This is a genomic window from Nostoc sp. (genome assembly GCF_036917415.1).
In the GTDB taxonomy this organism is placed as follows: Bacteria; Cyanobacteriota; Cyanobacteriia; order Cyanobacteriales; family Nostocaceae; genus Nostoc.
The window spans coordinates 1-57,671 of record NZ_JBALDJ010000075.1 but is presented as its reverse complement, the minus strand read 5'-3'; the positions used below and the strand labels follow the sequence as shown (position 1 = coordinate 57,671).

Below are 57,671 nucleotides of genomic sequence, written 5' to 3'. Positions count from 1 at the left end.
TCTGTTCCTTTGAAGCGAGTTAGATGATGAAATTCGCAAGTAGGCGCTTAATCTATGAAGCCTATATGCTGTTAGCCGTCATAGTGGTAGGACTGATACCAATTCGTAATTCGTAATACCTTGAGGGGAGCAATCCTTCGGGTGTCTACGTAATTCGTAAAAAAGATAAGTTAGGTTTGAATCTGTCACTTTCTTTTGGCGAATTGGTATGAAGCATTGAGTGGAGACAATGATTCGGTTCAAATCCTACTTTCTGTTCCTGGCTGAATGCATATTAGGGCGTATTTGTAGAGTACGTTAAGTCCTACAGCAATTCCTAAACTGCTTCGACTACAAGGCTCTTGCTGACACGATCTTGTAATCTGGCTTCGATCGCAATTTTTAGGGTTGCTGTACTACTAGAACAGGAACCGCAAGCACCTTGCAATACAACTTTAACGCGATCGCCTTCGACATCATAGAGTTCTACATCTCCGCCGTCAGCGATGAGTACGGGTCTGATTTCTTCATCGAGAACCTTTTGAATTAGAGCAATCTTTTGCACGTTAGTTAGCGATCGTTCTTTAGACGTAACAATTTCTGTGGCAACTTGTACGCCGTAATTGTTAAGAGCAGGTGAGGCGTATTCCTGTTGAACTGATTTAATTATATCATCAATGTTCGCCAAACAGGAACCGCATCCACCACCAGCTTTTACATAATTTGTTACCTCTTCGGCACCAGTGAGATTATTTTCTAGAACGACGCGGCGAATTTTGGACTCGCTGATGCCAAAGCAACTACAAACTAACGCACCTTCATCGTCATCATCATGGGTAGCTAGAGGTATGCCACGATAATTATAGATAGCGGCTTCTAGCGCTTCTTGTCCCATGACAGAGCAATGCATCTTTGCTTCTGGTAAACCACCAAGGTAATCTGCAATGTCTTTGTTGGACACTTTTAGGGCTTCATCTAAGGTTAAACCTTTGACCATTTCGGTTAATGCACTAGAAGATGCGATCGCACTAGTACAACCAAAGGTTTGAAAGCGAGCATCTAGAATCTTATCAGATTCTACTTCTACTTTCAGGTGCAATCTCAGGGCATCACCGCAAGCAATGCTACCGATTTCTCCCGTTGCAACCTTAACTCCAGCTTCGCTCGTTTCTTCAATTTCCCCCTGATTTTTGGGATCGTAAAACAGTTCTAATACTTTATCAGTGTAGTCCCACATAACTTTTGTCCTTTGTCCTTTATCATTTGTCCTTTGTCAGTTGTCATTTGTCAGTTGTCATTTGTCAGTTGTCATTTGTCAGTTGTCATTTGTCCTTTGTCCAAAACTAATGACTAATGACTAATGACTAATGACCAATAACTAATGACCAATGACTAATGACTAATGACTAATGACTGTTCTTGCAACCAACCTGCATCATCATTTTTGAAGGGTGAGAGGGCGCGTAAACGTTCTACAATACTGGGCATTACCTCTATCACTCGGTCGATTTCAGCTTCTGTGGTGTAGCGACAAAGACTGAAGCGGATGGAACCGTGCAAAGTTGTGTATGGTAAGCCCATTGCCCGCAGGACGTGGGAGGGTTCCAGAGAACCGGAGGTGCAAGCAGAACCGGATGATGCACAGATACCGTCTTTGTTCAATAACAGTAGAATTGCTTCACCTTCGATGTACTTGAAGCCGATATTTGTGGTGTTTGGCAATCTCTGCGTAACGTCACCGTTAACTACACAATCGGGAATTTTAGCCAGTAAAGTTTGTTCGAGGCGATCGCGCAGCCTTCTTTCTCTTGTGGTCGCTTCTTCTAAGTGTAACAGTTCTAGTTCCGCAGCTTTGCCCAAGGCGATAATTGCTGGAACATTCTCTGTTCCCGCTCTACGTCCGCGTTCTTGGTGTCCCCCAAGAATAAAGGGACGGAACCGAACCCCACGCCGAATATATAAAGCACCAATTCCTTTAGGGCCGTGCAGCTTGTGACCAGACAGGGTTAACATATCCACCGTACTAGTCTTCATATTCAAGGGGATTTTTCCCACTGCTTGCACCGCATCTACATGAAATATAGCGCCATACTCTTTTACGCGCAACCCAATTTGCTCAATCGGGAAAACCGTGCCGGTTTCATTATTAGCATACATAATTGTCACCAGGGCGGTGTTACCCGTCAAGGAGGCTTCTAGTTCATCTAGATCCAACTGCCCTTGATGATTTACTGATAGATAAGTAACAGTGTAACCTTGGGTTTCTAATTGTTTGCAGACATTGAGTACTGCTGGATGTTCAACTTGGGTGGTGATGATGTGTCGCTTTTCTGGTTGCGCCAACAGTGCGGCTCGAATTGCCGCGTTATCTCCCTCAGTTCCACAACTTGTGTAGACAATTTCTGACTCATCAGCTCCCAGGATGGCTGCAAGTTGTTTTCTTGCTGTTCTCACTGCTTTACCGACTTGCCCACCAAAGGTATGCATACTGGAGGGATTGCCGTAATAGTCTGTGAGGTAAGGTAACATTACCTCTATAACTTCTGGGTCTACCTTAGTGGTGGCATTATTATCGAGATAGATGCAGTTCTTTTGCATTGTTGTTTTCAATTACGAATTACGTTAGCGAACGCGAGTGCGTCTCGTAGAGAAGCTTTAGCGACGAAGGAGCGTCATTACGAATTACGAATTACTTATACTTCTGCTCCCACTGATTGGGGTTGACGCTTTTGCAACTGTTGTGAGTATGTCTGGGAATAACGGTCAAACCAACGTTCCCAGTAATCTTGTTTATTTGTTAATTTATCAACTACGCGGTTGTAATTGGCAAACCAGCCTTCCCAGTAATCGCTAGGCTGCTTAACGCAACCGTCGCAGGTGGGACAACCAGCTTTACACTGAGGCACGGTATGAATGCTACCAACGCAGTTTGTACAAAGTTCAGGGTCAATCCAGTGCTGTCCGTCAACCACTTTAACTGCATTTGTGGGACATACAGATAGACAGAGATTACAGGAAATACACTGGCTAGTAAGAATTGTGTAAGCCATGATTATTCTCCTTTTTGGGATTGGGTACTGGGAATTGGGTACTGGGTACTGGGTATTGGATACTGGGTATTGATTGGGAAAATTCTTCGTTAATTCCCAATCCCCAGTCCCCAGTCCCTATTCCCTAGTTCCCTAATTCCTTAACGTATTGCTCGTAAAACTCCAAAGCAACCTTTTCAATCACGTCGTAAGCTTCAACAGTCTGTATTCCAGCTTTTTGCAATTTTTCTTGAGGACTGTTACCAATCTTGGAGGCTAAAACTGCTTTGCAATCTGCGATCGCTTTCATTATATGCTCAAAAGAAGCTTCCTCGCCGTATCCACCTTGGCAGTATTGGTCAATTTTGCGATGACCGACAAAGCGAACTTCACTACCATCCACTTCGTAAATTTGGAATTCTTTGGCATGACCAAAGTGCTGGTTAACCAATCCGCCGCCTTTGGTTGCTACTGCAACGAGGACTTTGGGATTGTTGGCAAATTTCTTGCCGACTAGCGCCTTGTCTTTGGCTACTTTCAGTTCTTCTTTAAACTTCTCAATACCGTCGTGAACTTCTTGGCGTTTGTCCATGTCGTATTCTGGAGTCATTTCCAAGAATTTCTCTTTGGAAAATTCCTGGCTGCGGTCTTCTCCCAACAATCCGACTGCATCGGCACGGCACTGGCGACAGTGACGCATCATTTTCATGTTACCAGAGCAATTGTCTTGAACTTCTTTGAGTTCTTTGGGTGTGGGGCCGCGTTGACCGATTAAACCGAAGTGTGTGCCATGTTCTGGTGCAGAAATCAATGGCATGATGTTGTGCAAGAATGCACCTTTCTCACGGATGACTCGATTCACTTCGACTAAGTGCTGGTCATTAATTCCGGGAATCATCACCGAGTTAACTTTGCACAAGATGTCAGCATCTTTAAGGGCTTGCAATCCTTCCATCTGTCTTTCGTGGAGAATTGTCGCGCCTTCAAGACCTCTATAACGCTTGCGCTTGTAGTGAACCCAAGGATAAATCTGAGCACCGATCTCTGGATCTACCATGTTAATGGTGATCGTCACGTGATCTATATTTAATTCTTTAATGCGATCGATGTAATCAGGCAGCATTAAACCATTGGTTGATAAACACAGCTTAATATCTGGTGCTTGCTCTGCAATCAACTCAAATGTGCGGAAAGTCTTATCTGGGTTCGCCAATGGGTCGCCAGGACCGGCAATTCCCACAACTGTCATTTGGGGAATCTTGCCGCCAATGACTAAAGCTTTGTGTGCTGCTTGTTCTGGTGTTAGCAATTCGCTAACTACTCCAGGACGGCTTTCGTTAGCGCAATCATATTTGCGGTTACAATAGTTGCATTGAATGTTGCAAGCGGGAGCAACTGCAACGTGCATCCGGGCGTAGTGGTGATGAGCGTCTTCGCTGTAACAGGGATGTTTCGCAATGCGTTCTTGGAGCTTTTCGTCCCTTTCCACGGTGGCGTTGCTGGTGCTGTCGCAGCCGCAACCACCTGATTTTGCTTGGGTTGGCGATTCCGTAGCGTTGGAGTTGAGGAGTCGTTTAGACGATGATGTCATTGAGTTTCGCAAAAGGTCGGTGGACTTGGCTGCCACTGTGGGAGATGCTGTTGCTACTCTCTATGCCCAGGAATTGAAGTCGCGTCTTCCACACTGCCTGCAAACCCTTGGGTTCGGGCGACTTGTTTTCAAGTAAGGCAGGCGATAGATATCTGATGTTCGGCTGGTGTGTGTCAATGTTCGGTTCTTGGGTAGAATTTGTGCTTACAGCCGCGACTTCTATTCACTTGAGGCATGGTGCTATGTCATCCCTCCACTCATTCTTCGCTTCATTTTGTATTGGAGCGTCAAGTGATTGGCGATATAAGATTTATAGCAGCCGTCTCCCAGCCAGATGTTGCGTCTCTCTAGGATAGAATTTATTGGATTTATTACGTTTGTACTCAAATAATAAAAACCCTAATTCTTCAACCATTACAACAATTAAAAAAGTTTTTTTCGGGTAGGGGTTCTAGTATTTTTTGGTTGGGGTTCTAGTGTTTATAGATGGGGGTTCAGGATTTATTTGTACTCAGCCACAACTCAATCCCAGCAAAGAATTTAATCTACTTGCAACTGGGTTTTGGTTATTTAAATGTGTACTCAGATTGCCCTCAATTTGTGTCAAAAGCAATAAATGCCGAGGCTTTGAGGGTGAAAAACTGGAGTAATCTATATTGTTTTACTCCAGAAAAAAAGCGAAATTCAATTCTGTATCTAACATATCATTTTTTTGAGGGTAAAAATGCACTTCATATTTTTTTAATTTTTGCTTTGACAATGATATTCAATTATGGTTCTAAGTCTTATCTGGTAAGCAATATGAGGTGCTGAAAACAGATGTATTGCTGCATATCATTTTCAAAAAACTTAACTTTTAACTCCTTTTTTTCATTCTCACAATCAGGAGATGGGTAGGAAACTCTCGGATTTTGTGTTTGAGAGAAACAACAAACTATAATCTAACATGATTGAGCGATCGCAATAAATTTTCTGAATTGCTCATTACAAACCTTAGCAAAAACCTAACCATCTTCCCGCGTTAGAAGGGGGAAACTTTAAAGTCTTTCTTCTTTTAAGAGAGAGGTTTTCCAGATACCGCTCTTTGTTACTGATACTATTTAGCTACAATCAAACCAAGCGTGAAAAAATCTTAGTTATGATCGTTATCCCCCAACAGCCGCTAAAAATGACCGTTGAGGAATATCTAGAATGGGAACCTCAGCAAGACCTTCGCTACGAATATGCCAATGGCGAAGTATTTGCCATGACAGGCGGTACAATTCCCCATAACGACATTGCACTAAATCTCTACAGACCTTTGTACCCTCATTTGCGTTCCAGGGGTTGTCGAGTGAATGTGTTAGATGTGAAAATGCAACTCACTGCCCAGAGCCGCTACTATTATCCTGATGTTATTGTCAGTTGCGACCCTGAAGACCTGAATGCCCGCAAATTTATTCAACATCCCAAGCTGATTGCCGAAGTTCTTTCGCCAGGTACAAGCGCGAAAGATCGGGGTGAAAAATTCACTTATTATCTGACAATCCCCAGTTTGCAAGAATATATCTTGATTGACTCGGAAAAAATCTCCGTCGAACGTTACTGTCGGGGTGAGGGTAGGATGTGGCTTTACTATCCCTACACGGCTGGAGATACGATCGCTTTATCAAGCATTGAATTTGAGTGTCCAATTGAATTGTTGTATGAAGGTGTTGTATTTACCACTGAAGAATAAAGAGAATGTTGTGTGTTAACTTTTAAAAAGCGATGTCTACGACGGGCTGCGCCTACGCACCTTAAGCAACTGCATAGCCAGTGTATGGTCTTAACTCCGGTGGACGAAAGCCAAGGACGATATGTTCTTTAGGAATTCCAGCCCGTTCTAAATCGGCGGCAATGCCTTCTTCAGTGCCATCCCGTTATGAATTCAGATTTTACCATCAATTAGGTCAATATGAACCAGACAGCCGTGAATGCGGCGATCGTCATCCCAACCTATATCCATCCACAAATAGCGATCGCGGGTTCGATCGAACACCACTTCCGATTGAATATTGGCATAGGAATAGGGTAGCGAAGCATATTCACTGAGGATAGTTTCAATCACCTGGCGATAGTGGTCTAATTTGGTGTAATATCATGTCCGGTTAATTAGTTATAATTCCCGTAATCTATGCAAAAATCTTAAAACCCTCTTTCCCCCTGCTCCCTGCCCCCTGCCCCCTGCGGTCTTAATGATAAGTCTTTCACCGGACATGGTGTAATGTAATCCATTGTTTGATGACCTCCTGTTTTGGATTAAAGGTAATCAGCTTTAAACGATGATTTATCAGCAAAAGTTTGCCGATGGGTTCTTGAAACAAATCATTAAAAACTTTGTCAGGTACTGCAAGATATACAGCAGTTTTCTTTTGCATGAAGTACAATACAAATCTTTTTTACCAAACTTCAGAGTCAGTGGGTCATGAGTAATTGTCTATTTGTCTTTAATCAAAGCATTTTTGACATTATTGTGATAGATGTCTCTAGCTGGCATACAGGTGTAGTCTTAGACTGATATTTCTATTTTAGGAAATCTCTGACTGTGCCTACCATCTTCGTTAAATCCCATGCGTAGGTGTAGCCCATCGTAGACATCGCTACACTAGATTTATCAGGAAAAATAGGCTGTCTGAGTTGTGTGAGTAAAACAGGGTAGTAAGAGGAATACGATGAAAGCAGTCATTATCCGTCGGTATGGCGCGGCTGAAGTTTTGCAGTATGAAGATGTAGAGCAGCCGAAAATTGAGCCAACGCAGTTACTTGTGAAAGTTCGTGCTAGTAGCGTTAATCCCATTGATTGGAAAATTCGCAAAGGGATGTTGAGCTTAATTACTGGCAGCAAATTCCCAAAGATTCTGGGATTTGATGTAGCGGGAGAAGTCGTAGAGGTTGGCTCTGGTGTTACGCGCTTTAAACCAGGAGATGCTATTTATGGCAGTACTAGCTTCCCTGGAGGAGGCTACGCCGAATTTGCAGCCATCCCAGAAAACTTGGCGGTACTCAAACCAACGAATCTATCTTATGAAGAAGCTGCGGCTGTGCCTTTAGCAGCGCTTACGGCTCTGCAGGCGCTGCGAGATCGGGGAAATATTCAAGCAGGACAAACTGTTTTGATTAATGGTGCTGCGGGGGGTGTAGGGATTTTTGCGGTGCAAATTGCTAAGGCTTTAGGGGCAGAGGTGACGGGAGTTAGCAGTACCAAAAACTTGGATTTGGTGAAATCTTTAGAAGCAGACCGCGTGATTGATTATACGCAACAAGATTTCGCCCAAGATACAGCGCAGTATGACATTATCTTTGATGCAGTGGGTAAGCGATCGCTCTCTCAAACCAAAAGAGTCCTCAAACCCAATGGAATTTATATCACCACACTACCCAGCCCCGAAGTCTTCTTAGAGAGCGTCTTAACGGCGTTCCTTCCAGTTCAAAAAGCTAAATTTATCCTACAAAAACCCAACACACAAGATTTGATTTATCTGAAAGAATTGATTGAAGCGGGTAAAATTCGTGCAGTAATTGATCGCACATATCCCTTACAAGAACTAGCGGCGGCTCATGGTTATAGCGAAACTGGGCGTGCAGTGGGAAAAATTGCAATCGCAGTTTCTAGTTGACTTTCCAAACATAGTCTCATATCGTGTCCGGCTAAAAACTTATCATTTAGACCGCAAAAATCAGGGGAAAGAGGCATTTCCGACTTTTGCGCAGATGCGGTAATCATAAGTGATTAACCGGACTTGATATCAGACCTAAAAATTCGGTGAGTGGTGCTACTTGACCTCTATAAATGAGATGATATTATCAAGGCCATTTCCAAGGGATTTATAATCACCACCAGTATAGTCACCGCATAAACCACCAGTTTCATGTTGGCACACACGTACCTCTGTACCCGATGGTACACTTAATGAACTAATAGTGTCATTACCAACAATATTTAAGTCACCTCGGTTTGCTTTGTATACTCCTGGAGTTGTAGGAAAAAACTGGGAAATTCCACCAAAGTTAGGGTCTCTGTAGACCTTAACCTGTTGTGACGGCGTGTAGGAAAGCTTATAGATAGTGCCGCTGTAGTCATCCGAAATTAACAAATTACCTTGCCCATCTACTACCATATCCACGGGTCGCCCCCAGGTTTCTTGCGTTGCTGGGACTACCCAACCGGTGACTAAATCTATCTCCTGCTCTGGGGTCTTTGTCGTACTGTTCCAGGGAAAGTAAGCTATTTTATAGCCCGTTTTCTTCTGCCGATTCCATGAACCATGCAGCCCTGTTACTACCCCATTTGAGTATAGGCTGGGAAAGTTGGTATTTTGTAAGAATGTTAGTCCCAAGGGAGCTGAATGGGCTTGGATACCTTTGCTAATCCTGTCCATTGCATTACAAATAACCTTTCCATCACCATTGAACTGATAGTCCCAGTTAAATGGCATATTGTTGAGGCCGTTTGACGTGTCAGGATTGGGATTGCAGAATGGCCAACCGTAGTTACCGCCATCTCGGACTTTCGTGAACTCTTCTGGTGGGTGGTTGTCTACGTAGGAGGGGATAACCTTACCGTAATTGTTACTGCTATCTTTGAAGGGATAGGCGATGTTATCTCGATTATTAACGACTACCCAAAGGTCATTTGTGCCAGGTAAGAATGCTAACCCTTCAGCATTACGTAAACCTTGGGCAAAAAGTCGCTGATTGGTTCCATTAGCGTTGTACTGGTAAATTGCACCACGTTTTGGAGTACTGACAGTATCTTCTTTACAGGCATTGCACGTAGAGGCGATCGACACGTAGAGCTTGTGGTTGGCATCAAGTGCGATATTTTTCAGTTCGTGACCATAAGCGCCTTTGAGTTCCTGTGTGCTGCTGTCTGGTAAGCCAGTTACAACGATTTGACGGTTTTTCGCAATTAAGTCTCCAGAGTTGTAGATGAAGCGGTTAATTTGATGAGTCTCAGAGATATAAATGTATGTGGTGTTGTCAATCTTATGAAACACAATGTCATGTGGTTTGCGTAGACCCGTCACGAAGTCAGAAATAATTGGGTCTTTGCTGCCATTTGGCCGGACGATTAACACTTTACCGGAACTGGGCTGTGATACTAGAAGATCCCCATTGGGAGCAAGTGCCATAAAGCGAGCTTTGTTTATGCGAACATAAACAGAGACGGAGAAATTGGGCGGCACTTTCAAGTAACGGTTAGTATTAAAGGGCGCAGAGGTCATTGTACTAGGCACTTTCAGCTTGGTTTCAACAGACGCAGCAGGCGGTTGACCGATCGCTGCGGTGGTAAGAACCTCTAAGGACATCAAACTAATTAGCGATGCGGATAGTATGCGTCCGAGCATCTGTGTTGGTTTTAGAGTAAATGCAACCATTTTGAACTTCCCTCTAGCTTGGTAGTGATCTATATTACACATAATTCTCGGCTAGCCGATTTACCGAGAGTCTCAACAAAGCTAACTCAGAGGTATTATTTTTTTTTAACACTTAAAATATCTTTATCTACTGCTATTTTTTCTAACTCATCAAAAAATGGGTGAACCAGAGTTATAAAAAAGGCAGAGCGATCGCATTTACAAACCAAAAGAGTCCTCAAGCTACCCAGATCAGAAACCATTGTGCAAAGGGTCTTTACAGCGTTACTTCTTAATCAATGTGATGGAGGGGAGAGGTTGCTTTACTCAAATGCGGGGTGGGGTTCTTTATTTTTGATTTATGCAAGAGGTCTAATGATTTGGATGTTCAATTTCTATGATCACTTCCAATTAAAAGCAATTATCCAAAAATTTTTATCCACATCTTAGATGTTGATTTGCTGCCTCTGGGTCAAACACATGGCAATTCCCTTTTCGTAGTAAGCTGCCTCATTAATAAAAATTGGCCAAACAGTAGATGCACCTTCATAAACAATTGTTTTATCGTCAAAATTTATAAAAACTGGATCTCCTGGGTTCAAGGCTTGATAATCCTTATCCTGAAGCTCTGGATGAATCATTCCAAAGATTGTACCATCCGGTTTTTTTGGGTAATCTACAACTGATAAATGGTCATAGAGAATCAACGTTTCGTTATTTGATGGACTTTTACCCTGGTTAAACTGTTCTAGGTAGTCCAGAAGAGCGCGAACAAGTTCCTCTGTTTGTTGGAACAGCGTCGCTTTTAAGAGTCCTTGGGCAATTGGGCCAACCTCGAACGCAAAGCCTAATTGGCACAGAGAATTTACAAATGGGTTTTCTGCAATTGATTTAAAAGAGCAGCGATAAACCCTAACTAAAGGATTAAGCTGGCTCAGATAAGCAGCCAATTTTAAGTTTAAAGTATGACTGTTATCAAGAATAATTGTCAGACCCATATTAGCTGTACTGCTGTGTAAGTCTAAGATGAAATCTGCTTGTTTATCCCCATTTAATGCTAGGGTATCCTGAATTAATTTAGCCTGCAACTCTTCGTAACTATTCAGAGTCGGATTTTGTAAATCTTGCTTGAGAAAACAGCGATTTAAATCCTTGTCTACATATCGTCTTCCTGTGGCAAAAGCATTGGGATTTGCTAACAGAGTGATTGTCTCAAAACTTGGTCTAGTAATTAAATCGGGAAACTGGGCAAATTTCTGGATTAGGTAGGCTCCTGTAAACTCATTGCCATGAGTTCCACCGACAATTGCAACCCGATTAATCTGATTCATGAAGCATTCACCTTGCCAATGCGATCGCGATCGTGTGGTTGATTAAGATAGGACATATCAGGGCCGTTGGGAATAATTCCGCCGGGGTTGAGTGGGAATAGGTTCCCGTAGTAGTCCCGCTTTACGGTTTCTACGTCGCAAGTGTCAGCTACACCCGGAAGCTGATACAAGTCACGTAAATAAGCTCCGAGATTCTGATAGTCTCGAATTCGCTGCTTATTACATTTAAACAACCCATAGTAGGCACTATCAAACCGAAATAATGTGGTGAATAAACGCACATCTGCAAGTGTAAGATGTTCGCCGCAGAGATAGCGATTAGTCTGCAATGCAAGTTCAATCTCATCGAGAGTTGCGAACAGTTCATTGCAGGCTTGATTGTATGCTTCTTGAGTTTGGGCAAAGCCACAGCGATACACACCGTTATTTACCGCGTGGTAAATCTTTTCATTCCACCAGTCAATTTTTTCTTTAAGTTCTTCTGGGTAAAGATTTAACGTCGGATTGTTGGCGAACCCGTTAAACTCAGAGTTCAGCATGACGATAATCTCTGAACTCTCATTATTGACGATAGTTTTTGTTTGGTTATCCCATAGTACTGGTACTGTAGAGCGACCACTGTAACCGGGTTCTGCCAGCTGATAAAATTCAGCCAGTGTGCGACAACCTTCTTCTTCTTGGTTAAATATCCAACCGCCTTCAATGGGAGAAGGAGAGACGACACATACTGATATTACCGCTTCGAGTTTTTTGAGCGATCGCACAACCAAGGTTCGATGTGCCCAAGGACAGCCCAGCCCAACATAGAGTTTGTAGCGCCCCGTTGCTGGTGGGTGTGAATTCCCTTCGTCTGTGCCGATGAACTTGCGAAACTGGCTATTAGGACGAATATATGCTCCCGACTGATTGCGAGGAGCAAGATTTGACATCATTATTTGCCACATACTCGTCCAGACAAACTTTCCCAGCCAGATAATTAGCTTGGGAGGAAGCGACTTGCCCTTGCCTTTCTTCTTTGGGGGATTTTTATCGTCATCCATTGGAGTTGAGTTAGTCATGGCGACAATCTTGCTTTGGGAGCGATCGAAGTTACTGCTGTATATACTATTAAATTTATAGTCGGTAAGTTTTCATACCTACACGCACCTTGAGATTTCTTACTTTAACTTTACTACGCTTTGCCTGAACTGTTGGATCTATATTGTAGATACCGATATCGCCTTAACGCTTCTTTTTGCACGGATTATCAAAAATTAAAAATAGTTGATTCTGTTTCCTGACTTTTCACGGGATGTGGAAAGGGGAGATTAGTTCGCGAATGGCATTCGCGAACTAATCTCCAATAAAAATTGATATAAATCTTTCTGAGGAGGGACGGACTGACTCAAACCTCACGAGAATATGGAAAAAGTGAGTTTGCTTGTCATAACCGATAAAACCTGTAGTCTGGAGTTAATAATAATGACCGATGTGACAAATATAGCGACTAAGCTTGCCGATCTAAAACTTTTTCAGAATGTTCTGTTGGAAAGTGAGCAAAAGTTAATAGCACAGACGGACGACAATACGATTTGTGAGCGGCTCGAAGGAATGATAAAGAGCGATCGCGAAAATCTCGGCATCATCGAAGCAGCTATTTCTAGATACGGCAACGCAGCAGAACCTCGCGACATTACTACTCAACATGCCCAGAAGGTAAGCCAAATGATGAGTGGTTCCGAGCTAACTCTGTATGACAAGTACTTACAGCTCGAGTTGCTAAAGCATCAACAGACAATGACCGGGCTAGTTCTACACAAGGTTGCCCAGTCCTTGAATGATGACCTTCAAAATTTGATGGAACCGCTCAACCGAGTTAATTTTGAAAATCGGGCTCACCAAGAGATTCTTAAAGGTGTTCTTTACTTCGTCGGAACGCGAGAGATAGCCGGGAAGGAACCTGACATGGGTCTGTGGGCTAGCATTGAACAGGGAATTGCAGCCCTTAAGGGTGCTGTAAGCAGCGCGGTAAGCTAGTAGCAATGAGTGGCAGAGGGCGCGTCATTCATGGGATATCAACCGCCTCAAGAATGGCTCCCCTGCGGTTCATCTGCTCTACGGTGACAAACTGCGGGTTCATTTGTAGCCAGAAATTGTTCTACGACTTGCTGTTGTTTGAGCAGTAGATGAGAATCGGGCATCATGGGGATTAATGGAGCGATACCTTTGGCACACTCCATGAACCCCGCCTACCATCCGATATGGCCAGATGTGGGTGGTAGTGAGATAGCACTCTCTGTGCTAGCTACTAGAACTAAACGCCGCCGCGCTTGGGGTAGTCCGAAATCTGCAATGTTAACGACGCTGTAATTAATAAAGTATCCCAGAGACTCCAAAGCATTCAGGATGATGGAAAAACTTTCAGTAGACCGAAAAGTTCTGCGATCGCTGTGTGATGAACACCTGCCTAAGTATAATTTTGTTTAACATTTGTGATTTTAAGTACCATTTTTGAATGATTTAGTTTACCAAGATGCCCGGAATAATAACTAATCAAGCGGACATGATATCAAAGAGATAGTATTGAGAATACTACAATTTATCTAGTCTGGCATTATCTCAGCCGTTTAAAAAGAAGCTCTAGACAAGTTTTTTCTCATCTATTTACCCTCAAACAAATGCTTGAATTTTTACGTCAAGCCGTAGACCGTAACTATGGGCTAGCTTGCGAAGTTTGTTTACCACCTAGCTAATTTTGGTTGTTTTTTGGAGCTAAATTATAAGCTAATCTTATCATTTAGCTTTGACAATCAGCTTTGTTACATTCCGCCAAAAACGGTATCGTACACTACTATTTTTTAGCGATCGCAAAACTTTTCGGTCTACTGAAGTTAACTGTATATTTAGCGTATTTGGCATAACCGTGCCAAAAGGGACAAGGAAAGATACTAACCTATATCTATGTCATTGTGAAATCTTCTTTAGTTTTTATTAGTAAATAAGATGCGTTTGCCCTGTTCTATTACTACTTCTTCTCATTAAGTCTCTTAACTTTTTCATCAATTTTAGTTCTTATGTACTACTTTCTCAGCTTTTTGTTGATGTGTAACAGTTAGGGTGCGGAAGGTGAGTAATAACACTTTATTTGACATCTATTTAAAAAAGGAGTTATAAACTAAAAAGCTAATTGCTGTCAGAAACACTTACAAATTACTAAATTCTACATTTGCGAGATATTTTACGTAAAACTACTGAACTTTTTTCTTTTAAAAACAGGTATCATGCCTCAGTCAACATAATACTTGCCAGTCTTACTAGCAGTACAAGTCTAAAACTCAATTATTTTCAAAGGGCTTTTAGCTTTTGATCGGCCATAACTGCATCAGTTTATTAGTTTGATGCTGTACCTAATTACGAGCAACTACAATTAACCAGCTATAGCTGTGTACCTCAATATCTATCAGAGGAAATTTATAAGCTAAAATATTCCATTCTCCTTTACTGAGCTTCTCAGTTTGGCTGAGAAAATGGGATCAATAATATGGTGGTGGGTAATGTCAATTTTTTTATTAACATCCTTATAGGTGAAGCTTTTAAGGATTTAGGGCAAAATTTTTACTAATATTAGGATTAGGCATGGTAGAAACTATTTTACCAGGTACTTATATTACAGTACTTGATGAAGGTTTGATTAGTGCAGGTAGCATCGCTTCAGGTAACATTGGGATTGTGGGTACTGCGGGGAAAGGCCCTGTAGATGAGGTAAAAATTATCAGCAGCTTTTCTGAGGCTAAGGAAATTTTTGGTGAGAGCAATACATGGGAGGGTGGGAATAAAAATGAATTGACGCTAATCAGAGCTTTAGAACTAATTTTCAACAATGGTGGGCAGACTGTTTATGCAATTCGCACTGCAAAAACTTCTGCTCCAGCATCCTATCAACTGAAAGATGGGGCAAGTAATTTGTTGAAATTAGAGGCAAAGACACCAGGACAATGGGGAAATAGTATCAAAATAAAAATCAGTACACCGGAGGGAGGAGTTCCGCAACTAAAAAACTTGAATTGTTTTACGGTAGCGTGCAAAAAACTTATATTGTTGAACAAGGTAAGATTGAGAACTTGCAAAAAACAATTAATGACAATTCAGGATTGGTGATTGGTAATGAGTTGGGTAAGACTTTAAATAATAAACTACCGAGCAATACAGACTTAGACACAGGTAATCCATTTAGTGGTGGTAATGATGGTGCAGATGCTGGCAAAGAGGCATATCAAACCAGTCTAGCTCTACTAGAAAACGAAATAATTAATATCCTACTGTTAGCTGGTCAAGATAATTCTGTTGATTGGCTCAAAGAAGTGATTGAGGGACATCTCAAGATTACAGCCAACACTAAGCGAGAACGGATTGCAATTGTTGGTAGTGGGTTTGAAAATGGTAAAGATAACCTAGACACGATCGCTAAACACACATTCAACAGTGATCGCATAATTTTCACTGCACCTGGTATTCAAGTTACAGGTAAAAATCAAACAGATAAATTACCAGGTAGTTATTTAGCAGCAGCCGTAGCTGGATTGATTGCGTCTTTACCAGTACAAGCAAGCCCTACCAATAAAACCCTCAGCCTGGGTGGTTTGTCTAGCGTATTTAATACCGCCCAATTAGAGAAATTAGTCAGTAACAGAGTCTTAGCTGTAGAAAAGCGGGATGGCTTCCGCGTTGTCAAAGGTATTACCACCAATGACGGGGCATGGCGACAGATCACTACTAGAAGAATTGTAGATTATGCAATTTATGGAGTGCGTTCTGCCTGTAATCCCTACATTGGCAAATTGAATAATGAGCGAGTACGTGGTGCAATGAAAGCCACTATTGATGCCTTTCTCAGCCGTATGGTAAATGATGAAGCTTTGGTGGGTTATGAATTGAGTGTTTCGGCTACTAGAAGACAAGAAATTGATGGTGAAGCGATTGTGGCTCTGACTCTAAAACCAACCTTTAGCATCGATTTCATCAAAGTAACTATGTACCTTGGTTAATCATTAGTCATTAGTCATTAGTTTTTCTCCTCTGCTTTTCTGCTTCCTCATCCCCCTCATATCCTTATTCCCATGCAAAGGAAATAAATCATGCCAAATGTGAATATATTTCGAGGTTCTGATGCCTCTTTAGTGCTGGCTGTTGATGATAGTTCTTCAGAAGAAGGCAAACTTGCTAATGGTTTGATTGACAAATATGAACTCTCTAGTATTGTCGGACGATTACAAAATGTTCAGGTAAAGGTAGAAAATGATTTGAAGCCTTATCATGAACTGGGTAAACGTTTTGCCACAGAATTACGCCCTGGAAATATTAGTGTTTTTGGTTACGTCGAACGCGCTCATATTAATGGGGCGTTAATTAAGCTATTGTTAGGAGATGGGGCAACAAGTCCACCACCTACAGGTGCGATCGCTCAACCTAGTTTTAACATTGTGATTAAACTGAATAACCCAGCTATACCCGCCAGTAGTAGCACTCTCACAGTCTTTGGTGTCAAATTTGAATCGTGGAGTTTCGCTCTACCGGAAGATGATTTTGTCATGGAGTCTGTGACGTTTAAAGCTTTGCGAATTAGTTCTGAGGAGACAGGTTGATGCAATTAACTCCAGAAGATTTATTGATAGGTGCATCTATTACCTTTGATGTGGTGATTTCCCCTAGCGTTCTACATCCTGGTAATAATCAATTACCAATAAATGAACCTCAACCAGATTTGGTTGTACAATTGCGCCCTTTAACTATCGGTACATTTCAGTTAATTATGAAAGCAGCTAGAAATGATACTGCACTAATTCCTTTACTGATGATTAAAGAATCTTTGGTACAGCCTGCGATGTCCTTGGAGCAAGTAAAACAATTACACTTAGGTTTGGTAATTTTTTTAATTCAACATATCCGCGAAATTAGCGGTTTGACAGAAAAAAAAATTCAATTAGTGGTTTAGAAAACTCAGCATTACTGCAAGCAGCATATATTTTTGCGCGTGAGTTTGGATGGACTCCCCAACAAGTTCAAGCTATGACTATGGCACAAATCTCTGTTTATATGCAGATGCTTACACAGGAGGCTCGTAGGAAAGATGAAAAAGGAATTGATCGCTCTTGGTAAAGTCCTACAATGCGACTTTGAAGATTTAGTCAATCAACAGGTTGTAGGTTGGCTAACTAACGATTTTCTCATGAACGCAGATTTGCAACCATTAACAGAACTAGATGCTGCATTGTCTGCGTTTTGGGAAATTAACGATCAATTTGCACTCCTAGAAACATCGCTGACTTCTGGCTTTATACCTGGGGAGTCGTCAGAGGAGGTGGGGACTAGTGAGACAGGGCTGCGGGAGGGTTTCCCTTCGCAGGCGACTGCGAACCCGGAGGGGGACTGGGGGCTGGGGACTGGGGATTTCCCCCTTGGGGGGGATAAAGAGGGGACTGGGATTTTTACTCCGCAGGGGGTACGCCCTACTACGGGTAACAGAAGTCAGCAATTTGAGGTAAAAAATCAAACTCAATCTGAAAGGCGACCGCTTTTGGGACTCAAAGAGTTAGCGAATTTTCTAGCCTCCGAACCTTATAGTAATGATTCTGACAGTGTGAACAGCCAAGCCGCACCAGCAATTGAGATATCCCAACAACCTGATACCCCTAGACCCTCTCTCAACTCCGTAATTGAGACAGCATCTACAACTGCGTTTAGCAGTCAAGATTCTGGCTACTGGGAAGGAATAGAGGCGCAAAATTGGGTAGTGAGGTCTAATTTAATACCAAAATCTATAATTGAGGCTGATGATTCCAGCTTTGAGAGCGATGGTGTGGTGGGTTATCCAGCCAGTAGCCAGACAGTGCAGCATCTAAAACCTTTTACGAGTCAACAAATCAGCAAAGGTAATGTGTTGTCTAAGTCTTCCTTCAGCCAAGAACAACATCAAGAGAACTATTCACAAGAAAATCCTACAACCAAGCATGAAACAAATTTCTTTTCTCAGCCTCTTAATCAAAAGATAGAAATAGATTTGATTTTCGAGGCGATCGCTCAAGAAATTAATCGTGAGTATCGCAGATTTTATGGGTGCTAACTATGACGATAGAGATAGGCGGTATCAAACTGAATCGGGTGCATCGCATTGTCACCTTAGAAACAGCAGATTTGATTTTACATCGCATTCCTGGTAAAGCGGGAAATATGATCCAGGATTTGGGACGTGACTCGGTGCGCTTGCAAATTAACGGCATTTTTTATGGTGCGGCTAACGCTAGTAAAGATTTAGAGGCGTTACGAAAAATTTACAAGCAACGAGAAGCAGTAGATTTGGTGGCGGAAATTGTTGGACAAGCCTATTTTAGCCAAGTCATTATCGAACAATTTGAGATATTCCAAGTAGCTGGAGAACCAGAACAGTTTAGTTATCAACTAGCGATCGCTGAATCACCAATTAAGACAACAGCAACAGCAACTACTAATTTAGACGGAGGGATTCAGGTAGAAGCTAGCAATTTAATCGATGTCGCCATAATTCCTGATGTATTGGCTCTTGGTTATTTACCAGAAATTACTAACCCGATTGAACCATTAAAAGGTGCGTTAGAGCCTGTCAAAGCTGCAACTGAAAATCTTGTTACAGCTACAGCAGGATTAAAAGCTATTTTTGGTTTTTAGTTCTATTCCTATAAAGTATTTTGAATTTTGAATTAATATGGCACTCTCAATTTTAGACAGCTTAAAAGAAATTGATCCTAAAGTTACCTTTGCGGATTCACAAAATCAGTTTACGCAAGCTGAAGGTATAGCTTCATCCCTGAATCAACCTCTACCTAATATTGGTACTTTTAAAGATAGTCTCAACTTTCCCCAGGTTTCATTAGGTAACGTTACTGATACAATTTCCGCCGTTCCTGTATCTGCTGACGAATTGAAAGCAGCAGTAAGTGGAAAAATCGATAAAATTAAAGACATCAATTTAGAAAGTTTGCAAGCGGCTATTCCTGAAACACCTACTGCCGACAATTTTAAAGATTTTGATGTCAAATCTCTTAACTCCACAATTTCTAGTTTGAGTCAAGAATTGACTGGTGGTTTAAGTATAAGCAATGTACCACCTGCGGCTCAAAATGTTTTCGGAGAATTTGAGGAATTTGTCAATAAAGCGAGTATGTTACCTGCTCGCATGTTGGACGCATTATTAAAGGTATTTAAAAAACTTTTAGACAAACTATCAAATCCTGAAGATTTGCTCAGTCAAATCGGCCCGAATGTATTAACAGATATTTTCAAGGGGCAAATTAATAATTTAAATCCAGGAAATTTAGTAAAAGAATTTATTGGCCCTTACATAGATAGTTTAGTCAGCAAACTAAACGATTACAAGCCTTCTAAAATACTCCAGCCTGTTAAGGATTTATATCAAGAATTGCTGGTAAAACTAGATGTGCTTAATCCTAAACAGTTGCTCGATAAGTTAGAATAACTATACAATAAACTGCTGGATGTGATTAAATCTTTCTCGCCTAAACCAATCACAGAATTTTTAGATGTACAGCTAAAAATTGTTACAGAACAATTGGATAAGTTACCTGTTGAGGCTTTAGTAAATAAGGTGACAGAAGGACTCAGCCAATTAGATAAACTTATGGCTAGTTTGGGTTTAGGTGATGTGTTGAAATTAGAGTTTTGGAAAAATTTAGAAGAGATATTGAGTTTCAGTGTAGCAGATAAAATTAAAGGTCTTGAAGAAATTCGCGATCGACTGGTTGCTAAAGTAAATGCAGTAGATACACAGGAGTTAAGTGAAGAGTGGACAAAATTGCAAGATGCGATCGCTACCTATGTAAATAATCCGCTAGAGGCAATAAATATCACTATAATTACAACAGCAACTACTGGTTACACGGCTAGCCTGACTACTCTAAAAACCAAATATGCAGCCAAAAAAGCAGAGTTAGAGAAGTTTCAGCCAGATATAGAGATATTAGTAGATTACCGGGATGTGCGATCGCGCCTAGAGAAACTATACACCAACTTTACAGCCACCGAGCCAACACCGTTACAACCGCCAGATATTTTAACTCAACTGCAAACCATCGTTGCAGAGACAGAAAGACTGCAAGGAACTCAAACACAACGCAACAAGTTATTGCAAACTGCTAACGCCAAAACCCCTGCACAGTTGCTAGCTGATTTCAAACAGGTAATACCCAATGAGTTAAACCAACAAATTATCAATCCCATCAAGGAAATTCTCACCGCAATTGATAATTTGCTGGTTCAACCTCGCAGTGTTTTAGATGAAATTAAAAAAGTTATCAAAGCTGTAGAAGAAGCACCAAGTAAACTGCTCAGGATTCTCACTGATTTAGCCAGAACTATGGGCGATAAAATCAGAGATGCAATTACAGCAGTGAAGCAAAAAATCAATCTCTTGGGTTCGGAAGTCATTAAAGCATTGGAACAAACATATCAAGTGATTGTCAAAACTGTAGAATCACTCAGTCCCCGGCGGATATTAAATTCTTTTGATGCTAGTAATTTTACCAATATCAATAGTTTGATTCAAAAATTACGCGAACCCAAAGATAAAGTCTCAGAATATATCAGTTCTAAATTACCGAGTAACACCAAGTTGCTATTAGCTAGTGATTCGTCAGGGAGAAACACCGCCGTCATTACCGCTTTGAATGAACTACTACTTGACCCGCAATTTTACAGTGCAGACCGCTTTGAAGGTGTGAAGCTAACAAGCAATGCTAACTTGCTCATTCAGAATAAAGCATCCCTATCACCTGGAGATATACTTTATCTCAACCGCCTATTATTAGAGGCTGCATATCCTGGAACAATTGTCATGAATTTGGAAGCAATTTTTCCCTATTTTAAGGATAAATTGGCTGAGATTTACCCTGAAGCTGTAGTGGAGAAGCTAGATATTTTACATCAAAAGATTTTACAACTCATTACAGACATTCCTCAAGCATTAGGAGATTCGTTAAATGAGCAATATGACAAAAAAGTTTTGCAAAAAACTCAGAAATTGCGAGCTAGTATAGATAACATTTTTAAGGCTCTCAGGGCGAGATTAGCCGGGTTAAAAAGTGAGTTAGATATTGGTTTGGAAGATGTGGGAGATGCTTTTGACAGGTTGATTAATGCTTTACCTGTTTAGTTTGGGGACTAGGATGTTACTCAGCGCTTTCAACCCAAAGAGGAGGTGAAAAATAATGTTGAAGGTTAGTTACAAAGTTAAAATTGATCAACTTAATTATACAGACAGTGATAAGAGCCAAGTGATTGATTTGCGATCGCACTCATCATTGAATATCCCTGTTAATAGTTGTCGGATTATCTTAGGGATACCTAAAGATTTGACAATTAATTTAGAAGACTCGATATCGGTAGAGTTAGGTGATGACAAAACCCAGAGTTTAGTGTTTACAGGTAAAGTTAATAGCGTTGATTGGGGAATTGATAGCGTTATTATCTATGCTGATAGTAGTTTTAAAAGCTTAACCACGGCTCGATTGAATGTTCTGTTTGAAAAACCTAGTGCGGGCGATATTATCAAAGATATTGTCCAGAGTCGACTGAAATTGCCAGTCGCTAAGATTGAAGATGGACTAAAATTTTCAGTCTATACATTAGGCGATCGCTATCCAGTTTACGACCAACTCCAGCATTTAGCTAGACAGTGCGGTTTTGATTTTTACGCCGACACAGAAGACAAAGCCGTATTTGCTCAATATAACGCCACTACCACCCATGAATGCAAGTATGGCGAAGACATCCTCACTTACACCTTAGATCAAGTTAACAAAACTATTACTGGCGTGGAAATTTACGGCGAAAGTCCCGCAAGCCAAGGACAAGGTGAACAGGCTTACTCCTGGCTGACTAAAAAAGAAGTCAAAGGAACGGCCGGAAGCAATTCCGCCATGATGCTGCGACTAGCTGATCCTACAGCTAGAACTCAGCAAGTAGCTAACAAAATTGCTGCCGCAGTTTTGCAAAACTTACCGCAAAAACCAAGGGGTACATTGAAAGTTTTAGGAAACCCTAAAGTCAAATTAGGCGACGTAATCCAAGTTACTCAAATGCCTATTAGTCAGCAAAACGGTAAATTCAAAATTACCGGAGTAGTTCACACCCTCAACCGCCGTAGCGGATTTTGTACCCTCATTAATTGGGAGCAAGTCTGATGGAATCTATTGTTGGAGTCATGAAAAAAGTTGCTGAACACGAAATCAGCAAAATTTACACTACTGAGTTAGCAATTGTAACAGCAGTATTTCCCCATGCCGCAGAAGATGATAAAGATAATTATCAATGTTCTGTCAAGCTGAAAAATAAAAAGCAACCAGATGGAAAAAATTTTGAATTACGAAAAGTACCTGTTACCACATCCCATCTTGGATTAGTAAATATTCCCAACGTAGGCGATTTAGTATTAGTCACATTTATAGGGGGCGATATCAACGCCCCTGTGATTATTGGACGACTTTATAATGATGAAGACTTGCCTCCTATCAACAAAGTAAAAGAATTTATATTACAGCATAATCTGAAAGGTGGAGGTAGCTTTAAAATTGATGGTGAAGGTGTGATTACAGTTACCAGTAAGAATGAAAAAAATTTAGTTACAGTTGATGATAATCAGATTGATATTCAAACAGAAAAATGTAATATAAAGGTAGAATCAGCAGACATTAATATCAAAAATGAAACCTGTAATGTAGGGCTTTCAGGCAGTAACATCACTATTAATAATGGCAGTTGCAAAATAACAGTAGAAGGCGGCGGAATTACTATTGATGCTGCTAGTAATAATGTCACCGTCAAAAGCATGGGTAACATTGCCATTGGTGATGCGACGACAACTTCGGTAAAGGTAGGCGGACGTATGGCTGCAAATGCAGTCGGAGACAACGATGATATTATTCTCAGCACCCATACTCATGTAGGTAATCTTGGCGCACCCTGTCCAATTATGATTCCCACTGAGAAAATAAATTCCATTCAAGCAAAAGCAAGAAATACTAAAGTCGGCTAATTAGAAGGAAAAATTTCCCCCAATTCCCAATTATCAATTCCCAAAATAAAAAAATATATGGTTAGAATCAAAGGCGCAAATAGTGATTATGTATATACAGGCAACCCCAAAGCATTAATTGAGGAACAAAAAGATGCTGATTCACTTTATTTAAAAATATTCATTTGTCCCTATGATATGCCAAGTCATGTAGAACCAAATGATGGAGAAGTTTGTCAAGGAACAGATGCCGAATGTCCTCATGGCGAAAATAGTTTTGGTCATGCTTTAATTTGTTTGCATGAAAAAGATGGCATTTCTCTAGTTACTAATAATCAAATTACTGCTCACGGAAGTTTTGTAGTTAAACCTGAAAATAGCCAAGAATTATTTAAAGTCGAGCCACAAGGTACAACCATTCAAGGTGTTTTAGATTTTAATGGTGGTTTGAGATTAAGTCATGATGAGAGAGAGCTAAGTAAAGCAGTTATTTTAGAAATTGCAGACAACACATCTTTGATAATAAAAAGTCAAGCAGTCCAGGATGTTGTCTTAGAAATTTCAGATAAATGTATCTCAATGCAAATGAGTAATGGAGCCAAAATCAATATTAATGAGCGAGGGGATATTGAATTATCACCTAGCAATAAAGGCAAAGTAAAAATCAATGGTGATTTGGAAGTCACAGGAGAAATAAAAACAGGGAATGACAAGTTAGATATGTTTTATGAAATCCAAAATGCTCACAAAATATTAACAACTCAAAACATATCATGAATAACTAATGACTAATGACTTCAATCAAATTGATATATTGCTAACAAGATGCAAATCTGGACAATTCTTATCTGATCGAGAATTAGTAGATTTACAACCTACTAATCGAGATTTAGCTACTGTCAAAGGATTAGATAATTTGGCACAGGCAATTATCAATCGTTTGATGACTCGTCAGGGTGAATTGGTAGCTTTGGGACATCCTAATTATGGTTCTCGACTGCATAAGTTAGTAGGAGAACAAAATAACCAGCGATCGCAGGCATTGGCGGAACTTTACATTAGAGAATGTCTAGCACAAGAATCCAGAATTGCTGAAGTTTTGGAAATAATTTTTGCCAACCCTAAAACAGTGTTTGAACGGAATACCCTCAAAATCACCATCAATCTCAAACCTGTGGGGACTGACACCTCTTCACCTCTGAGTATTGCATTGAATCTGAATCTTTAAAATTATTGGGCTAAAGGATGAAAAATGGTATTTGAACGCAAGGATTTTGCTCAAATATTTCAGGCGATGCGCGATCGCAGTTTGCCAAATTTGACTGACTTTCAAGAAGGTAGCGTAGTGCGGACGATGTTCGAGTCTTTCGCCTACGAAATGGCCCTGCTATATGCACAGATGGAAAAAGTCTATCTCTCAGCCTATGTTGACACCGCTGAGGGGGTGCAGTTAGAACAAGTAGTTGCGATTCTGGGAATTAAGCGCGGTGAACCAGACTTTGCTACCGGGAAAGTCGCATTTATTCGAGATATCGGTATTGATGAAAATATTGTGATTCCCATCGGTACACTGATCGCTACCAGCGAAGATACGCCCGAATCTCCCAAAAAAGTCTATAAAACCATCGAAGCACAAACCCTTACTAGAGACATAAAAGCTATTGATGTCAGAGTGCAAGCTGTGCAGCACGGTGAAAGCCAAAAAACCGATGCGGAAACTATCACAGTCATGCCCCAGCCAATTACAGGAGTAAAATCTGTAATTAATCAAGAGGCTATTTTATTTACTGGAAAACGCCAAGAAACAGACAAAGAATTACGAGATCGCGCTAAAAAAACTCTGCTGGCTGCTAGTGGCGCAAATACTACAGCAATTGAACAGGCTTTAATTAGTTTACCGGGTGTTAAACAAGTACAAGTGCGGGAAAACTTCCACAAAGCTAGAGGTGAAGTCACTCTAAATATAGATGGTAATTCTCAAACAGTGATAATTCCCAAAGATACAGAAATAAAAATCGGACAAAACAGCTTTAAAACCACAGAAAAAGTTACTATTAACAATAGTAGCCCTGTGAAAGTAAATGTTCATTCAGTAGTAGATGGACAAGCAGGAGAACTTCTACAAGCCACTAATAAGCCTACTATTAATAATATTCAAAATATTTCTATACAAGCAATTAATCACCAACAAATTGTCTTAAAAGACTTTGGCATTATTGAAGTATTTGTTGATGGCATTGACTTTAGGGACACCGGAAAAGTTAGTGAGTTAAATCAAGAGATTGAGAGAGTTAGAGCCGCAGGCATTTATGTCATTCTTAAACAAGCACTTACTGTAACTATTAATGGGGTATTTAAAATTGAATTAGTCAATGGTTTAAAACTACCCAAGCCAGAAATAATCAAATTAGAAGAGGAAATTCAAAAAGTTATTAAGTCTCACATTATTAAACAGGCTATGGGGCAACCGTTGCTAATATCTCAGTTTACCAGGCAAGTTTTAGAGATTAACGGAGTGAATGACATAGCCGATTTTATCCTAGAGGTAAAGCGCAAAGAAGATACAGAAAAATATCAAGCCTCCGATAAGCCTGTTAAACAATTATTAGTAGATGTCTTAGAAAAATTTACTCCTGGTTATATCAGAGTAGCTACAGAAATTAAACCCTTAATCGTCAATCTAGATATTTGTTTACAGTCCGAAAATTTAACTGCTAACGTTAGCTATGAAAGACTACAAGCAGAAATTAAAGAAAAAATTGTTGCTTATTTTGACAGCCATAGTTTGCAAATAAACAAAAGGCAGCTTGAGGCGGAGATTACTAAAATTAGTTTGGTTAAGATTGACAAAATTGAGATTAATCTCAAACCAAAATTTTGGCAGCCTGGACTTACTTTTAATGGAGATGCGATCGATATTAGTTTTGTGGAAAAAGCCGAGGTTGGTAATTTATTTATATATAATAAAATCTTGGAAATTACCGGAGCTTTTAAATTAACTTTACCACCCACTTATCAGTTAAAAGAAAAGCAGGAAATTTACAAAACAGTTAGAACTAAGTTGGAAGAATATCTAGCAAATTTGCAGCCTGAAGAAAAAGTTAAAATTGAAGAATTAGTTAGATTTGCAAAATCTGTAGACAATGTGCTAGATGTCACTTGGAAGATTGATGATTTTCAGGTGCAATTAGATAAAAAAATCGAAACAGATAGAATTGATAATCAGGAAATCCGTGTAGACAAATTAGAAAAACCACGGTTAGCAGATGCCTTTGCTATTAACAGTGATATCGTAGTAGTTAATGTTGAAGTTACCGCAATTACGTTTAAGTTGAGTATTATTGGTGCAGTCTTTGAAGACATTAATAAAGATAAACTAAAACAGCTAATGCAGCAGGCGATCGCTAATATTTTTAATCATAGCAACCTAATGCAAAATTTACCAAAATTATCAGTAGGACAAAATTTAGACTATGCCCAAATTAAAGTTAATCTACTAGTTTTAATCCGCGATCAAGTCAGACTGATTACTGCTCAGAATATTGTAGATTTAATCACTGAGCAAATCACCACCGCAGATAAACAAAAACTCGCAGATTTAACAATCCAGTATCTTAGAAACAGCGATTACAACATTGCAAAACTTAATTTGCAATCTCCAAATATCACCTTACCTACAGGAGACATCTTAATTCGTTCTCTAGAACGCGCTCAAATGTTACCTATCTCTAAAAATAAAGTCACTGTAGAAATTGACATTCCACCAACAACTACAATACTACAACCAGATGTACAAAACGTGATTGATCAAGGCAAAGCCACAGGCTCGCGCATACCCCCAGCTAAATAAATTGATTAATTATTTACAATGAAATACCTGAGATGTCAGAAGAAAAACGCGGTAAAACTATTAGCATCACAAATCGGCTACCAAGTTTCTATGATGCAGAAAACGTAGAAAGTTTACTCTACAAATTTGTCGATATATTTGGCTATATTCTGGAACAAGGAGAAAGCGACTTATTAAAAGTCATGCGATCGCACTTTGTGGATACAGCCGATAATCAAGGTTCTCAAGGGTTTGTTGCCAACAAAAAGGGAGACTTAGACCAAATTTTTATCCTGTATTTAGAAGCTTTGGGTGGTACTTCCCAACTCATGCAGGCGAACTACAAATTTTATCCTGGTTCTATTAGAAATATTTCCCTATTTGCTAAAACCATCCAAGAAGGTAAAGATGCTTTATCCCGTTATTTAAGGCAAGAAAACCGCGATATCTTAAAACGCTTTCATATTTCTCGCGCCCAATTCAATATCAAAGCTTTCAAAAATGCAGCCGCCTTAGCAATTAAAATCCTGATTGCTGAAAATGACTTGAGTAAATATCTTAAAAATCAACTTTCTTTAGATACATTGCAAATTTTAGAGAAATATGACGGTTCCCAAAGATTTTTAGAAGATAAATCACAGGGCATCACTCTATATAAACTACTAGAAAGAGAACTAAATCAGCAGCTAATCAATCCTTATTTTTACCGTAAAAATCGCAAAATATTTGATAAATTACTCATTAAAGAACAGGTAAAACAGTTAATTAAACAACAGCCCACTGGAGAAAATTTACAACGTCTCAACCGGATGTTGCTAGAAGCTGCTTATCCAGAAGAAATTGTCCTAAGTAATATTCCTAGCGAACAAGAAGTAGAACAAACTCTCATTAATTCTCTTAATAATTGCCTCAATCAACCAGAATTACTCAATGCAATTATTAAAAGCAGTATCCCTAACTATTATCAAGATAAACCATTAGAAATTCAAAACCGTATTCTACTGACCACCGCTTATCCCAATCATATTGAAAATATTTATGCACCGTATCGAGAACGGCTCAAAGGATTGATTCAAATTTTACGTCGGGGTGCTGCGACTAAACAAGGTATTATCGATATTGTTGCTGCTAATCTTGGTATTGTTGGTAATGATGTAGCAGCGCAGGACGCGAGAAATCAAATTCAATTTATTGAATTTATGCCCGAACTAACTTGGGTGCGTCCAGAAGGAGCCTCGAAATCAACTCTTAGCTATACCTATCCCCTAGCATTATTCCAAAATTTTGAAGTCCAAAATCCCAATCGTCAAGAAGAAGACGTAGAAATTCGTATTCAAGTATTAAGTAACTTACCTGTAGAAGCGTTAGTTAATCCGACTATTATCAATATTAATAGTCAATATAAAGTTACATTTACTGGAGAATTAAAACCAGGAGATGTGCTACTCTTTAGAGGGCAAACAGCTTCTTTAAACGGTCAAGTATTTTCGATTTCAGAAGCGACACCAAAATTACCTCAAAATAATTCTGAGTGGAGATTTACAGCAGACATTAAAAACTCTGCTGCCTATCCTGTAGGTTTATATAATCAGCAAAATTTTGATACTGCTACTTTTGCCTTTGCTGAAGCTGCAATCAATTTAGAAATGAGACTATATAAACTCACTCCGGGAGTATTTGAAGTAAAAATACCTTGGGATATTCCTGGTTTTACCGATAAATTTGATGAATCTGAGAACCATCCCCGGAATCAAATTTCAGGGATTGTTGATAAAGTGAAAGCAGCAGGTGTACTAGCAATTATTACTTACGAAAAAGCCATTACCGAAATTCACGACTATGAAGATTATTTAACTATAGTGCGATCGCCTTTTCAGGAAGAACACCTGAGTGAAGAAATTAATTTTACTGTGGGCAGTTATCAATTACCTTACCCGCAGGGAATGAAGCATGACATATCAGATAATCTCGTATTTTCTGGAGTCTTTGACTACACTGGCTTTGATACAAGTAATCGATTTGGATAGTATTGTCGCCACTATGAGCAACTAAAAGAGCAAAAAAATATGAAAATGTCCGATGAGTTAGATATGCAAGGAAGATTGCAAATTAAAACATTTAATCGCGATGATGAATTAATCACAGAAGTTAAAGCAAATAACTTTATTGTCTACACAGGTAGAGATTTAGTTGCCCAGCTATTTTTAGGACAAAAAATAGATCCTGTCAGATATCTAGCTGTCGGCACAGGAAATTTAGCAGTCAATCCGGTGATAGATAATAAATTACAAACCGAAGTCTTCCGTAAACAAATTAAAGCCATCGATTTATCCAAAGATTTGAGTGATACTCCTGAAGTAACTATCACCAAAGAAGGGCGAGATATTAAGCAAAAAAATCGCAAAGTTATTATTAGTGCTGACTTAGATTTTAAAGAACCAGGAGACCAGACTTATGAACTTAAGGAAGCAGGTTTATTTAATGCTGCTAAAGATGGTGGTGTGATGTATAACCGGGTGGTGTTTCCCGTCGTCACTAAAACCCCTGATTTCAAATTAACCCTTGTTTGGGAAATTATTTTTTAATAAGGATAGAAAATGGTAAATTCTAACTTCTCACCACAAGATAAAAAACCAGGCGACTTGATTTTATCTGCTGATTGGAATGCAGCGATGAGTGAGATTAAACGCCTACAACAAGCGAAAGTCAATCGTGAAGGTGCAGATACTCTCAAAGGGTCATTAACTATCCAAGAAGCCTTGAATGTGACTGGTGATGTCAAAATTTCTGGCAATCGGCTCAAAAGTGCTGATGGTTTGGGAATTGTGGAGACAAATAAAAAAGATTGGTTGCGAATTAACCCAGACGAAAATTATCCAGCGATCGCACTACATAAGCCAGTGGCGATCGTTAGTGGCGGGTTAGCAATTGGCGAATTGGGACAGCAACCTCAAGGCGTACTGAAAGTAACTCAAAGTACATACTTAGCTACCGCAGGTGGTAACGTTGGTATTGGCACGATAGATGCAAAAGCTAAACTACATATTGCCAGTGGTGATTTACGGTTAGATGCCAACCGTGAGATTTTCTTCGCGGATAATGGACAGATTAGGAGCGTAGATAATAACCATCGCATTATTTTTAGACGTTCCGAAGATAAACTGGAACTGCGAGAGTTTGGTGACATCATTTTTTCACCAGGTGCAACGGCAGGAAATGAAACAGCCAAAGTTTTTTTGAAATCAAACGGCTACCTTGGTATCGGGACAACCAGCCCAAATTTTCATCTGGAAGTGGGTAGTAGGGACACCCAAGGGACATGGAAACTCGGTATATCAGGGAAGGGATCAACCGGAAACTTTAGACAGTGGACACTACGTACAGGCGATGGAGCAACTAACACAGAAATTAACAAGCTGAGAATCAGAGATGAACAAGCAAACAGCGATCGCATTACCGTTGATGAAAATGGCAATGTCATGTTCACTGGTACAGTGACAGCAACGGCTTTTAGCGGTATCGGTGCCTTTGTAAGAGGAATGATTTTAATGTGGTCTGGAATGCCTACAGAGATTCCTCAGGGGTAGCAACTTTGTGATGGTGAAAATGGTACACCCGATCTGAGGAATCGGTTTATAGTAGGTGCAGGCATAGGCGACAAGTTATACAAGGTTGGGCAGACAGGGGGTAGTGATTCAGTAACCTTGACAATTGCCCAAATGCCATCACACAACCATAACTATGGTAATGAATTTAAGTATCTTATGCGAATAAATGGTCAGAATACAGTCAAAGATTTTGATTCTACATCCAACGAACCTAATCTGATAAGCGTTGCTGAAATTCAATCCCAAGGTGAAAATCAACCCCACGAAAACAGACCACCTTATTATGCTCTTTGCTTCATCATGAAATCATAATTATATTCATAATTAACCCATGAAACAACAAATCGAAAACCGCCTCCAATCCCTCAAAACTGAATTTGCGGAAGGTCAACAAGTCTTAGCTGATTTAGAAGCCAAACAAGCTAGCATTAGAGACACCTTACTCCGCATTAGTGGAGCAATTCAGGTACTAGAAGAACTCGCTAAAGCTAACAGCGAAGAAAATGGCAAAGTATATGAAGAATTAGAAGCTATCAACAAATTATCATAGCCGTGATTCAAAAATTACTCATCAAAATTAGCCAAATTCTACAAACAGAACTGGCTGGATTAATCACCCAGCCAGATAATCAGATTGTAGCTTTACCCATCACTGAAACTCAACCTCAATCACTGCCATTGATAGGCATTTATCCTAGTAAATTAGAAATTAATCAAAACTTTAAACAAAGCAGTTCCAGCCAACCAACCCTACAACAACTCCATCAAGAAATAGATAATCCACAACCCGCCGTTATCTATCAACTCGCTCAAACACCAATTAAAGGTTCAATCCTATGTCATCTCGTCATTGAAAAACAACAGAATTTGCTTCAGGAAGATACTGATTTCAATATTGATTATCAGCAAAGAACAATCAGCTTTCAAAAAAAAATAGCAAAAGTTGATAGAATCAAGCTAGATTACTCCTTCATGAGCGTATGCGTAATCCGGGAATTTACCCAAGAGTTTTTTGTAGATATCATCGACAGTAATCTAGAGAATATTGATAAATTTTTCTCGTTAATATCTGGGATTATTTTAACTAATAATGATGAATTAATTGCTGATTATAATTCGCATTTCCAAGCTAATCCCTACCGAAGTAATCAGATTATTACCAACCTCACTATTAGTTATATCCACTTTCTTAATGCTAATTATAACAATTTCACTAATCCATTTAAATCTCAATTAAAATTTCAAGTTAAAGGACAGTTAAACCTCAGTAAAACAGTGAGGGAATCTATCTTACCAATTCAAACGATTAAACTTTATTCGTAATATAAAACCCCCCACAAGGGGGTAGGGTTTCAAGGGGCGGCAATCATCGCAAAACCAAGCCACACTAAGGTTTGGGAGGTACAGACCCCCTTGAAAAATGGATAAAAATTAAGTTAAATCTGCCAAACTGTATGCGTTGCGTGTTAGCAATATTGCATCCATCAATCCCGGCGTTGCGTCCTTTGTCCGACATAAACATATCTTTGCTGCTTGATTGGAACATCACGCCTCATTTTCACAGAACAAAAACCAACTTTATCAGGTTTTGAATTTCCGCCATGATATTTTAAGGGGAAACCGATGCAAGAAGCGCCCTTTTTCCAGAAATTATTTTAAAACTATGCTTCATAAAGTCTTCGTCACTCGTCGCCTACCCATCGAATTAGAGCAACTGCGATCGCTCGCCACTGTGGAAGTTTGGCCAGAACGCCAACCCCCTCCCTACGAAATTTTACTAGAAAAAGTTAAGGAAATAGATGGTTTGCTATGTCTGCTGACTGACCAAATCGATCGCCAACTCATCGAGTCTGGGAAACTCAAAGTCATCAGTCAAATGGCGGTGGGTTACGATAACATTGACATTGCCGCCGCTACGGCACGACAAATTCCCGTCGGTCATACTCCTGGGGTGTTAACTGATGCTACCGCAGATTTTGCCTGGGCATTATTAATGGCAGCTGCCCGGCGAGTAGTGGAGGCAGATCGGTTTACTCGTGCAGGGTTGTGGCAGACTTGGGAACCAGACTTGTTGTTGGGTCCAAATGTTACGGGTGCTACCTTGGGAATTGTTGGTTTTGGGCGGATTGGTCAAGCGATCGCTCGTCGTGCCAAAGGTTTTGAAATGCGGATTTTGTATACGAGTAGGCAACGATGCAGCCCAGAATTAGAACAATCTTTAGGTGTGGAGTTTACTACGTTAGAACACTTACTGCAAGAGTCAGATTTTGTAACACTGCATACGCCATCGGCTGATGATACTTATCATCTGATTAGCGATCGCCAATTTGAGTTGATGAAGCGATCGGCTATTTTGATTAACACGGCGCGGGGAACTATTATCGATCCCGATTCTCTGTATCGCGCCCTTGCAAGTGGTCAAATCGCTGCTGCGGCTGTAGATGTCACCGAACCAGAACCGATTCCTAGTAATAGCCTATTGTTGACCTTAGAAAATCTAATTATTGCACCTCATATTGGCAGTGCCAGCCGTCAAACGCGCTCAAAAATGGCTTCAATGGCGATCGCTAATTTAATCGCTGGATTGAGAGGCGATCGTTTGGCTTATTGTGTTAACCCTGAAATTTATAATTCATAATTCATCAATGTTTTTTGATAACCCGTGCAAATTACTTTCAGAAAAACATCCTGTTACCTTTGCCAGTTGGGTTTTAGGGACTTCCAGAGAATAAATTACCCAATTTATTCAGATGATATTTTTCTTTTCCCCCTGCTCCCTGCTCCCTGCTCCCCTGCCTACACAGCGATTGATTATTTTTTTAATTGGAAGTCCCTTAGGTACACCCTTCGGGTTCGCCAGTCGCCTGCTGCAGGAGGGTTTCCCGCAACGCTGGACTCACCACAAACTTCTGTGAAAGTCCTCAAAACTGAATTGAGTATTGAACCAATTCGCGCCGATTACGTCACATTTCTACAGTTACAAGGACGCATTTTACACCTGGAATTTCAAACTAAACTAGAATCCACGCCACCCCTGCCCAAAAGGCTATATTTTAGTGTTTAATTTTAAGTTAGACAATCGGAAGTATATTTCAAGCCAAATTGATGAATAATACTCTAGCTTCTACTTTAGGAGAACTACAAACAAAAATATATTGGCTACATGATGCTGAAAAATTTGCTGAATTGGCAGAAGCAGCAACTAAAATATATATGAAACTTGAATATGACCAACAAAAAGCAGAAAATGTTGGTCATTTAATTAGTGAAGCCTATCAGTTATCTGATGATGCTGATATATCATACAAGGCTGGAGACATTGAGAAAGAAATAAAATTTTATAATCAAGTCAAAGATAAATTTATAGAGGTTGAGGCTATATTAGGTCTACAAAAAAGTATAGCCGAGCATCAAATGAAATGGTGGATTTATTTTCGCCATAAACAGAAACTTAAAGTTATATATCACCTATTCTTACAACATTTCAAACTTTTGGGCTTCCGCTATTTATTTATAGCTATACAACTAACATATTATATGTTAAGGATAGGCAAAGGTCATAATTTGCGCGATATAGAAATAACTCAAAAAAATGCTACAAAATATTGGATGCAATTATTGAAATGTAATATTACCAAATATCCATATTTAGGTTAATTTGGTATTTTGTAAAATATTCAAAGAAGCAACGCCTAGCGTCTCGTAAAGAAAGTGGTTTGATAAATTAAGCTTTTTGGCGAATTGCGTGTCAATCGTGTTTTTGTTCATATACAGCAGTTTGCAAGTAAGTAAGGTACAAAATCCAGGACTCACGCATCAGATATAAAGAGTTTCTACCTCCTGCCTCCTGCCTTAAAATCCGTAGTTTTGTACTTCATGCAAATGAAAACTGCTGTAGTTGCAGTTTATAACCCAATACCTGGATGTAGAGACGCTATTTTTCGCGTCTTGAAAGACCAATTATCTACACCAATAACCCTTAACCCAAGCGTATTGGTTTATAACCCCCCTTTAAAGTTTCTTACTCATTCTCTACGTAGTCAAGAAACTTGAAAATTGCTGTAATCCTCAAATAATATCATGTCCGGGTAAAGACTTATTATTTAGACCGCAGTTCTTGCTGGGAGCAGGGGGCAGGGAGCAGGGGGAAAGAGGCTTTTGGGATTTTTGCACAGATGCGGTAATCATAAGTGATTAACCGGACTTGATATAACTATTTGTTTAGTATTTAGCCGTCCTTCTATATTTGCAGATATATATCGAGATAAACGCTCTTATACATAGAAACATATATTTCTTATATAGCCTAGTTTAAATATCAATTTATACCTTGTGTTCTTTAACAAAAAGCCTCATGATTGATTTAGAAAGCCCATAACTATAGATTGGTTAGTTAATAAGGATGCCAATATACTTCATAAATATTTCCGATTCCTAACAAGAAAATATCTGATATTTATCTCAAATTTACTTAGGTTGGAGTTTGATTAACTCATGCTAGAAGGATGGATTCAAATTATATTAACGCTACTAATTGTCGTAGCAATTACTCCTGTTTTTGGGCGCTACATGGCGCGTGTCTACCTAGAACAAAGTACTTTTCTCGACCCGATTTTGAATCCGGTTGAGCGAGTGCTTTATTCTTTGGTTGGCGTTAAAACCAAAGAAAATATGACTGGCTGGCAGTATGGGCGGGCAATTCTATACAGCAACGTAGCAATGGGGTTGCTGATTTTCTTGATTATTATGAATCAAGGATGGCTGCCATTAAACCCAACTAAGATAGATGCCCCAACCTGGGATACAGTGCTGCATACGACTATTTCTTTTATTACTAATACTAACCAGCAGCACTATTCTGGTGAAACCTACATGAGCTATGGCAGCCAAATGTGGGGACTTGGTTATCACATGTTTACCTCTGCTGCTACTGGTTTAGCGGTAGGAATTGCCTTTATTCGCGGATTGACGGGTAGATCGTTAGGCAATTTTTATGTAGACCTAATTCGCTCGATTACCCGAATTTTACTGCCTATTTGTATTGTCGGCGCGATCGCTCTCATGGCTGCTGGCGTTCCCGAAACACTGGCGGGTGCTGTTGTATTTCCCACCTTGGAAGATGCGAATATCAGTCAGGCGATCGCTCGTGGCCCTGTTGCTCATTTTGAAATTATCAAGCAATTAGGAGAAAACGGCGGCGGCTTTTTCGCCATTAACTCCGCACACCCTTTTGAAAATCCCAACGGATTTTCTAACTTGATTCAGATTGTCGCTATGCTTTCGATTCCTACATCCCTAATCTACACTTATGGGTTATTTGCGAATAACACTAAGCAGGCTTGGTTAGTCTACGGTATGGTGGGCGTAATCTATGTAATATTTATCATTGTTACTGCCATTGGCGAATACAACGGTAATCCGGCTGTGAATGCACTGCTGGGTAGTCAGCAACCGAACTTGGAGGGTAAAGAAGTCCGGTTTGGTTGGGCACAATCTGCACTATTTGCAACCAGTACAACTGGTACTATGTGCGGTGCAGTCAACAGTTTACACGACTCCTTCATGCCCAACGGCGGTTTTATTACCCTTTCTAATATGTTCTTGCAAATTATTTGGGGTGGACAGGGTACAGGAACCGCTTATTTGTTCGCTTACCTAATTCTGGCTGTGTTTGCTACAGGGTTGATGGTGGGACGCACACCAGAATTTCTCGGACGCAAGATTGAGAAGCGCGAGGTTGTACTTGCTAGTTTTTTGATTTTGCTAGTTCACCCGATCGCAATTATGATTCCCGCAGGTATCGCCTTGGCGTTTCCCGATCAACTATCAGGAATTAGCAATCCCGGCTTCCACGGCTTTGCTCAAGTTATCTATGAATATGCTTCCGCTGCTGCTAACAACGGTTCTGGGTTTGAAGGCTTGGGAGATTCACAACCTTCACCTTTTGCGATCGCTACAGGCACTAAAACCACAGCAACCGCTTTGTGGTGGAACTTGAGTACTTGCTTCAGTTTAATTGCTGGACGCTATATTCCCATCATCGGTTTGCTGTTTCTGGCAGATAGTATGTCTCGTAAGCAAGCTGTTCCCTACACCACTGGTACATTGCGAACCGATACCGGACTATTTACAGGCGTTACCGCAGGCGTGATTTTAATCTTGGGCGCACTTACATTCTTCCCAGTCTTAGCATTAGGCCCCATCGGTGAAGCCTTTTTTATCGCCAAAGGTATTGGGTAGGCAGTGGAGGAGTGGTCACAAGAGGCAGGGGAGCAGGGAGCAGGGAGCGGGGGGGAAGACTGAGAGGGAGCTTGTACTCGCGGCTTGCGTAAAAGTGCCCTGGAAGGGCGGGGCTTCTCAACTCTTGGAGAGGCTGCGCCAACGAGACGCTCCGCGAACATACCCATGTTTCGCTCTGCTCCACGGCAGATGGGAAGGAGCATTCCCCCAGCAAGAACTGCCCCCTTCCCTGGAGCCTCTTCGGTGAATACAGAAAGTGAGAAGTTGAAACATTAGCCTTAAACACTCGTTCACGAATATCAAAGACTCGTCCACGAATATCAAAGACTCTCCCGCGAATATCAAAGACTCGTCCACGAATATCAAAGACTCTCCCGCGAATATCAAATAGGACTTACGCATAGGTAACGGAAAACGAACCACAGAGGACGCAGAGGAAACAGAGAAATGAGAGTTTGAGAGGGTTTTTGCGTAAGTCCTATCAAAGACTCGTCCACGAATATCAAATATTCATCCGCAATGCCCAATGCCCCATCCCCAAAATCTAATCTATGCCAATTACTACTGATTCTCCCTCGCCTCGTATTCCATCTAGAACTCGTGACTCACGCAAGCACACCTCCAAAACAGATATGCGGGGACTTTATCAAAGAGCAATTCGTGAGTCATTTGTCAAGCTCGATCCGCGAATTACTGTCAGAAACCCAGTGATGTTTGTTGTTTGGGTAGGGACAATTGTCACCTTGCTTGTTACCCTTAATCCAAATCTGTTTGGCACAATCCAGGCTGATGTCAACCAACAACGCCTCTTAAACGGGTTGATTACCTTTATTCTCTTTTTCACCCTCGTTTTTGCCAACTTTGCGGAAGCCGTAGCTGAAGGACGAGGTAAAGCACAAGCTGATTCACTGCGATCGACGCGATCGGATACGATCGCTAATAAAATCCTCCCCGATGGTTCTATACAACAAGTCAACTCTACAGAACTGCGACGGGGCGATTTGGTAAAAGTGGTTGCAAATAATATGATTCCCGCCGATGGGGATGTAATTAAAGGCATCGGATCGGTGGATGAGTCGGCAATTACTGGAGAATCTGCCCCGGTATTGAAGCAACCAGGTACAGATATTGCCAGCTCGGTGACAGGAGGTACACGCCTACTCTCCGATGAGTTGACAATTCGCATTAGTGCCGATCCCGGACAAGGCTTTATCGATCGCATGATTGCCTTGGTAGAAGGGGCAGAACGCAGCAAGACTCCCAACGAGATTGCTTTGACGGTATTGTTGGCAGTGTTAACACAAGTATTCTTGATTGTGGTAGCGACAATGCCCCCATTTGTTAGCTACATCGCCAGCTTTATCAGTACCGCGTTTGGGGCTGAGGCGGGAAACAGTTTGCGGGCGGGTGCTAGCGTTGCTATTCTCATCTCGCTACTGGTAGCTTTAATTCCCACAACTATCGGTGGTTTGCTCAGTGCGATCGGTATTGCAGGGATGGATAGGGTTGCCCAGTTTAACGTCATTGCTACCTCTGGTCGAGCAGTAGAAGCCTGTGGTGACATCAACACCCTAGTGCTGGATAAGACTGGCACGATCACCTTGGGTAATCGAATGGCTGATGAGTTTATCCCCCTAGATAACCACTCAATAATAGATGTGGCGCGAGTCTCCCTAGCTGCTAGCTTGTTTGACGAAACGCCAGAAGGCAAATCGATTGTGATTTTAGCAGAAAAATCTCAGGCTGGGGTAGACTTTAACATTGATAAAGCCGAAGGTGTAGAATTTTCCGCGAAAACCCGGATGAGCGGTACAAATTTACCCGATGGCAAACAAATTCGCAAAGGTGCAGTGGATGCGATTAAGGGATTTGTCCGTTCCCGTGGCGGCTACGTTCCTGATGATATAGATGCAGCTTATGAGCGAGTTTCCCGGTTAGGCGGTACACCCTTGGCTGTTTGCCAAGATGACAAGATTTATGGTGTCATCTACCTCAAAGATATTGTCAAACCTGGTCTGCGCGAACGATTTGACCAACTCCGCCGCATGGGTGTTCGCACCATCATGCTCACAGGTGACAATCGAATTACCGCTTCGGTAATTGCCGAAGAGGCTGGGGTTGATGATTTCATTGCTGAAGCGACTCCAGAAGACAAAATTGAGGTGATTCGCTCGGAACAATCTGAGGGTAAACTGGTGGCAATGACCGGGGATGGTACGAACGATGCACCTGCTTTGGCTCAAGCAAATGTGGGTGTAGCCATGAACTCAGGGACGCAAGCTGCCAAAGAAGCTGCTAACATGGTGGACTTGGACTCAGACCCCACGAAGTTGATTGACTTAGTAACCATCGGTAAACAACTGCTAATTACTCGTGGAGCCTTGACCACGTTCTCCATCGCTAATGATATTGCCAAGTATTTTGCGATCATTCCCACAATCTTTGCTGCTGCTGGAATCGGCGCACTTAATATTATGGGATTAAAGAGTGCCCAATCTGCGATCGTCTCGGCGCTGATTTACAATGCCTTGATTATTCCGGCACTAATTCCGCTAGCACTTAGAGGGGTGAAGTTCTTACCTTTAACAGCAGATCAACTGTTACGTCGTAACATCTTCATCTTTGGTCTTGGCGGTATCGTTGCTCCTTTCATTGCCATCAAACTGATAGATATTATCCTACCTTTGTCTTAATTTACTATGAAACCTATTCAGAGCCGCCGCGCGTTCGCTGCATCCCAAGTATTAGAAGAAATAACTGAAATCTGGTGTCAATGGCGTAGACAAAAGCTGCCACTGTATTTGTTCTTGGCGATGTGTTTCAACCTAGTGGTTGCACCTCTAGTCTATGCCGCTACTGGCGAACAACTTTCCCGCAGTCAATCTTGGGGATTGGGATTGTTAGGACTGGTGACACTGGGACTTTCCATCTATTTATTTTTTGTAATGTTTGTACCGGAGAAATTCTAATGAGTTTTGCACGTGAAGCTAGTAGAGCTGTTCGTTCTACCTTGGTACTCTGGGTTATTGGAGCGATTATTTATCCTTTTGCGATGATTGCCATTGGGCAGATTGTGTTTCCCTTTCAAGCAAACGGTAGTCTCCTGAAAAATAGTACAGGTCAAGTTGTCGGTTCTGCTTTGATTGGTCAACCTTTTAGTAGCGATCGCTATTTTAACAGCCGTCCCAGTACCACAAGCTACAGCACAGCCGATCCCAAAAAAGACGATGCGGGAGTTTTGAAAACTGGGGTTTCCGGTGCTAGTAACTTGGCTCCCAGTAATCCCGCATTAATAGAACGCATCAAAGGTAAAGATGATCCAGACCCCAGCAAAAAGGTTGAAGGTGACTTCAATCGTCTGAAAAAAGCAGGTGTGCAGCCGACTGGCGATTTAGTCTACACCTCTGGTTCCAGCCTTGACCCCCACATTACCCCGGAAGCTGCGATCGCACAAGTTGCACGAGTAGCCAAGGCGCGAGGAATTCAGCCGAACCAACTAGAAACTTTGATTTCCCAAAATACCGATAGTCGCTTTCTCGGCATCTTTGGCGAACCTGGAGTTAATGTGTTAAAGCTGAATTTAGCTCTAGATAAGATTAAGGGATAAGGGCTTGGGAAATAGTGAAAAGTAAGTGCTACTGATTATTGCTACGCCTTCTATTCAGAATAGTTATTTATAGCAATACTTAATGAGTACTTAAAATAGAAAGGCTTAGACTATCGACTTATTAAACAAGTCGATAGTCTAATTTTTACTAAAACTAAATCAAACCTATATCTCTAAGTATATACCTGTTTAGGTAATTATTAAATATGCATTTTAGTTAGTTAATACATTTTATATATCTTCAAAATATATCACTAGATAAAGCATATTTTTTATGCAAAATATTGCACAATATTATTAGATAGAGTTAAAAACTATTTTGTGTTGAAAAATCAAAAAGCTTTAGAACCAAGCCTGTTTGGTGTTTTAATCCAAGCAAATAGCATTTACTGTGGTATTCCTTTAAGTGATATTCAGTTACCGAATCGATGTGTTTTTCTACGAGTTTTAAGAGAAACTCAAGTCATTTTAACAATAGATAATCCTAGTATTTTCGCAGGAGATTACATTTTAACAATAGCAACCCATCCCATGATGATTCCCGCTCTCAAAGTTACTCTTAAAAAAATCCATTCTGTTTACTATTCCCTGAACAGTTGCTTATTGGAAGCTCGACCAAGAGACAGTAAATCTGTTAATTCAGATTACTCAGACCTATCAAGTACTTTCAATTCCACATATTATTAGACAAATGAAAATTTACCGAAAAAAGGTAGAGGGCAGTTCTAGCTGGCAGCAGGAGGAAGAAAATATGTTTTTACCTCCTGCCTCCTTAACTTTACCGAAGAGGCAGAGGGGAAGGGAGCTCTTAGCAGGGGGAACAAGCCCTTCTCAAGAGCGACAAGCATTGCGGAACATGGGTATGAAGCCCCGTCTTTCCAAGACGCTTGGACTGGGGCGGAGTACAAGCAAGAGTCTCAGTTTCCCCCCCTGCCCCCTGCCCCCTGCTCCCCTGCCTCTTTTGACTGAATCTGAGTTCGACTAACTAAAGGTTTTTAATATGCATACTTCGGAGTTTTTCCGACTTTATGTATCCGCCCAAAAAAGTGTTCATCAGTCTACCCTGATTGAAGCTAACCTCTCTAAGGCAACACATACTGACACAAAACCACATGACGGAGACATTCCCTTTGTAGCAGTGTTTTTGGCTCACATTTCCTTCATGTTTGTTTGGGCAATTGTCGTTTTTCTCGTTTCATTTGTCTGCAAGGCACTAGAAGATCCTCCAGAAAATGCGGCACAAGATAAAGACGAAATAGTAAGCATCAAGCATTTAGAGCAACATACCTGTAAAAAATGTCAATTTTTTAACAATAACTATTTTCTAAAATGTGCAGTACATCCTACCACTGCTCTAACTAAACAAGCACTCACTTGCTCTGACTACAGCCCTAAATAGGTGAGTTTCTCGTTATACATAAAGCGATCGCTTTATCCCATGCTTACCAATGCTTAATTTATCTCCTCATGGATATTGAACCGCAAAAGAGCATGACTGGCAGAGAATATGCGATCGCTCTCTTACTCAGCAATACAGCAATGGCAGTTTTGGCGTTACTACTGCTGATGTTTCAGAGCTTACTACCGTTGAACCCCAGCGATTTAGGAATACCCACTTGGGACATACTGCCCATCCGACAAGATTAGATAATTTATTTGTTGGAAATACCTTATGCTAGGATACTTTACAGGCAGTAAGGACAAGCTTAACCAAAATTAAGAACTGCAAAGTGTATGACAACATAACTTATTAACAAAGATAGAACCGAAAATTTAAAGTAGCAGATAAATTATCTAGGTGCTATTCTAATTGCAAAAATGTTCTATACCATCGTTAATTAAGTATGTATGCAAACATTAATTATTGATAACTATGACTCTTATACCTTTAATCTTTATCAGATAATTGCCGAGGTAAATGGTAAACTACCTCTAGTAATTTATAACGATCGCCTGAACTGGGATGAATTGAAAGAAATTGCATTTGACAACATTGTGATTTCACCAGGCCCCGGTCGTCCAGAAAGGTCAGAAGATTTTGGAGTCTGCCGACAGATAATTGAGAATGCGGATGTGCCCTTGCTGGGAGTCTGTCTGGGGCATCAAGGACTTGGCTACCTACATGGTGCAAGAGTGATTCATGCACCGGAAGTTCGACACGGTAGACTCAGTAAAATTTATCATAATAATTCAGAATTATTTCAAGGTATTCCTAAGAATTTTTCTGTGGTGCGCTATCACTCGTTGTTAGTTACTAATGAACTACCTGAGTGTCTAGAAAAAATTGCTTGGACTGAAGAAGGACTGGTGATGGGATTGCGTCATCGACATCTACCTTTTTGGGGCGTGCAGTTTCATCCAGAGTCTATCTGTACAGAATATGGGCAAAGATTAATAGCAAACTTTCGAGATATTACACTGAAATTTACAGAGAAATTGTCAAGGAGGCAGGAGGCAGGAGGCAGGAGGCAGGATAGCGAAGTGTTAGCGAGTCCGCGAGCGTCGGCAGGAGGCGGGAGGGGGAGCTACCCACAAGGGACGGGGCTTGAAAGCCTCTTGGCATCAAGAAGTCCACAAAAGCAATATTGGATTGGATATGGATCTGTTACTCCTGTTATTGATCGACCCCGCCAAGAACAGGAAGAGAAGTTTGAATTGCATACACGCAAGTTAGATATCTGCCCAAATACAGAACAAATATTTATACAGCTGTTTGGGGATGCAGCAAACGCTTTTTGGCTAGATAGCAGCCGTGTGGAATTTGGTCTATCTCGCTTCTCGTTTATGGGTGATGGAAGTGGAGCAAACAGTTTATTGGTGCGATATCATACCCAAACACAAGAACTGCTCGTCACACAGTCAGATACCGTGATTCATCGCACCGAAAGTATTTTTGAGTATTTAAGGCGGGAAATAGACTGGCGATTTTGTCAATCTGATGAGTTACCTTTTGATTTTAACTGTGGATTTGTTGGCTATTTTGGCTATGAACTTAAGGCGGAGTGTGGATCGTTATTGGTGCATTCTTCACCATTACCTGATGCAATTTTCTTACTTGCCGATCGCATGATTGCGATCGATCACCAAGAACAGTGTCTTTATTTGCTGCAATTAATCAAAAAAGGACAAACAGAACAGGTAGAAACTTGGTTTGATACTATCCAACAACAACTCGAAACTCTCAATCCTCTTTTTTCTCTTGTACCCCAAGAAAATTGTCAGCCTGTTAAGTTCCGTTTGAGTCGTACTTACGAAAATTACATCCAAGATATTCAGCAATGCTTGGACGAAATTCACGAAGGGGAAACCTATCAAGTTTGCCTGACAAATCAGCTTTACACCGATGCAACTCCCGACCCATTGACCTTCTATCGTACATTACGTAAAATCAATCCGGCTCCTTATTCTGCATTTTTACGCTTTGGTAAGATTGCGATCGCTTGCTCATCTCCAGAAAGGTTTCTACGGATAGATCGCCAAGGATGGGTAGAAACTAAGCCGATTAAGGGAACCCTACCACGAGGAGAAACCCCCGAAGCTGATTTTGTCCTGCGTGAGAAGCTACGCAACAGCGAAAAAGACCGAGCTGAAAATCTCATGATTGTCGATCTGTTACGCAATGATCTGGGACGAGTCTGTGAAGTTGGTAGCATCCACGTACCAAAATTAATGGATGTGGAAACATACTCAACAGTACATCAGTTGGTGACAACGATACGCGGGCGGTTACGTTCAGATTTACAAGTGGTGGATTGCGTGCGGGCTGCATTTCCCGGAGGATCGATGACTGGTGCGCCCAAAATCCGCACCATGCAAATTATCGATCGCTTGGAACAAGAGGCGCGGGGAGTCTATTCAGGTGCGATCGGCTTTTTGGGTTTGAATGGTTCAGCCGATTTGAATATTGTGATTCGGACTGCTGTTTTGACTCCCAATCGAACCTCCATTGGTATCGGTGGCGGGATTATAGCGCTTTCTGAGCCGGAGATGGAGTTTCAGGAAACGTTGCTTAAAGCCAAAGCCTTAATCGACGCTCTGCTTCTGACGATGCACGGAACATCTGAACCAGATACGTATCCCATTCTGGGATTAGAAGCAACAACTGCTGATAGTTATGAAAAATTATCTGCCTAAATCAAAGACTTAAAAAAGGATGGAGATGTCTTTGGGGTGGCTATCCTGACACAAAACTGGCTACTATTAAAGATTCTTGAAACTAACATTTATATCCAAATTCCCTTGGGTTAAGGATTTTTGGTATTGATTTTTAACCTGTAGAGACGAGAATTTTTGTGTCTCTACCAAGAATTTTGGGCTTCACTGACAGTATTGACTTATATCCAACATTCAGCAGGTTGGAGGTTCAAAATAATTAATAATCAATAATTACTAATTTATCATCAAAACCCCATATATAAATGCACTTTCTTGATTAAGGAATAAATTGAAATATAAAAAGGAGCTAACAAAAACTAGGGTTAAAAACAAGAAGCTCAAGTCCATATATAGCACAAAATCGCGTAAAAATCGCTTATAAACCCAATCTTTGACAAAGAAGCTATCTGCAAAACTTTACGATTCTTTATCTAGAAAAATTTTCTTAGAGATATAGCTTAGTTAACAGCAATCTGATAAGATTCCCAACAAGTAGAATAATTACTTGTTCTCTCTTTCTTGAACCAACTGATTTTGGTTATTTTTTGGGAAAGGAAAATAAACATGTTTCATCTATTGTGGAAAACTCTGGTACTAAGTCCAGTAGTTTTGGGAGTGACGGTGTTGGTTTGCGCTAAGGCTATGGCTGCTGCTGAAGTAGCAAGTTCTTCTGAAAATACAAAGCCAAAAGCTGCTAATACTTCAATATTCATTCAAACAGAGCAACCAAAAGTTAATCAGCAATTGGTTGCCCAAAAGACTGATGAAAATAAGGTTTTAGAAGAAGTTAATCGCTACAGCAGCGAAGGCAAGAACCAGAATTCACTGTCTCAAGTTACATCAGTTTCTCAATTTTCTGATGTACAGCCGACTGATTGGGCATTCCAAGCTTTGCAATCCTTGGTTGAACGCTACGGTTGTATTGCAGGATACCCCAATAGCACTTACCGTGGCAATCGGGCACTGACTCGTTATGAGTTTGCCGCAGGTTTGAATGCTTGTTTAGATCGAGTTAATGAACTGATTGCGACAGCAACTGGTGACTTAGTGACAAAACAGGATTTGGCGACTCTCCAGCGTTTGCAAGAGGAGTTCTCGGCAGAACTGGCAACTCTACGCGGTCGAGTAGATTCTCTAGAAGCACGGACTGCTGAACTAGAAGCCAATCAGTTTTCCACTACCACAAAATTGGTGGGTGAAGCTATTTTTGCTGTTAGTGATATTTTTGGCAATAATACTGGCGATGCGAACAATACTGTCTTCCAAGATCGGGTACGTTTAGACTTGCAAACCAGTTTCACGGGTAAAGACCTTTTACACACCCGTCTTGCAGCCGGGAATGCACTAGCCTTTAATCAAGTGGATAATGCTGGTCTTCCTATTAATACTGCTGAAGGCACACAAACTTTTCAAATCGGCAGCACTGGTAACAACGGTGTAATTATAGACTGGCTGGCGTATTACGTACCTATAGGCCCAGTTCAAGCTTACTTTGCGGGCACCGGAGGTATTCATAGCGATTATGTGCCCACTAACAACCCTTACTTTGAGGACTTTGATGGTGGTAATGGTGCTTTGTCTACCTTTGCTTCTGAAAGTCCGATTTATCGCATTGGTGGTGGTGCAGGTGCAGCACTGACTTTACCCTTAGGTAGTAGTGGCAGTTTTTTCAAACCCTCATTGACTATAGGTTATTTGGCATCAAATGCTAATAATCCTGGACCAAATCAAGGTTTATTAGAAGGTAACTATGCGGCTCTTGGACAGTTGAACTTTAGTGTTGGCGATCGCTTATCTATAGGTGCTACCTACGTTCACGGTTATCATGGTGCTGGAGGTGGTAATTTATTTGATTTCGGTGGTGGTTTGGGTAGTACTATCCGCGTTGTAGGTACTAATCAAGCTAATACTCTAAGTACCCTAAACGCATCTTCCAGTAACTCTTACGGTATAGAAGCAGCCTTCAAACCCAGCGACAAACTGTCAGTCAGCGGCTTCATTTCTTACCACGATGTCACAGGCTTTGGTGCTGGTGATGATTATGAAGCTTGGAGTTACGGTCTTGGGGTAGCCTTACCTGACCTTGGTAAAAAGGGTAACGTTTTAGGCATTTTTGCTGGTGCAGAACCTTATGCCCGTAACCGAGGAGGAGTTTTTGCTGGTACTGGTAATGATATACCTTATCACTTTGAAGGTTTTTACAAGTATCGCGTGTCAGATAACGTCTCAATCACCCCTGGTGTAATTTGGTTGACCTCTCCTGGCCAAAACAGCAATAACGATGATGCAATTATCGGTACGCTGAGAACAACTTTCACATTCTAAAGGTTTACAGCAATTTGCTTTAGGGACGTATAACTATGCGTCCCTATGGTAATTTATCGAAACAGAATAAAGGCGTCAGTCGCCAGAATTCAAAATGAATTTTGTACAACTAAGGGATAAAACACCCTTCCAAGGGAACTTGGCGAACTACTAGAACACCAATTCAGTAATCCTCGAAGAACCTCTCCCCCTACCCCTCTCCTACGAGGAGAGGGGAGTTTAGCTCCAGAACGCTCTTGCATCTGAGTCACGTACAAATCCCTACCCCTCTCCTACGAGGAGAGGGGAGTTTAGCTCCCCCTTCCTTTCTAGGGAAAGCAGGGTGGTTTCATACGAAAAAATAAAAATACATAAGTCTTGATTTCTCGTGATGGCATGGCTTTTTCCCTCTCTCCAAACCTCTCCCCCACGGGGGGAAAGGCTTTGAAACCCAGTTTTAGTTTTTCTCTGCTTGTATGAAACCACCCTGCCCTTCCTTTCTAGGGAAGGGGCTGGGGGGTTAGGTTTTTGATTACTGAATCGATGCTCTAGTACAGCACGGCGTAAATAAACATACCATTTCAAATGGCGCAAGAGCTTGGAATACAATTCTTTTGACTTTTGACTTTTACTTCGGCTACGCTCAGTACAAGTGACTTTTGACTTTTGCCTTGCAGTACTGGGAATATTTTTCAAAGCCAATTACCGATCGCAACCATTGGTGCCCAATATGCAGGATGATCGTACATGATATTGACACCTTCAGATGGCGGTAACTTCTTAGCATGAATCATTCTGATTTGAGCAGTTTGCAAAGCCTCTGCAATACTCATGCCAGTGTTGCGATAGTTGGTGTAAAATGTTTTGACTAGTTCGGATGTCGATTGATCGGTAACACTCCACAAAGATGCGATCGCACTTTTAACCCCAACTTGCAATGCAACTCCAGCTAATCCTAGTGTGGCACGATCGTCCCCAACTGCGGTTTCACAGGCAGTTAGCGTGAGTAGTTCGACGCCATCTGATTTGCTGTTGAGGTTTCGCAGTGAGTTTTCTAATTGGCTAATGGTAAGTTTTTGGTTTTTCCCTGTGACAATGAAGGTGTCTTCAGGAATAATCCCAAATTGAGCATGACTAGCTATGTGAACAATGGGATATGTGGTTTTGTCAAGTGTTTGCTGAAAACTTCCGGGGAGAAAATTATCGTCAATCAGGGGGGTATGATTGGGGAATATACTTTCAACTGCACTGATTTCATTGGGAACCGCAAAAAGCTGTTCAAAAGTTTTGCCGTCGATGGTGGCTTCTTTTGTCAAACCCAAAATTAACGCCTTTTGCGTACTGCGATCGCGTAGTTTAGGTGTGGTTAGTCGTAAACTGGGAGTTATGGCAACTGCATAAGTTTCGACTAAATATTTGTTGAGTTTGCTGTCATAAAGTGCCGCCATTGGAACGCTACGCAAAAACCCATCCTGAATAAATACCAGAGTTTTGACTTTCTCTGGGTTGATATCCTTAGCAAAGGGGCGAATCATCCAATCATAAAGCTGTGATGCAATTGTTGTATCGTAATTAATTTCTTCTCTTTTAACTAGTCCGGTGCGAAACTCGGCAATTTTTTTCTGTAAGGTATCGCTGCTAACTATTTTCTCACCTTGTTGATTGGGGTCTTCAATCCACTTAAATTTAGTCGCCTGATTTGGTAACTGCAATAATATCCCGGTTTTGCCATCTAAAATTATTGAACTCAAAAAGCCAGTCTTCTTAAAAGCTACACTATTATCTTCAAGGAGTTCGCCCACCTGTTTGGGATTCAACCCACTCAAAATACAATCATTGCCAAAATAATTCTGTAATTCTGCGAGTTTGAGAGCATCGATGGTGTTAACTACTTTCGATAGTTCCTTCGCACGTCCTTCGTCTGCAATTGCCCCAACTCCTAGCAAATCGAGCCGCGACTGTGCCAATGTCCGGTATAATGGTCGAACGACATCGCGGAAGTCAAACTGTACATCTCGTTCGGCGGTTAAAAGATCCTGGCGGATATCTTCTAAGGTATCAAATGCTCGTTGATAAGATGCGATCGCTTCTTCTTTTCGCTTCTGTTCGTCTAAAATCCGTCCGGCTTGCCACTCCCACAAATACAAGCTATCTTTTGCACTCAATTTGCTGTCTGCTGCGATGATAGCAGCTTGGGTATATTTTAATGCTTTTTGATTATTTAATGTTTTTTGATTATCTGGGCTACATTCCCAGAAATGACCCAAAGCACCATTAGCATAAGAAATTAGGCGCTCATCTTGTAATTTTCGACTCGTTAATACTGAGCTTTCAAGCAAACTTAATGCTTCGTTGTCCCCAGATAAAACCCGCCCAGTTGGACAGTAGGTAAAGGGTGAAGTTCCTTGAGCATCGCGCTGCAAGTATGCTAAATCAATTGCGCCATAGACTTTTGTTGCTGAATCGGGCAAAGCTTCGAGAACTTTTAAAGCATCCTTAAGAGCTTTATTAAATTCCTCATCATTAATAAATTTGCTCTTATTTGTCTGAGAAGCCAACTGAATGAAATTTAATAATCCCCGCATCTCTGCTAAAGGTTGTTTTTCGTTGCGGGCGAGTTTTATACTATCTTGAAAATATTGATAAGCTTTGTCGTAGTCTTTTTGTGAATTTTGAATAAATTCTTTTTCTTTACTAAAAATACCAGCCTTCTTTGCCGAATCCGCTTGTAACTCTCGCAATTGACCGCGACTTTTATAAGCATTACCCAAACTATTAAACACCAAAATTTTAGATTCTGGACTAACTTGTTGCGCTGTATCTAAATACTTAATTGCTTGGTCGTAACTTCCGATTAAGCGATATGCTTCACCGAGAATACCCAAAGCCGCAACATGACCGCGTTTGTCGTTGTATTTGGTGGCGATTTGTTCAGCACTTTCTGGAGTGCATTTTTCTTCCTGACTTGGTTGATTTTCGGAGCTTTTCGACTTATCTACTAGTTTGCCACACAAAAGTGCGATCGCTTTACGAGGTTGTCCCAAATTGCTGTAAACTTGAGCAAGTTCTGACTTCATACGTCCGACTTGCTGGATATTATTCACCGTATTATAGTCATTAATTGCTGCCGATAATGATGCGATCGCTGCTTTATTTTCTCCTGTTTGTTGGTAAGCTCGCGCCAAATTTTCATTCACAACTGCCGTAACTGACGGATTATTTTTATATTGATTTAATGCCTCTTGCCAATTTTTTATCGCCTGAAAAAAATCTCCGCTATTATAATCTTTAATTCCTTGTTCAACTAGTGCAGTGACATTTGGAGTTTGTGCAGACACTACTTGTCCAAATAATAAACAAATTACCAGGCTTGCCAAAAATAATACTTTAATAAATCGATGGCGATTTAGTTTTTGGTATTGCTGGGTGAAGAGATGAATTAGCCTCGCACAAAGAGAAATTCGAGCAATGAAATCTGCTGCTTGAAACTTTGGTAGTCGCAAAGATGCCAAGAGTAAGAGTTTGAGATATTTCTTTGGGTATTTCATATTTTAATTCTGCAACGCCTGGTTTTTATGATGTCAGTTGAAATCAGTTATTTTTTATACAAATTATTTTGGCGATCGCTAGTTATTCCCAATCAATTGATAGAGGAAATGCTTATATAGCTTTTATTTTTAAATTATCAGAAATCGGCATAGAAAACTGAACTTTTGGAAGGTATGCAGTTTTATGCAATTTGTCTTGTATTTGGTGACTAGAAGTCGTAGCTACAATAGATAAAACCTGAAATAAATAAGTGGGTGTGAATAATTAAAGGTTTATAGTAAGGGCTGAAACTTTTACTAATAGCCAATTTAATTAATTTTATATTGCATAATCTAGTTTGATTTATTCTTACCCACTTACTTGCTTGATTTTGCATGAATCTACGCAGGTAGACTTAGTTACTACAAGCGTTTGGCACATTTGAGATACTGTGTAGCCACACATTTTAAAGTTACGGCTTCTTAAGCAAACTTAATCTCACTCATGTATGGTATGAAGTCTTCTACTGATACGATGAGATTCTTATATAGGAATAGTATTTGATTTTTGAAAAAATCTAAGTATGTGTAGGGTGTGTTATCGCGTAGCGTAACGCACCTAAAATTCAGAGTGGTGCGTTACGCCAAAGGCTAACGCACCCTACGTGTATTTCAAAAATCAAATATGAGTCCTATACAAGCATTAATACCCTCTGAATTTAGAAAATGAAATTACTCAAGGACTTTCAAGTGTCGTGGAAAGATACCTTAGTTTGCTGCTTAAATATAGTGGCATTGAGCGGATACGTAAGTGCGTTAGCGGAGCTCACCGTAGGTATCGGATTTTCTGATAAACCTGCCTTTGCTCAAAGTAAAATCATCCCCGACAATAGTCTTGGCGCTAAAAGTTCTAGTGTTGTGCCTCTTGATAGTATTGGTTTATCGATTGATATGATTAACGGTGGAGCAATTCGCAAAGCAAACTTATTTCATAGCTTTCAAGAGTTTAATGTTGGCGAACTTCGAGGTGTTTATTTCCAAAATCCTAGCAACGATATTCAAAATATTCTAGCTCGTGTTACAGGTCAAAATCGCTCAGAGATTTTTGGTACTCTTGGGATTTTAAATTCTACTGGTATCACCTCAAATCCTAATTTATTTTTAATGAATCCGAATGGGATTGTGTTTGGTAAAAATGCCCACTTGGATGTGCAGGCTTCGTTTTTGGGGACAACAGCGAATGTGATTCAGTTTGGCAATCAAGGAGTTTTTAGCGCGACAAATCCAGAAGCACCGCCATTGTTAACTGTGAATCCTTCGGCATTGCTGTTTAATCAAATTAATAAAAATGCAGCGATTCAAAATAACGGTGTTTTACTAGTTCCTCTTGGTAGAAGTTTGGCTTTGGTTGGCGGTAATATCAATCTAGATGGTGGAAGATTGTTTGCTCTTGGTGGGAAGATTGACTTAGGAGGGTTAGCAGAAGCCGGAACTGTAGCCCTGGGTGTAAATAGCAATAATCTTAACTTGAAGTTCCCTGAGAAGGTGACACGAGCGGATGTATCCCTTATCAATCAAGCGTCTGTGTATACCCAAGGTGCTGGTGGCGGTAATATTGCAATCAATGCCCGGAATTTAGAGATATTAGGCAAAAGTGCCCTTTATGCTGGCACTAAGGCCGGTTTAGGGACACCTGAAACTGTTGCAGGGGATATTACCCTTAATGCTACGGGACACATCAAAGTTGCAGGTTCTGGAAGCGGGATTGTAAATTTTGTACTCTCAGGAGCAAAAGGGAATGGGAGTAACATTACTATAGATTCTGGTTCATTTTCATTACAAGATGGCGCTGTACTTTCTGCCTCAACTTTTGGACAGGGGAATGCAGGGAATGTGACAGTGCGTGCAAAAAATGCTGTTTCCCTTGCAAATGCTTTCATCTTCAGCACAGTGGAAAAGGGAAGTGAGGGTAATGGTGGCAATATCGATATCAGTGCTGCTTCACTCTCACTTACTGATGGCGCTGTACTTCAAACCTCAACTTTTGGACAGGGGAATGCGGGGAATGTGACAGTGCGTACAAAAGATGCTGTTTCCCTTGCAAGTAGTACCATTTCTAATAATGTGGAAACAGGAGGTGTAGGCAATAGTGGAGATATCAATATCAAAAGTAGTTCCCTATCCCTAACTGATGGCGCTAAACTTGAAGCCTCAAATTCTGGACAGGGGAATGCAGGTAACATACTGGTACAGGCTCAAGATAATTTCTCTGCCAATAATAGTTTCATTCTCAGCAATATTGGCAGTCTTCAAGGACAGCAAGCCTTGGGCAATGTTGGTAATATTGAGATTTCAGCGAGAACAGTTTCCTTAACTGATGGAGCGCAACTGCAAGCAGGTTTCTATTCTGGAGGTCAGGGAAATGCAGGACTCGTATCTGTAAAGGCTCAAGAAAGCATTTCTTTTGCAGGTAAAGGCAGTGGGATATTCACCAATGTAGAATCAGGGGCTGTGGGCAATGGTGGCGATATCCAAATCTCTGCGCCATTGATTTCTTTCACCAATGGTGCTGGAGTAACTACCGGCAATACCGGACAGGGGAATGCAGGGAATATACTGGTACAGGCTCAAGATAATTTCTCTGTAAATAATAGTTTCATTCTCAGCAATATTGGCAGTCTTGAAGGACAGAAAGCTTTGGGCAATGTTGGTAATATTGAGATTTCAGCGAGAACAGTTTCCTTAACCGATGGAGCGCAACTGCAAGCAGGTTTCTATTCCGGGGGTCAGGGAAATGCGGGACTCATATCTATAAAGGCTCAAGAAAGCATTTCTTTTGCAGGTAAAGGCAGTGGGATATTCGCCAATGTAGAATCAGGGGCTGTGGGCAATGGTAGCGATATCCAAATCTCTGCGCCATTGGTTTCTTTCTCCAATGGTGCTGGAGTAACTACCAGCAATAGGGGACAGGGAAATGGTGGAAAAATCACTATTACGGCTGGGTCATTGTTTCTCAACAATGGCGCTGGAGTAATTGCCAGCAACCTTGGTAAAGGTATTGGCGGTACTGTAAATATTAATGCAAATGATGCACTGACAATAGCTGGGGATAGTTTTATAAATACCAAACTTGGTGCTGGTGCAATTGGACGTGGTGGGGATATTAACATTCAAACGGGAAATATTTTTGTAACAGATGGTGTAACAATCAGTTCTAGTAGTTTAGGTGAAGGGATTGCAGGTGATATTAACATCAAAGCTGATACTTTAGGTCTTAATAAAAGTCAAATAACGGCTCAAGCAGCCTCAACCGATGGCGGTAACATTAACTTAAACTTTGCCCGATACTTACTTTTACGCAATGATAGTCAAATCTCCACTAACGCAGGTACAGCCGAAAAAGGTGGCAATGGCGGTAACATCAATATCAACTCAAAATTTATCCTTGCAGTTCCCGAAGAAAATAGCGATATCAGCGCTAACGCCTTCACGGGAACTGGTGGAAACATCCAAATCAACTCGCAAGGTCTTTTCGGTATCGAGTCACGGACAAAATTAACTGAAAAAAGTGATATTACTGCCAGTTCAGAATTAGGCGTTTCAGGTGTAATTAAAATTAACGTACCAGATACCAGTTCTATCCAAAACAGCCTTACCGAATTACCACAAAACGCGATCGATACCAACGCACTCATCGCCAATAGCTGCATTTCACGCGGCACTAAGCGACAAGAAAACTCTTTTACAATTACAGGTTCTGGTGCTTTACGCAATAGTCCGGGAGATGTATTAATTTCCGCCTATACAACTGGTGATGTGCGTAGTGTGGAACCAACATCACGTCCTTGGAAAAAAGGCGACCCAATAATTGAACCACAAGGATTGTATCGATTACCCAATGGGCAATTAATCTTGAGTCGAAGTTGTTAAAAGGAAATATTGCACACATAAGGAAAATTGGATACACAGTTTTCTGCAAAATGCTACGCACCATCATGCGATCGCACCAGACAAAATCATGCAACGATATTTGCATAAAAGGTGAATGCATTGCTTACTCGTTTACTTAATCGTGGATTTTATTTAAATTTATCCAAGGTAAATTATTTATGAATCAAGCAGATCATCCTCAAAAAGCCAGTATTAAAAGTATTCTTTTTTTATGCCTAATATCCACTGCATTCAGCCAAGCTTTGCCAGCCCAGGCACAAATCACACCCGATAACACCTTGGGTGCAGAAGCTTCTCAACTGAATCAAAATCTGATAATTAATGGCGCACTAGGCGACAAAATTGACGGTGGTGCAACACGCGGCAGCAATCTTTTTCATAGTTTCAGCGAGTTTAATATTCAAAATGGGCAACGAGTGTATTTTGCTAACCCCACTGGAATAGAAAATATATTAACGCGGGTAACAGGTAGGAATGCATCAAATATTTTCGGGACATTGGGAGTTGCTGGTGCAGCAAATTTGTTTTTGATTAATCCCAATGGGATTTTGTTTGGAGAGAATGCGCGGTTAGATGTGCAGGGGAGTTTTGTTGGGACAACAGCTAATGGAGTGCAGTTTGGCAATCAGGGGGTGTTTAGTGCGACAAATCCACAAGCAGCACCATTATTAACTATTAATCCTTCAGCTTTGCTGTTTAATCAGATTAATCAAAGTGAAATAATTAACCGTAGTCCTCAAATGGCAACACCGGGAAGTCTTTACTTAATAGGTGGAGATATTAAATTTGATGGTGGTGTTGCAGGTTCGTTGGGAAATCGTTTGGAATTGGGTGCAGTTGCAGGAACAGGAATTGTTGAGTTGATTGGTAGCGGTAATCAAATGCAGTTAGCCTTCCCAGAAGGTATACCGAAAGCGGATATAGTCCTGCAAAATAACGCTTTTGTTTTGACAAATGGAGGGGGTGCAATTACAGTTAATGCTCGTGATATAAGCCTTTATGGGAATAGTTCTATTCGTTCAGTACTTCAAACAGGCGAAGGTCAACTGGGTGTTGTTGCGGGAGACATCGTAGTTAATGCAACTGGCAATGTCACGCTGGACAATAGTAATATTACTAATCAAGGTTTGGAAAACTCTTTGGGCGATACCGGAAATATAGTAATTAATGCCCAATCGATTCGCCTCACAAACCAAAGCCAAATCGCTAGCAATAGTCCAAAAAGTCGGGGCAATATTATTTTAAATGCCAAGGATAATCTCAGCCTCGATCGCAATAGTTTTATTAGTACCTTTGGAATCTTCAATCCGATAGGTAAATCTGGTGACATTACAATTACAACTCGAAATATTAATTTAAGCAACGAATCCACAATTAGTTCTGCCAATACTGGACAAGGGCAAGGTGGAAAAATAACTCTAAAAGCTCAAGAAGCTATTTCGCTGACTAGTGGAAGTCATATTTTAAGTGCTTCTGTTGCATCTGGTTTTGGTCAGGTTAATAATCAGCCTAGCGGTGATATTGAAATAAAAACGAGAAGCCTCAAACTTGATGGTGATAATACCTCTATCAATTCTTCAAATCTTAATGAGGGAAAAGGTGGCGATATTCGCATTGTCGCTGATGACTCAATTTTGTTAAATGGTTTTGCGTCAATTTCATCTTCCAGCGTTGGTCAAGGTGATGGTGGGAATATCGAACTTCAAACGCGATCGCTTACACTTACTAACGGTGGAAATATTACAACGTCCACATCAGGAGGCGGTAATAGCGGCGATTTATTAATTAACGCTTCAGACTCCGTTACCTTGAGGGGTATAACAACGGTTATTAATCCACAAACTGGAGAGGACATTACTACAGGAAGTAACCTATCAACCAGTGCTTTCGGTACTGGAAATAGTGGGCAATTAACCATTAATACACAACGATTGAGCATTAACGATGGTGGAAATATAACTACAAGTGCAACTGGTCAAACTAGTAAAGGAGGAAATTTGACCATAAATGCCAAAGGCTCAGTAGAACTAGGTAGTTCATTAAGTGGTCAAAACAGCACTATCTCTACTGGGACTTCACAGTCTGGAGATGCTGGAAACTTGAACATTAACACAGGTCGTTTAAGCATTCGTGATGGCTCAATAGTTACAACGGCTACTCTTGGTACAGGTAAGGGCGGTAATTTGACTGTAGATGCTAAAGACTCAGTAGAAGTTGTAGGTGGTTCACCTAATAGTCGTAGCACAATCTCTACTAGCGGCTTAGGGTCTGGAGATGCTGGGAACCTGAACATTAACACAGGTCTTTTAAGTATTCGTAATGGGGCATTCGTTAGCACTAATATAATTGGTGCAGGCAAAGGAGGAAATTTGGCTGTCAATGCTGACCTTCGCGTGGAAGTCATTGGTTCTTCTGCTGATGGTCTTTTTTTAAGCAGCTTGCTTTCTTCTACGAATCCAGGCTCTACTGGAAATGCGGGTGATTTGACTGTCACCACCAAAGATTTACTGCTGCAAGGTGGGGTAGTGAATGCTGGTACTTTTGGTGCAGGTAAGGGAGGTAACTTGATAATTAACACCCAAGATGCGCTGGTACAAGATGGAGCAATTATTTTTGCTGGCACATCTGGTACAGGTCAGGGAGGAAATTTGACTGTCAATGCCGATCGTAATGTACAAGTCATTGGTAGTAGTTCTGTTGATGGTCGTTTAAGTACATTGAGAACTTCTACTAGCTTAAACTCAACTGGAAATGCTGGAGACTTAACGATTAAAACCCAAAATTTACTTGTACGGGATGGAGCGCAGGCATTTACTGGTACATTTGGTGCAGGAAAAGCTGGAAATCTGACTGTTAATGCTCCACGTCAAGTCCAACTAATTGGTAGGTCTGCTGATGGTCGTTTTCCTAGTGGCTTATTAGCTTCTGCTGAACCCAACTCCACTGGAAATGCTGGAGACTTGAAGGTTGATACTCAAGATTTACTTGTGCGAGATGGGGCGCAGATATTTACTGGTACATTTGGTGCAGGAAAAGCTGGAAATCTGACTGTTAATGCTCCACGTCAAGTCCAACTAATTGGTAGGTCTGCTGATGGTCGTT

Annotated in this window: 51 protein-coding genes; 36 read left to right on the top strand and 15 right to left on the bottom strand. The window is 40.8% G+C overall.

The annotated features are described in order from the left end of the window. Positions 1 to 316: 316 nt before the first annotated feature. The 4 genes from nifU to nifB all read right to left on the bottom strand — a co-directional run bounded on the left by nifU (position 317) and on the right by nifB (position 4,599). Entirely contained in the window at positions 317 to 1,216 is a 900-nt protein-coding gene (gene nifU, locus V7K41_RS15630; RefSeq protein ID WP_334849535.1) for a Fe-S cluster assembly protein NifU, read from the bottom strand. A 155-nt stretch (positions 1,217 to 1,371) separates the two neighbouring features. Further along, positions 1,372 to 2,577: a cysteine desulfurase NifS gene (gene nifS / locus V7K41_RS15625; RefSeq protein ID WP_334849534.1), complete on the bottom strand. Its 1,206-nt coding sequence runs from the start codon at positions 2,575 to 2,577 to the stop codon at positions 1,372 to 1,374. Between the two features lie 95 nt (positions 2,578 to 2,672). After that, positions 2,673 to 3,029 carry a 4Fe-4S binding protein gene (locus V7K41_RS15620; protein ID WP_334849533.1) on the bottom strand — a complete coding sequence of 119 codons (357 nt, stop codon included), beginning with the start codon at positions 3,027 to 3,029 and terminating at the stop codon, positions 2,673 to 2,675. A 124-nt stretch (positions 3,030 to 3,153) separates the two neighbouring features. Continuing rightward, positions 3,154 to 4,599: a nitrogenase cofactor biosynthesis protein NifB gene (nifB, locus tag V7K41_RS15615; protein WP_334849532.1), complete on the bottom strand. Its 1,446-nt coding sequence runs from the start codon at positions 4,597 to 4,599 to the stop codon at positions 3,154 to 3,156. A 1,138-nt stretch (positions 4,600 to 5,737) separates the two neighbouring features. Here nifB and V7K41_RS15610 point away from each other — a divergent pair. Further along, positions 5,738 to 6,316 (top strand): Uma2 family endonuclease, encoded by a 579-nt coding sequence (locus V7K41_RS15610; RefSeq protein WP_334849530.1) that lies wholly within the window; start codon positions 5,738 to 5,740, stop codon positions 6,314 to 6,316. A gap of 61 nt (positions 6,317 to 6,377) precedes the next feature. Here V7K41_RS15610 and V7K41_RS15605 read toward each other — a convergent pair whose 3' ends face one another. The 4 genes from V7K41_RS15605 to V7K41_RS32890 all read right to left on the bottom strand — a co-directional run bounded on the left by V7K41_RS15605 (position 6,378) and on the right by V7K41_RS32890 (position 7,117). Beyond that, entirely contained in the window at positions 6,378 to 6,452 is a 75-nt protein-coding gene (locus tag V7K41_RS15605; RefSeq protein WP_334849612.1) for an element excision factor XisI family protein, read from the bottom strand. 56 nt (positions 6,453 to 6,508) lie between these two features. Beyond that, the gene (locus tag V7K41_RS15600; RefSeq protein ID WP_334849528.1) at positions 6,509 to 6,688 is read right to left on the bottom strand and encodes an element excision factor XisI family protein; all 180 of its coding nucleotides are present in this window, start codon (positions 6,686 to 6,688) and stop codon (positions 6,509 to 6,511) included. Between the two features lie 139 nt (positions 6,689 to 6,827). Next, positions 6,828 to 6,998, bottom strand: a complete 171-nt coding sequence (locus V7K41_RS15595) for an element excision factor XisH family protein (protein ID WP_334849526.1) — start codon at positions 6,996 to 6,998, stop codon at positions 6,828 to 6,830. A 59-nt stretch (positions 6,999 to 7,057) separates the two neighbouring features. After that, positions 7,058 to 7,117, bottom strand: a complete 60-nt coding sequence (locus tag V7K41_RS32890; RefSeq protein WP_442943200.1) for an element excision factor XisH family protein — start codon at positions 7,115 to 7,117, stop codon at positions 7,058 to 7,060. Between the two features lie 175 nt (positions 7,118 to 7,292). Between V7K41_RS32890 and V7K41_RS15590 the strand changes: the two genes are divergently transcribed. Beyond that, positions 7,293 to 8,237, top strand: a complete 945-nt coding sequence (locus V7K41_RS15590) for an NAD(P)-dependent alcohol dehydrogenase (protein ID WP_334849524.1) — start codon at positions 7,293 to 7,295, stop codon at positions 8,235 to 8,237. 156 nt (positions 8,238 to 8,393) lie between these two features. On the opposite strand, the gene V7K41_RS15585 is transcribed toward V7K41_RS15590, so the two are convergent. The 3 genes from V7K41_RS15585 to V7K41_RS15575 all read right to left on the bottom strand — a co-directional run bounded on the left by V7K41_RS15585 (position 8,394) and on the right by V7K41_RS15575 (position 12,366). After that, positions 8,394 to 9,998, bottom strand: a complete 1,605-nt coding sequence (locus V7K41_RS15585) for a PQQ-dependent sugar dehydrogenase (RefSeq protein WP_334849522.1) — start codon at positions 9,996 to 9,998, stop codon at positions 8,394 to 8,396. Positions 9,999 to 10,423: 425 nt separating this feature from the next. Further along, entirely contained in the window at positions 10,424 to 11,308 is an 885-nt protein-coding gene (locus V7K41_RS15580) for an aspartoacylase (protein ID WP_334849521.1), read from the bottom strand. After that, positions 11,305 to 12,366 (bottom strand): glutathione S-transferase family protein, encoded by a 1,062-nt coding sequence (locus V7K41_RS15575; protein ID WP_334849519.1) that lies wholly within the window; start codon positions 12,364 to 12,366, stop codon positions 11,305 to 11,307. The genes V7K41_RS15580 and V7K41_RS15575 overlap by 4 nt, the downstream gene beginning before the upstream one ends. A 403-nt stretch (positions 12,367 to 12,769) precedes the next feature. Here V7K41_RS15575 and V7K41_RS15570 point away from each other — a divergent pair, with 403 nt between their 5' ends. Continuing rightward, complete coding sequence (locus tag V7K41_RS15570; protein ID WP_334849517.1) at positions 12,770 to 13,324, top strand: hemerythrin HHE cation-binding protein; 555 nt, start codon at positions 12,770 to 12,772, stop codon at positions 13,322 to 13,324. A 47-nt stretch (positions 13,325 to 13,371) separates the two neighbouring features. Here the strand turns inward: V7K41_RS15570 and V7K41_RS15565 are convergent, their stop codons facing one another. From V7K41_RS15565 to V7K41_RS15555, 3 genes are all read right to left on the bottom strand, one after another. After that, complete coding sequence (locus V7K41_RS15565; RefSeq protein WP_334849515.1) at positions 13,372 to 13,527, bottom strand: hypothetical protein; 156 nt, start codon at positions 13,525 to 13,527, stop codon at positions 13,372 to 13,374. A gap of 9 nt (positions 13,528 to 13,536) precedes the next feature. Further along, positions 13,537 to 13,683: a DNA cytosine methyltransferase gene (locus tag V7K41_RS15560; protein ID WP_334849513.1), complete on the bottom strand. Its 147-nt coding sequence runs from the start codon at positions 13,681 to 13,683 to the stop codon at positions 13,537 to 13,539. Positions 13,684 to 14,080: 397 nt separating this feature from the next. Further along, entirely contained in the window at positions 14,081 to 14,206 is a 126-nt protein-coding gene (locus tag V7K41_RS15555; RefSeq protein WP_334849511.1) for a hypothetical protein, read from the bottom strand. Between the two features lie 717 nt (positions 14,207 to 14,923). Here V7K41_RS15555 and V7K41_RS15550 point away from each other — a divergent pair. From V7K41_RS15550 to V7K41_RS15400, 31 genes are all read left to right on the top strand, one after another. After that, positions 14,924 to 15,445, top strand: coding sequence for a hypothetical protein (locus V7K41_RS15550; protein ID WP_334849509.1), 522 nt, complete (start codon positions 14,924 to 14,926; stop codon positions 15,443 to 15,445). After that, positions 15,409 to 16,332, top strand: a complete 924-nt coding sequence (locus V7K41_RS15545; RefSeq protein ID WP_334849507.1) for a phage tail sheath C-terminal domain-containing protein — start codon at positions 15,409 to 15,411, stop codon at positions 16,330 to 16,332. The genes V7K41_RS15550 and V7K41_RS15545 overlap by 37 nt, the downstream gene beginning before the upstream one ends. A gap of 90 nt (positions 16,333 to 16,422) precedes the next feature. Then, positions 16,423 to 16,929 carry a hypothetical protein gene (locus V7K41_RS15540; protein WP_334849506.1) on the top strand — a complete coding sequence of 169 codons (507 nt, stop codon included), beginning with the start codon at positions 16,423 to 16,425 and terminating at the stop codon, positions 16,927 to 16,929. Further along, positions 16,929 to 17,279 carry a hypothetical protein gene (locus V7K41_RS15535; RefSeq protein WP_334849504.1) on the top strand — a complete coding sequence of 117 codons (351 nt, stop codon included), beginning with the start codon at positions 16,929 to 16,931 and terminating at the stop codon, positions 17,277 to 17,279. Before V7K41_RS15540 ends, V7K41_RS15535 begins: the two co-directional genes overlap by 1 nt. 135 nt (positions 17,280 to 17,414) lie before the next feature. Further along, entirely contained in the window at positions 17,415 to 18,407 is a 993-nt protein-coding gene (locus tag V7K41_RS15530; RefSeq protein ID WP_334849502.1) for a hypothetical protein, read from the top strand. A gap of 2 nt (positions 18,408 to 18,409) precedes the next feature. Further along, positions 18,410 to 18,988 (top strand): DNA circularization N-terminal domain-containing protein, encoded by a 579-nt coding sequence (locus tag V7K41_RS15525; protein ID WP_334849500.1) that lies wholly within the window; start codon positions 18,410 to 18,412, stop codon positions 18,986 to 18,988. 37 nt (positions 18,989 to 19,025) lie between these two features. Further along, positions 19,026 to 19,796 carry a hypothetical protein gene (locus tag V7K41_RS15520; RefSeq protein WP_334849498.1) on the top strand — a complete coding sequence of 257 codons (771 nt, stop codon included), beginning with the start codon at positions 19,026 to 19,028 and terminating at the stop codon, positions 19,794 to 19,796. Positions 19,797 to 19,817: 21 nt separating this feature from the next. Next, on the top strand, positions 19,818 to 21,488 hold the full coding sequence (locus tag V7K41_RS15515; RefSeq protein WP_334849497.1) for a hypothetical protein: 1,671 nt from the start codon (positions 19,818 to 19,820) through the stop codon (positions 21,486 to 21,488). 55 nt (positions 21,489 to 21,543) lie between these two features. Then, on the top strand, positions 21,544 to 22,518 hold the full coding sequence (locus V7K41_RS15510) for a hypothetical protein (RefSeq protein WP_334849495.1): 975 nt from the start codon (positions 21,544 to 21,546) through the stop codon (positions 22,516 to 22,518). Next, a complete protein-coding gene (locus V7K41_RS15505; protein ID WP_334849493.1) occupies positions 22,518 to 23,369 on the top strand; it encodes a phage baseplate assembly protein V in 852 nt (283 codons plus the stop codon). Before V7K41_RS15510 ends, V7K41_RS15505 begins: the two co-directional genes overlap by 1 nt. 57 nt (positions 23,370 to 23,426) lie before the next feature. After that, positions 23,427 to 24,125, top strand: a complete 699-nt coding sequence (locus V7K41_RS15500) for a hypothetical protein (protein ID WP_334849491.1) — start codon at positions 23,427 to 23,429, stop codon at positions 24,123 to 24,125. Positions 24,126 to 24,132: 7 nt separating this feature from the next. Continuing rightward, positions 24,133 to 24,576, top strand: coding sequence for a GPW/gp25 family protein (locus V7K41_RS15495; protein WP_334849489.1), 444 nt, complete (start codon positions 24,133 to 24,135; stop codon positions 24,574 to 24,576). Between the two features lie 24 nt (positions 24,577 to 24,600). Continuing rightward, positions 24,601 to 27,198 carry a baseplate J/gp47 family protein gene (locus tag V7K41_RS15490; protein ID WP_334849488.1) on the top strand — a complete coding sequence of 866 codons (2,598 nt, stop codon included), beginning with the start codon at positions 24,601 to 24,603 and terminating at the stop codon, positions 27,196 to 27,198. A 32-nt stretch (positions 27,199 to 27,230) separates the two neighbouring features. Further along, positions 27,231 to 29,204 (top strand): hypothetical protein, encoded by a 1,974-nt coding sequence (locus V7K41_RS15485; protein ID WP_334849486.1) that lies wholly within the window; start codon positions 27,231 to 27,233, stop codon positions 29,202 to 29,204. Positions 29,205 to 29,243: 39 nt separating this feature from the next. Then, a complete protein-coding gene (locus V7K41_RS15480; RefSeq protein ID WP_334849484.1) occupies positions 29,244 to 29,762 on the top strand; it encodes a hypothetical protein in 519 nt (172 codons plus the stop codon). A 12-nt stretch (positions 29,763 to 29,774) separates the two neighbouring features. After that, on the top strand, positions 29,775 to 30,764 hold the full coding sequence (locus V7K41_RS15475; RefSeq protein ID WP_334849483.1) for a hypothetical protein: 990 nt from the start codon (positions 29,775 to 29,777) through the stop codon (positions 30,762 to 30,764). A 132-nt stretch (positions 30,765 to 30,896) separates the two neighbouring features. Then, a complete protein-coding gene (locus V7K41_RS15470) occupies positions 30,897 to 31,097 on the top strand; it encodes a hypothetical protein (protein WP_334849482.1) in 201 nt (66 codons plus the stop codon). A gap of 19 nt (positions 31,098 to 31,116) precedes the next feature. Next, positions 31,117 to 31,335 carry a hypothetical protein gene (locus tag V7K41_RS15465; RefSeq protein ID WP_334849481.1) on the top strand — a complete coding sequence of 73 codons (219 nt, stop codon included), beginning with the start codon at positions 31,117 to 31,119 and terminating at the stop codon, positions 31,333 to 31,335. 2 nt (positions 31,336 to 31,337) lie between these two features. Then, positions 31,338 to 32,108 carry a hypothetical protein gene (locus V7K41_RS15460; RefSeq protein ID WP_334849479.1) on the top strand — a complete coding sequence of 257 codons (771 nt, stop codon included), beginning with the start codon at positions 31,338 to 31,340 and terminating at the stop codon, positions 32,106 to 32,108. 340 nt (positions 32,109 to 32,448) lie between these two features. Continuing rightward, on the top strand, positions 32,449 to 33,423 hold the full coding sequence (locus tag V7K41_RS15455; protein ID WP_334849477.1) for a 2-hydroxyacid dehydrogenase: 975 nt from the start codon (positions 32,449 to 32,451) through the stop codon (positions 33,421 to 33,423). Between the two features lie 273 nt (positions 33,424 to 33,696). After that, complete coding sequence (locus tag V7K41_RS15450) at positions 33,697 to 33,849, top strand: hypothetical protein (RefSeq protein WP_334849619.1); 153 nt, start codon at positions 33,697 to 33,699, stop codon at positions 33,847 to 33,849. A 41-nt stretch (positions 33,850 to 33,890) separates the two neighbouring features. Next, on the top strand, positions 33,891 to 34,442 hold the full coding sequence (locus tag V7K41_RS15445) for a hypothetical protein (protein ID WP_334849475.1): 552 nt from the start codon (positions 33,891 to 33,893) through the stop codon (positions 34,440 to 34,442). Positions 34,443 to 35,279: 837 nt separating this feature from the next. Continuing rightward, the gene (gene kdpA / locus V7K41_RS15440) at positions 35,280 to 37,025 is read left to right on the top strand and encodes a potassium-transporting ATPase subunit KdpA (RefSeq protein ID WP_334849473.1); all 1,746 of its coding nucleotides are present in this window, start codon (positions 35,280 to 35,282) and stop codon (positions 37,023 to 37,025) included. A 551-nt stretch (positions 37,026 to 37,576) separates the two neighbouring features. Then, positions 37,577 to 39,718, top strand: a complete 2,142-nt coding sequence (kdpB, locus tag V7K41_RS15435) for a potassium-transporting ATPase subunit KdpB (RefSeq protein WP_334849471.1) — start codon at positions 37,577 to 37,579, stop codon at positions 39,716 to 39,718. A gap of 6 nt (positions 39,719 to 39,724) precedes the next feature. Then, a complete protein-coding gene (locus V7K41_RS15430) occupies positions 39,725 to 39,994 on the top strand; it encodes a potassium-transporting ATPase subunit F (protein ID WP_334849469.1) in 270 nt (89 codons plus the stop codon). Beyond that, positions 39,994 to 40,632, top strand: coding sequence for a K(+)-transporting ATPase subunit C (kdpC, locus tag V7K41_RS15425; protein ID WP_334849468.1), 639 nt, complete (start codon positions 39,994 to 39,996; stop codon positions 40,630 to 40,632). Before V7K41_RS15430 ends, kdpC begins: the two co-directional genes overlap by 1 nt. A 321-nt stretch (positions 40,633 to 40,953) precedes the next feature. Then, positions 40,954 to 41,319 (top strand): TrkA C-terminal domain-containing protein, encoded by a 366-nt coding sequence (locus V7K41_RS15420; protein ID WP_334849466.1) that lies wholly within the window; start codon positions 40,954 to 40,956, stop codon positions 41,317 to 41,319. 313 nt (positions 41,320 to 41,632) lie between these two features. Then, the gene (locus V7K41_RS15415; RefSeq protein ID WP_334849464.1) at positions 41,633 to 42,031 is read left to right on the top strand and encodes a hypothetical protein; all 399 of its coding nucleotides are present in this window, start codon (positions 41,633 to 41,635) and stop codon (positions 42,029 to 42,031) included. Further along, positions 42,028 to 42,279, top strand: a complete 252-nt coding sequence (locus V7K41_RS15410; protein ID WP_334849610.1) for a potassium-transporting ATPase subunit KdpA — start codon at positions 42,028 to 42,030, stop codon at positions 42,277 to 42,279. The genes V7K41_RS15415 and V7K41_RS15410 overlap by 4 nt, the downstream gene beginning before the upstream one ends. Positions 42,280 to 42,480: 201 nt before the next feature. Then, on the top strand, positions 42,481 to 44,766 hold the full coding sequence (gene pabB / locus V7K41_RS15405) for an aminodeoxychorismate synthase component I (RefSeq protein WP_334849462.1): 2,286 nt from the start codon (positions 42,481 to 42,483) through the stop codon (positions 44,764 to 44,766). Between the two features lie 585 nt (positions 44,767 to 45,351). After that, positions 45,352 to 47,112, top strand: coding sequence for an iron uptake porin (locus tag V7K41_RS15400; protein WP_334849460.1), 1,761 nt, complete (start codon positions 45,352 to 45,354; stop codon positions 47,110 to 47,112). 671 nt (positions 47,113 to 47,783) lie between these two features. Here the strand turns inward: V7K41_RS15400 and V7K41_RS15395 are convergent. Further along, the gene (locus tag V7K41_RS15395; protein WP_334849458.1) at positions 47,784 to 50,639 is read right to left on the bottom strand and encodes a CHAT domain-containing protein; all 2,856 of its coding nucleotides are present in this window, start codon (positions 50,637 to 50,639) and stop codon (positions 47,784 to 47,786) included. 705 nt (positions 50,640 to 51,344) lie between these two features. Between V7K41_RS15395 and V7K41_RS15390 the strand changes: the two genes are divergently transcribed. Further along, the gene (locus tag V7K41_RS15390) at positions 51,345 to 54,548 is read left to right on the top strand and encodes a two-partner secretion domain-containing protein (RefSeq protein ID WP_334849456.1); all 3,204 of its coding nucleotides are present in this window, start codon (positions 51,345 to 51,347) and stop codon (positions 54,546 to 54,548) included. Positions 54,549 to 54,727: 179 nt separating this feature from the next. Further along, positions 54,728 to 57,671: two-partner secretion domain-containing protein (locus V7K41_RS15385; protein ID WP_334849454.1), on the top strand; the 2,944-nt coding region annotated here is incomplete at its 3' end.

Coding starts and splice junctions, on each gene's coding strand:
- V7K41_RS15485 (WP_334849486.1), top strand. CDS start 27,231: ATGTCAGAAGAAAAACGCGGTAAAACTATTAGCATCACAAATCGGCTA.
- kdpA (WP_334849473.1), top strand. CDS start 35,280: ATGCTAGAAGGATGGATTCAAATTATATTAACGCTACTAATTGTCGTA.
- V7K41_RS15595 (WP_334849526.1), bottom strand. CDS start 6,998: ATGCAAAAGAAAACTGCTGTATATCTTGCAGTACCTGACAAAGTTTTT.
- V7K41_RS15500 (WP_334849491.1), top strand. CDS start 23,427: ATGGTTAGAATCAAAGGCGCAAATAGTGATTATGTATATACAGGCAAC.
- kdpC (WP_334849468.1), top strand. CDS start 39,994: ATGAGTTTTGCACGTGAAGCTAGTAGAGCTGTTCGTTCTACCTTGGTA.
- V7K41_RS15455 (WP_334849477.1), top strand. CDS start 32,449: ATGCTTCATAAAGTCTTCGTCACTCGTCGCCTACCCATCGAATTAGAG.
- V7K41_RS15565 (WP_334849515.1), bottom strand. CDS start 13,527: ATGGAGTGTGCCAAAGGTATCGCTCCATTAATCCCCATGATGCCCGAT.
- V7K41_RS15505 (WP_334849493.1), top strand. CDS start 22,518: ATGGAATCTATTGTTGGAGTCATGAAAAAAGTTGCTGAACACGAAATC.
- V7K41_RS15585 (WP_334849522.1), bottom strand. CDS start 9,998: ATGGTTGCATTTACTCTAAAACCAACACAGATGCTCGGACGCATACTA.
- V7K41_RS15520 (WP_334849498.1), top strand. CDS start 19,026: ATGGCACTCTCAATTTTAGACAGCTTAAAAGAAATTGATCCTAAAGTT.
- kdpB (WP_334849471.1), top strand. CDS start 37,577: ATGCCAATTACTACTGATTCTCCCTCGCCTCGTATTCCATCTAGAACT.
- nifB (WP_334849532.1), bottom strand. CDS start 4,599: ATGACATCATCGTCTAAACGACTCCTCAACTCCAACGCTACGGAATCG.
- V7K41_RS15510 (WP_334849495.1), top strand. CDS start 21,544: ATGTTGAAGGTTAGTTACAAAGTTAAAATTGATCAACTTAATTATACA.
- V7K41_RS15590 (WP_334849524.1), top strand. CDS start 7,293: ATGAAAGCAGTCATTATCCGTCGGTATGGCGCGGCTGAAGTTTTGCAG.
- V7K41_RS15415 (WP_334849464.1), top strand. CDS start 41,633: ATGCATACTTCGGAGTTTTTCCGACTTTATGTATCCGCCCAAAAAAGT.
- V7K41_RS15570 (WP_334849517.1), top strand. CDS start 12,770: ATGACCGATGTGACAAATATAGCGACTAAGCTTGCCGATCTAAAACTT.
- nifS (WP_334849534.1), bottom strand. CDS start 2,577: ATGCAAAAGAACTGCATCTATCTCGATAATAATGCCACCACTAAGGTA.
- V7K41_RS15550 (WP_334849509.1), top strand. CDS start 14,924: ATGGTAGAAACTATTTTACCAGGTACTTATATTACAGTACTTGATGAA.
- V7K41_RS15580 (WP_334849521.1), bottom strand. CDS start 11,308: ATGAATCAGATTAATCGGGTTGCAATTGTCGGTGGAACTCATGGCAAT.
- V7K41_RS15395 (WP_334849458.1), bottom strand. CDS start 50,639: ATGAAATACCCAAAGAAATATCTCAAACTCTTACTCTTGGCATCTTTG.
- V7K41_RS15490 (WP_334849488.1), top strand. CDS start 24,601: ATGGTATTTGAACGCAAGGATTTTGCTCAAATATTTCAGGCGATGCGC.
- V7K41_RS15530 (WP_334849502.1), top strand. CDS start 17,415: ATGAAAAAGGAATTGATCGCTCTTGGTAAAGTCCTACAATGCGACTTT.
- V7K41_RS15390 (WP_334849456.1), top strand. CDS start 51,345: ATGAAATTACTCAAGGACTTTCAAGTGTCGTGGAAAGATACCTTAGTT.
- V7K41_RS15430 (WP_334849469.1), top strand. CDS start 39,725: ATGAAACCTATTCAGAGCCGCCGCGCGTTCGCTGCATCCCAAGTATTA.
- V7K41_RS15445 (WP_334849475.1), top strand. CDS start 33,891: ATGAATAATACTCTAGCTTCTACTTTAGGAGAACTACAAACAAAAATA.
- V7K41_RS15495 (WP_334849489.1), top strand. CDS start 24,133: ATGACTAATGACTTCAATCAAATTGATATATTGCTAACAAGATGCAAA.
- V7K41_RS15555 (WP_334849511.1), bottom strand. CDS start 14,206: ATGCCAAATACGCTAAATATACAGTTAACTTCAGTAGACCGAAAAGTT.
- pabB (WP_334849462.1), top strand. CDS start 42,481: ATGCAAACATTAATTATTGATAACTATGACTCTTATACCTTTAATCTT.
- V7K41_RS15620 (WP_334849533.1), bottom strand. CDS start 3,029: ATGGCTTACACAATTCTTACTAGCCAGTGTATTTCCTGTAATCTCTGT.
- V7K41_RS15610 (WP_334849530.1), top strand. CDS start 5,738: ATGATCGTTATCCCCCAACAGCCGCTAAAAATGACCGTTGAGGAATAT.
- V7K41_RS15525 (WP_334849500.1), top strand. CDS start 18,410: ATGACGATAGAGATAGGCGGTATCAAACTGAATCGGGTGCATCGCATT.
- V7K41_RS15465 (WP_334849481.1), top strand. CDS start 31,117: ATGAAACAACAAATCGAAAACCGCCTCCAATCCCTCAAAACTGAATTT.
- V7K41_RS15470 (WP_334849482.1), top strand. CDS start 30,897: ATGCCATCACACAACCATAACTATGGTAATGAATTTAAGTATCTTATG.
- V7K41_RS15400 (WP_334849460.1), top strand. CDS start 45,352: ATGTTTCATCTATTGTGGAAAACTCTGGTACTAAGTCCAGTAGTTTTG.
- V7K41_RS15480 (WP_334849484.1), top strand. CDS start 29,244: ATGAAAATGTCCGATGAGTTAGATATGCAAGGAAGATTGCAAATTAAA.
- V7K41_RS15475 (WP_334849483.1), top strand. CDS start 29,775: ATGGTAAATTCTAACTTCTCACCACAAGATAAAAAACCAGGCGACTTG.
- V7K41_RS15575 (WP_334849519.1), bottom strand. CDS start 12,366: ATGACTAACTCAACTCCAATGGATGACGATAAAAATCCCCCAAAGAAG.
- nifU (WP_334849535.1), bottom strand. CDS start 1,216: ATGTGGGACTACACTGATAAAGTATTAGAACTGTTTTACGATCCCAAA.
- V7K41_RS15535 (WP_334849504.1), top strand. CDS start 16,929: ATGCAATTAACTCCAGAAGATTTATTGATAGGTGCATCTATTACCTTT.
- V7K41_RS15540 (WP_334849506.1), top strand. CDS start 16,423: ATGCCAAATGTGAATATATTTCGAGGTTCTGATGCCTCTTTAGTGCTG.